Annotated in this window: 48 protein-coding genes, 5 tRNA genes and 1 pseudogene (1 of these 54 only partly in view); 41 read left to right on the top strand and 13 right to left on the bottom strand. The window is 40.3% G+C overall.

Annotation, left to right across the window (positions count from 1 at the left end; all coding sequences use genetic code 11):
- On the bottom strand, positions 1 to 490 hold the 5' portion of the coding sequence (locus F994_RS11695) for a YidX family protein (protein WP_004650688.1). 209 nt of this gene lie to the left of the window's left edge; only the first 490 of its 699 coding nucleotides appear in the window; the start codon lies at positions 488 to 490; its stop codon lies beyond the left edge, outside the window.
- 380 nt (positions 491 to 870) lie between these two features.
- On the opposite strand from F994_RS11695, the gene tehB reads away from it, so the two are divergent.
- Both tehB and F994_RS11685 read left to right on the top strand, forming a co-directional pair.
- Positions 871 to 1,743 carry an SAM-dependent methyltransferase TehB gene (tehB, locus tag F994_RS11690; protein WP_004650687.1) on the top strand — a complete coding sequence of 291 codons (873 nt, stop codon included), beginning with the start codon at positions 871 to 873 and terminating at the stop codon, positions 1,741 to 1,743.
- 114 nt (positions 1,744 to 1,857) lie between these two features.
- On the top strand, positions 1,858 to 3,408 hold the full coding sequence (locus F994_RS11685; protein WP_004650686.1) for an SIR2 family protein: 1,551 nt from the start codon (positions 1,858 to 1,860) through the stop codon (positions 3,406 to 3,408).
- A gap of 35 nt (positions 3,409 to 3,443) precedes the next feature.
- Here the strand turns inward: F994_RS11685 and fadA (F994_RS17235) are convergent.
- The 4 genes and pseudogenes from fadA (F994_RS17235) to fadB form a co-directional block, all read right to left on the bottom strand.
- Positions 3,444 to 3,617 (bottom strand): annotated as a pseudogene (gene fadA, locus F994_RS17235) (acetyl-CoA C-acyltransferase); the annotation flags it as partial.
- 18 nt (positions 3,618 to 3,635) lie between these two features.
- The gene (locus tag F994_RS11680) at positions 3,636 to 4,259 is read right to left on the bottom strand and encodes a PH domain-containing protein (protein WP_004650684.1); all 624 of its coding nucleotides are present in this window, start codon (positions 4,257 to 4,259) and stop codon (positions 3,636 to 3,638) included.
- Between the two features lie 170 nt (positions 4,260 to 4,429).
- Entirely contained in the window at positions 4,430 to 5,602 is a 1,173-nt protein-coding gene (fadA, locus tag F994_RS11675) for an acetyl-CoA C-acyltransferase FadA (RefSeq protein WP_004650683.1), read from the bottom strand.
- Between the two features lie 12 nt (positions 5,603 to 5,614).
- Positions 5,615 to 7,768: a fatty acid oxidation complex subunit alpha FadB gene (gene fadB, locus F994_RS11670; RefSeq protein WP_004650682.1), complete on the bottom strand. Its 2,154-nt coding sequence runs from the start codon at positions 7,766 to 7,768 to the stop codon at positions 5,615 to 5,617.
- A gap of 468 nt (positions 7,769 to 8,236) precedes the next feature.
- Between fadB and F994_RS11665 the strand changes: the two genes are divergently transcribed.
- From F994_RS11665 to pgsA, 4 genes are all read left to right on the top strand, one after another.
- Positions 8,237 to 8,650 (top strand): PH domain-containing protein, encoded by a 414-nt coding sequence (locus F994_RS11665; protein WP_004650680.1) that lies wholly within the window; start codon positions 8,237 to 8,239, stop codon positions 8,648 to 8,650.
- Between the two features lie 102 nt (positions 8,651 to 8,752).
- The gene (uvrC, locus tag F994_RS11660) at positions 8,753 to 10,558 is read left to right on the top strand and encodes an excinuclease ABC subunit UvrC (protein WP_004650679.1); all 1,806 of its coding nucleotides are present in this window, start codon (positions 8,753 to 8,755) and stop codon (positions 10,556 to 10,558) included.
- A gap of 104 nt (positions 10,559 to 10,662) precedes the next feature.
- Positions 10,663 to 11,457, top strand: coding sequence for a thioesterase family protein (locus tag F994_RS11655; protein WP_004650678.1), 795 nt, complete (start codon positions 10,663 to 10,665; stop codon positions 11,455 to 11,457).
- A 108-nt stretch (positions 11,458 to 11,565) separates the two neighbouring features.
- On the top strand, positions 11,566 to 12,153 hold the full coding sequence (pgsA, locus tag F994_RS11650) for a CDP-diacylglycerol--glycerol-3-phosphate 3-phosphatidyltransferase (RefSeq protein ID WP_004650677.1): 588 nt from the start codon (positions 11,566 to 11,568) through the stop codon (positions 12,151 to 12,153).
- 577 nt (positions 12,154 to 12,730) lie between these two features.
- On the opposite strand, the gene F994_RS11645 is transcribed toward pgsA, so the two are convergent.
- Both F994_RS11645 and argH read right to left on the bottom strand, forming a co-directional pair.
- The gene (locus F994_RS11645) at positions 12,731 to 13,003 is read right to left on the bottom strand and encodes an oxidative damage protection protein (protein ID WP_004650676.1); all 273 of its coding nucleotides are present in this window, start codon (positions 13,001 to 13,003) and stop codon (positions 12,731 to 12,733) included.
- Positions 13,004 to 13,016: 13 nt separating this feature from the next.
- A complete protein-coding gene (gene argH, locus F994_RS11640; RefSeq protein WP_034697112.1) occupies positions 13,017 to 14,447 on the bottom strand; it encodes an argininosuccinate lyase in 1,431 nt (476 codons plus the stop codon).
- On the opposite strand from argH, the gene F994_RS11635 reads away from it, so the two are divergent.
- From F994_RS11635 to F994_RS11495, 29 genes are all read left to right on the top strand, one after another.
- Entirely contained in the window at positions 14,438 to 15,592 is a 1,155-nt protein-coding gene (locus F994_RS11635) for a sensor histidine kinase (RefSeq protein WP_004650673.1), read from the top strand. The genes argH and F994_RS11635 overlap by 10 nt on opposite strands.
- Positions 15,593 to 15,645: 53 nt before the next feature.
- Positions 15,646 to 16,386: a LytR/AlgR family response regulator transcription factor gene (locus tag F994_RS11630; RefSeq protein ID WP_004650672.1), complete on the top strand. Its 741-nt coding sequence runs from the start codon at positions 15,646 to 15,648 to the stop codon at positions 16,384 to 16,386.
- Between the two features lie 107 nt (positions 16,387 to 16,493).
- On the top strand, positions 16,494 to 17,411 hold the full coding sequence (gene hemC, locus F994_RS11625) for a hydroxymethylbilane synthase (RefSeq protein ID WP_004650671.1): 918 nt from the start codon (positions 16,494 to 16,496) through the stop codon (positions 17,409 to 17,411).
- A 1-nt stretch (position 17,412) separates the two neighbouring features.
- Positions 17,413 to 18,180 carry a uroporphyrinogen-III synthase gene (locus F994_RS11620; RefSeq protein WP_004650670.1) on the top strand — a complete coding sequence of 256 codons (768 nt, stop codon included), beginning with the start codon at positions 17,413 to 17,415 and terminating at the stop codon, positions 18,178 to 18,180.
- Positions 18,181 to 18,188: 8 nt separating this feature from the next.
- Positions 18,189 to 19,022, top strand: coding sequence for a hypothetical protein (locus tag F994_RS11615; protein ID WP_004650669.1), 834 nt, complete (start codon positions 18,189 to 18,191; stop codon positions 19,020 to 19,022).
- Between the two features lie 7 nt (positions 19,023 to 19,029).
- Positions 19,030 to 20,223: a hypothetical protein gene (locus F994_RS11610; protein ID WP_004650668.1), complete on the top strand. Its 1,194-nt coding sequence runs from the start codon at positions 19,030 to 19,032 to the stop codon at positions 20,221 to 20,223.
- Between the two features lie 11 nt (positions 20,224 to 20,234).
- Positions 20,235 to 20,663, top strand: a complete 429-nt coding sequence (locus tag F994_RS11605) for an acyl-CoA thioesterase (RefSeq protein ID WP_004650667.1) — start codon at positions 20,235 to 20,237, stop codon at positions 20,661 to 20,663.
- 150 nt (positions 20,664 to 20,813) lie between these two features.
- Positions 20,814 to 21,140, top strand: a complete 327-nt coding sequence (locus F994_RS11600) for an H-NS histone family protein (protein ID WP_004650666.1) — start codon at positions 20,814 to 20,816, stop codon at positions 21,138 to 21,140.
- A gap of 172 nt (positions 21,141 to 21,312) precedes the next feature.
- Positions 21,313 to 22,056 (top strand): type II secretion system protein N, encoded by a 744-nt coding sequence (gene gspN, locus F994_RS11595; protein WP_004650665.1) that lies wholly within the window; start codon positions 21,313 to 21,315, stop codon positions 22,054 to 22,056.
- Positions 22,056 to 22,898 (top strand): type II secretion system protein N, encoded by an 843-nt coding sequence (locus F994_RS11590; RefSeq protein ID WP_004650663.1) that lies wholly within the window; start codon positions 22,056 to 22,058, stop codon positions 22,896 to 22,898. The genes gspN and F994_RS11590 overlap by 1 nt, the downstream gene beginning before the upstream one ends.
- Positions 22,899 to 22,941: 43 nt before the next feature.
- Positions 22,942 to 25,209, top strand: coding sequence for a type II secretion system secretin GspD (gene gspD / locus F994_RS11585; protein WP_004650662.1), 2,268 nt, complete (start codon positions 22,942 to 22,944; stop codon positions 25,207 to 25,209).
- Positions 25,210 to 25,278: 69 nt separating this feature from the next.
- Entirely contained in the window at positions 25,279 to 25,974 is a 696-nt protein-coding gene (locus tag F994_RS11580; RefSeq protein ID WP_004650661.1) for an FHA domain-containing protein, read from the top strand.
- 91 nt (positions 25,975 to 26,065) lie between these two features.
- Positions 26,066 to 26,737 (top strand): phosphoglycolate phosphatase, encoded by a 672-nt coding sequence (gene gph, locus F994_RS11575; RefSeq protein ID WP_004650660.1) that lies wholly within the window; start codon positions 26,066 to 26,068, stop codon positions 26,735 to 26,737.
- Positions 26,738 to 26,851: 114 nt separating this feature from the next.
- Entirely contained in the window at positions 26,852 to 28,345 is a 1,494-nt protein-coding gene (gene trpE, locus F994_RS11570) for an anthranilate synthase component I (protein WP_004650659.1), read from the top strand.
- Positions 28,346 to 28,443: 98 nt separating this feature from the next.
- A tRNA-Thr gene (locus F994_RS11565) sits at positions 28,444 to 28,519 on the top strand.
- Between the two features lie 54 nt (positions 28,520 to 28,573).
- Positions 28,574 to 28,657 (top strand) — tRNA-Tyr (locus F994_RS11560).
- A gap of 37 nt (positions 28,658 to 28,694) precedes the next feature.
- Positions 28,695 to 28,770 (top strand) — tRNA-Gly (locus tag F994_RS11555).
- A gap of 15 nt (positions 28,771 to 28,785) precedes the next feature.
- Positions 28,786 to 28,860: transfer RNA gene (locus F994_RS11550), tRNA-Thr, on the top strand.
- Between the two features lie 147 nt (positions 28,861 to 29,007).
- Positions 29,008 to 30,198 (top strand): elongation factor Tu, encoded by a 1,191-nt coding sequence (gene tuf / locus F994_RS11545; protein ID WP_004648017.1) that lies wholly within the window; start codon positions 29,008 to 29,010, stop codon positions 30,196 to 30,198.
- Positions 30,199 to 30,251: 53 nt separating this feature from the next.
- Positions 30,252 to 30,327 (top strand) — tRNA-Trp (locus F994_RS11540).
- A 73-nt stretch (positions 30,328 to 30,400) separates the two neighbouring features.
- The gene (gene secE / locus F994_RS11535; protein ID WP_004650658.1) at positions 30,401 to 30,841 is read left to right on the top strand and encodes a preprotein translocase subunit SecE; all 441 of its coding nucleotides are present in this window, start codon (positions 30,401 to 30,403) and stop codon (positions 30,839 to 30,841) included.
- 7 nt (positions 30,842 to 30,848) lie between these two features.
- The gene (gene nusG / locus F994_RS11530; RefSeq protein ID WP_004650657.1) at positions 30,849 to 31,382 is read left to right on the top strand and encodes a transcription termination/antitermination protein NusG; all 534 of its coding nucleotides are present in this window, start codon (positions 30,849 to 30,851) and stop codon (positions 31,380 to 31,382) included.
- A gap of 118 nt (positions 31,383 to 31,500) precedes the next feature.
- Complete coding sequence (gene rplK, locus F994_RS11525) at positions 31,501 to 31,929, top strand: 50S ribosomal protein L11 (protein ID WP_004650656.1); 429 nt, start codon at positions 31,501 to 31,503, stop codon at positions 31,927 to 31,929.
- Positions 31,930 to 31,932: 3 nt separating this feature from the next.
- Positions 31,933 to 32,628 carry a 50S ribosomal protein L1 gene (gene rplA, locus F994_RS11520; RefSeq protein WP_004650655.1) on the top strand — a complete coding sequence of 232 codons (696 nt, stop codon included), beginning with the start codon at positions 31,933 to 31,935 and terminating at the stop codon, positions 32,626 to 32,628.
- Positions 32,629 to 32,943: 315 nt separating this feature from the next.
- Positions 32,944 to 33,468: a 50S ribosomal protein L10 gene (gene rplJ, locus F994_RS11515; RefSeq protein ID WP_004650654.1), complete on the top strand. Its 525-nt coding sequence runs from the start codon at positions 32,944 to 32,946 to the stop codon at positions 33,466 to 33,468.
- Between the two features lie 42 nt (positions 33,469 to 33,510).
- Complete coding sequence (gene rplL / locus F994_RS11510; RefSeq protein ID WP_004650652.1) at positions 33,511 to 33,876, top strand: 50S ribosomal protein L7/L12; 366 nt, start codon at positions 33,511 to 33,513, stop codon at positions 33,874 to 33,876.
- Positions 33,877 to 34,181: 305 nt separating this feature from the next.
- Positions 34,182 to 38,270 carry a DNA-directed RNA polymerase subunit beta gene (rpoB, locus tag F994_RS11505; RefSeq protein WP_004650651.1) on the top strand — a complete coding sequence of 1,363 codons (4,089 nt, stop codon included), beginning with the start codon at positions 34,182 to 34,184 and terminating at the stop codon, positions 38,268 to 38,270.
- Positions 38,271 to 38,426: 156 nt separating this feature from the next.
- A complete protein-coding gene (rpoC, locus tag F994_RS11500) occupies positions 38,427 to 42,617 on the top strand; it encodes a DNA-directed RNA polymerase subunit beta' (RefSeq protein ID WP_004650650.1) in 4,191 nt (1,396 codons plus the stop codon).
- Between the two features lie 336 nt (positions 42,618 to 42,953).
- On the top strand, positions 42,954 to 44,372 hold the full coding sequence (locus F994_RS11495; RefSeq protein WP_228128050.1) for a hypothetical protein: 1,419 nt from the start codon (positions 42,954 to 42,956) through the stop codon (positions 44,370 to 44,372).
- A 152-nt stretch (positions 44,373 to 44,524) separates the two neighbouring features.
- Here the strand turns inward: F994_RS11495 and F994_RS11490 are convergent, their stop codons facing one another.
- On the bottom strand, positions 44,525 to 45,391 hold the full coding sequence (locus tag F994_RS11490) for an alpha/beta hydrolase (protein ID WP_004650647.1): 867 nt from the start codon (positions 45,389 to 45,391) through the stop codon (positions 44,525 to 44,527).
- A 260-nt stretch (positions 45,392 to 45,651) separates the two neighbouring features.
- Between F994_RS11490 and F994_RS11485 the strand changes: the two genes are divergently transcribed.
- The 6 genes from F994_RS11485 to htpG all read left to right on the top strand — a co-directional run bounded on the left by F994_RS11485 (position 45,652) and on the right by htpG (position 52,182).
- Positions 45,652 to 46,011: a hypothetical protein gene (locus F994_RS11485; protein ID WP_004650646.1), complete on the top strand. Its 360-nt coding sequence runs from the start codon at positions 45,652 to 45,654 to the stop codon at positions 46,009 to 46,011.
- A gap of 321 nt (positions 46,012 to 46,332) precedes the next feature.
- Complete coding sequence (locus tag F994_RS11480) at positions 46,333 to 47,202, top strand: alpha/beta fold hydrolase (RefSeq protein WP_004650645.1); 870 nt, start codon at positions 46,333 to 46,335, stop codon at positions 47,200 to 47,202.
- A gap of 130 nt (positions 47,203 to 47,332) precedes the next feature.
- On the top strand, positions 47,333 to 48,745 hold the full coding sequence (locus F994_RS11475) for a Na+/H+ antiporter family protein (protein ID WP_004650644.1): 1,413 nt from the start codon (positions 47,333 to 47,335) through the stop codon (positions 48,743 to 48,745).
- Between the two features lie 312 nt (positions 48,746 to 49,057).
- The gene (locus tag F994_RS11470; RefSeq protein ID WP_004650643.1) at positions 49,058 to 49,657 is read left to right on the top strand and encodes an OmpW/AlkL family protein; all 600 of its coding nucleotides are present in this window, start codon (positions 49,058 to 49,060) and stop codon (positions 49,655 to 49,657) included.
- Between the two features lie 168 nt (positions 49,658 to 49,825).
- Entirely contained in the window at positions 49,826 to 50,170 is a 345-nt protein-coding gene (locus tag F994_RS11465; RefSeq protein ID WP_004650642.1) for a lysozyme inhibitor LprI family protein, read from the top strand.
- Between the two features lie 92 nt (positions 50,171 to 50,262).
- Positions 50,263 to 52,182 carry a molecular chaperone HtpG gene (htpG, locus tag F994_RS11460; protein ID WP_004650641.1) on the top strand — a complete coding sequence of 640 codons (1,920 nt, stop codon included), beginning with the start codon at positions 50,263 to 50,265 and terminating at the stop codon, positions 52,180 to 52,182.
- 66 nt (positions 52,183 to 52,248) lie between these two features.
- Here the strand turns inward: htpG and F994_RS17395 are convergent.
- From F994_RS17395 to F994_RS11430, 5 genes are all read right to left on the bottom strand, one after another.
- Positions 52,249 to 53,636 (bottom strand): IS3 family transposase gene (locus F994_RS17395; RefSeq protein ID WP_407636542.1). Its coding sequence is split into 2 segments (ribosomal slippage): positions 52,249 to 53,121 and positions 53,124 to 53,636, totalling 1,386 coding nucleotides; the frame shifts between segments, so codons are not numbered across the junction.
- A gap of 100 nt (positions 53,637 to 53,736) precedes the next feature.
- On the bottom strand, positions 53,737 to 54,852 hold the full coding sequence (locus tag F994_RS11445) for a hypothetical protein (RefSeq protein WP_034697162.1): 1,116 nt from the start codon (positions 54,850 to 54,852) through the stop codon (positions 53,737 to 53,739).
- A 92-nt stretch (positions 54,853 to 54,944) separates the two neighbouring features.
- Positions 54,945 to 56,432 (bottom strand): hypothetical protein, encoded by a 1,488-nt coding sequence (locus tag F994_RS11440; protein ID WP_004650636.1) that lies wholly within the window; start codon positions 56,430 to 56,432, stop codon positions 54,945 to 54,947.
- Between the two features lie 10 nt (positions 56,433 to 56,442).
- A complete protein-coding gene (locus F994_RS11435) occupies positions 56,443 to 56,622 on the bottom strand; it encodes a hypothetical protein (protein ID WP_004650635.1) in 180 nt (59 codons plus the stop codon).
- A 700-nt stretch (positions 56,623 to 57,322) separates the two neighbouring features.
- The gene (locus F994_RS11430; protein ID WP_228128049.1) at positions 57,323 to 57,511 is read right to left on the bottom strand and encodes a hypothetical protein; all 189 of its coding nucleotides are present in this window, start codon (positions 57,509 to 57,511) and stop codon (positions 57,323 to 57,325) included.
- Positions 57,512 to 57,671 lie beyond the last annotated feature (160 nt).

Raw genomic sequence — 57,671 nt, 5'->3', positions numbered from 1 at the left:
CTAATTTTAAATTAAAGCAAAAGCGTTGAGCATTCATGCGTCTATCGCTTGAAGTTGAACATTCTTCAGCACCATTTTCGATAAAAAATGCTAAATCCTTTTTGCTAATATCTTCTTGTAATTTGACATAAGATAAAGGCAAAATTCCTGAAAAATGACCATCATTTTTTTCAGAGAAAAATTGCAGCTCTTTGGTCATTTGAATGTTGCTAGGATCAAGTTTGCTGATTAAATTCACAAACTGTGCGCCACCTTGAGTCAAAATATAGCTATTTTTTTGTCCAGCGATGACTAAACTATTTTGTGGTAACTGAGTTGCTGTTTGAGCAGGTTTGCCAAAAGCAACCACCGTATCTTCAACGAGCGTCACTTTGGTGGTTCTGGTGTAGGTTTGCGTGTCTTTGGTGATGAGGGTTTTGGTTGCGCAGCCTGTGAGTATGGTTCCAATCATTCCTAAACTGATTATTGTTTTTACTGGTAATGAAAACATCTATTTACTCCTAATGATTTGAAATTTATGCAAACTGAATTTTTAATTGTGCTTAAGCCTAACATTAAAATGTTCAAAAAGGCGTCAAAACGAAGCAGTTTGAATAGATGGAATAACACGGTTTTGATGAATAGCTAGATAGAATTGAACATAGTATTGAAAATTGGTGTCTTATTTTATATGGATAAAGACAAATAGATGGAATGGCTGCATGCTGAGCTGATCGATAAATTAAACGGCAATATTTTTTTGTTGCATACAGATTCGATATTTCAATACGCTGAGTGAATGGATTTCAATCCGAGCATGAACTGACTATGATCATGCAAGCGCTTCAATAAAAAATATGCACTGGACAACGCAAAGTGGGAAATAAGCTTATGCAAGAATTGATTTGTTATAAAGAACTTCCTGTGTGGACAGCGCAGACCATTCCACAGGGATTTAAAAATCAACACAATACCAAAGCGGGCACTTGGGCAAAGTTAAAGATTTATCAAGGTGAATTGAAGTTTGCTTTTTTAGATGAAACAGGTGTGGTGCAGTCTGAGCATATCTTTAGTGCGGAGCAACAGCCGCCGTTTATTGAGCCTCAAGCATGGCACAAGATTGTTTCGACCAGTGGTGACATTGAATGTCAGCTGCAATTTTACTGTACGCCACAAGATTATTTTTATAAGAAATATCAGCTTTCACCCACTCACTCAGAAATTTTGGCTGCTACGCTGTATTTGCAAGGCGGTCGTGCTTTAGATGTGGGCTGCGGGCAGGGGCGTAATGCACTGTATTTAAGTCAGTTGAGTCGGCATAGCTTTGAGGTGGATGCTTGGGATGTTAATTCTAATAGTTTGCAAAAGTTACAGCAGATTATAGATGCTGAAGGTATTCAAAATATTCACATACAACAGCGTGATTTAAATGCTGACCCAAGCATTACAGGCACATATGACTTTATTTGCTGTACGGTGGTGATGATGTTTTTAGAAGCTCCAACTGTGAAACCATTGATTGCGCAGATGCAACAAGCCACAAATGTAAATGGATTTAACTTGATCGTGTGTGCGATGGATATGCCAGACATGCCTGCGCAGGCTGACTTTCCTTTTGCATTTAAAACAGGGGAATTAAGTGCTTTGTATGAGGGTTGGAACATTGTTAAATACAATGAAAATGTAGGGGAGTTACATCGGGTCGATGCAGAGGGAAATCGGATTAAACAGCATTTTGCGACGTTGTTGGCGCAGAGAGGATAATAATGATTTTTTAAATAGTATATCTGTGTAATTTATTTGTTGTTAGGTAGAAATTTAAATATTGTAAGATTAATATAGCTATTTTATTGAATTTTATAATATTTAGAGGGTGCTGTGGATATAACTGAAAGTTTGAAAGGTATAATTAAAGATAGTCCTACAGCTCCATTTTTATTTATCGGTTCTGGTTTTTCTAGAAGGTATCTGGGATTGGAAGATTGGGAAGGGTTATTAACTAGATTTGGTAATAACTTGCCAACAGGCTTTGTGAAGTATGCTAGTGAAAGTAATGATAATTTAGCTTTAGCTGCACAGAATATGGCTTCAGCATATTCTGAATATTGGTGGAAACTATCTCAAGCTAAAGAAATCAGTAAATCTCCTAAATGGTACAAGCATTTAACTGCGCCGCTACGATATGATATCTGTGAGTATTTAAAAAATATACCGCTCGATGTTAAGTCATTACAAGCTGAATTAAAAATTTTAACTTCTGAAAAGACTGTTATTGATGGAGTTATTACTACGAATTGGGATTTATTATTAGAAAATCTATTTCCAACTTACAAAGTATATATTGGACAGAGTAATTTATTGTTTTCAAATCCACAAAAAATAGCAGAAATATATAAAATTCATGGTTGTAGTTCAGATCCAAAATCTTTGGTCCTAACACAGGATGATTATGATGAATTTAAAAATAAAAATGCTTATTTAGCATCAAAGTTATTATCTGTATTTTTGGAGCATCCAGTATTTTTCATGGGTTATTCCTTGAATGATGAAAATATCGCATCAATACTCGGTTCGATTTCTGAAATAATGACAACAGATGAGCAAAGAGAAAAAATTGCCAAAAATTTGATATTCGTAAATCGTTCGAAAGAAGGAGAAGATTCAATTTCAGAAACTCAGTTGAGATTCTTAGATAATAAAAGCATACCTATAACACAAGTAAAAACTGATGATTTTTCAAAAGTGTATTTAGCCTTTCAAGGAAAAGAGCGAAAGATTCCAGCTCATATTTTGCGTATTTTTAGAGAGCAATTTTATGAAATTGTTCAAGGTGAGTCGCCTGAAAAAAAATTGTATTGTCCAACCGATATTGATGAAATTATTAAATCAGGTGGTGATGTTGAATTTGTTGCTGGTTTTGGTGTAGCTCAAAATAGTTATCTAGGTAAAGTTGGAATCAAACGAATAGATTTAGAAATGGTACTTAAGGATTTATTATTTGATGATTTAAAAATTGAGCCTAATGATATAATCCCATGTTTATCAAGTTTAAGTTATGAGACAACATATTTACCAATTCAAAAATATTTCTCAAAGGTAGACTTGGCTCAACATAATTTAGGTGAAAATTTGATTAAGTTTTCAAAACGAGATATGAAATTTTTTAAAGGAAAAGTTTCTAAATCTTATCAAAAAAGTTTTAAAAAGAATAAATTTGAATCAATAAAGCATATTTTAGGAGCTAACTATGCTGATACTGGGAAAGTAAATTACATATGTTTGTTTACTATAGAAAATCCTAGCCAATCTAATATTTTAGAGTTAAAAGATTATTTAACCGATAAATTTAAAGACTTTAAAGACAAAACAGAATTTAAAAATTTACTCTGCATTTATGATTTACTTAAGTATAAAAAAACCCCGCAATAAGCGGGGTTCTTTTTATCTCAGTGTTTAATTAAAAATTAAACACGTTCGATAGTCGTCGCGATACCTTGACCAAGACCGATTTGCAGTTCTATCACGTTCAACAACGTCGTGGTAATACGCGAACCAGAACAACCCAACGGGTGACCTAGTGCAATTGCGCCACCGTTTAAGTTGATCAGGTCTTGTTTTTCATAAATGTCTAAGCTTCTTTAAGCTGATGAAGCTTTCTATTGCTTGATATAGCGTTCAAAAATTGTAGAAAAATCATAGTTCTCAATTTGTTTACGACGTTTAATCAGATTTTCCTCAACTTGCAGTGTTGTTTGGCAAATAATATCGGGTAAGTTAAGTACAACTTGTTCAGGCAGCTCACGCAGAGAAAACATAGTGTTCACGGCTTGCTGTGTTTGCATTAGCGTCGATGTTTGACGTTCAATTTCTTTGCATGCTTCGCCAATACTAAATAATGCTTTGTATAAATCTCGGACTTTCTCAATTTGGGATTTTTCAATATCAATGGAATAGCTTGTTCCGCCAAGTTGGAACTTTACCTCCACATCTCGATCAACCGTGCCAGCAGTTTCAAGTAAGACTCGACTAATCTGGTGATATTTATATGGATAGCGATGTAGCGTTCGTTTTTTGCTGACCGCACTTGTACCATCAAGATGAATAAAAGCCGTATTGGTAAAGCAGTATTCATCTGTTTTGGCTTTAATTAAGAAGAATATTTTTTCATGGTCTTCATGGAAGATATAGTCATCAATATCGGTTTTATCATAATCTCTTGCTTCAATAATGCGACCAATATCGCTCGTTCCCATTAAATCAGCTGCCATATTTTTAAACATTATTAAAACCTTATTATTGATTGGAGTCGTGATAATAATTTGCTGTGTATCGTTGTGTCTAGATCGTGTTTTTGAATTTTAAGCTTTTCAATAAAAGATAGAGACTTCATTTTATGCAATAAAAAAAATCCCCGCAAAAGCGAGGATTTTTTATTGATCAAATATGCGTATTAGACACGTTCGATAATGGTCGCGATACCTTGACCAAGACCGATACACATAGTCGCAAGACCAATTTGCGTATCTTGTTGTTCCATTACGTTCAGCAATGTCGTGGTGATACGTGCACCAGAACAACCCAATGGGTGACCAAGCGCGATTGCACCACCGTTTAAGTTGATCAGGTCTTGTTTTTCATAAATGCCTAAGCCTTTCATGACAGACAAGCCTTGTGCAGCAAATGCTTCATTCAATTCAAATGTTTGAATGTCGCTAATGCTTAAGCCAGCACGTTTCAATGCTTTTTGCGTTGCTGGAACTGGACCGTAACCCATGATTGCAGCATCACAACCTGCAACTGCCATAGAGCGAATTACAGCACGTGGCTTAAGACCTAATGCTTGAGCACGTTCAGCAGACATCAGCAACATTGCAGAAGCACCATCAGACAAAGCTGAAGATGTTGCCGCAGTGACCGTACCGCCTTTCGGATCAAATACAGGACGTAACGATTTGAATGACTCAAGGTTAGCGTCTGGACGAATTACTTCGTCGATGTCGCATAGGATTTTGAAGCCATTTTGGTCATGACCTTCAACACCCACGATTTCATTTTTGAAACGACCTTCTTGCGTAGCAGCCCAAGCACGGCGGTGTGATTCAACACCAAACGCATCTTGTTCTTCACGCGAAATGCCATTCATGCGACCTAACATTTCAGCGGTTAAGCCCATCATGTTCGATGCTTTTGCATAATGCTTAGATGCTTCAGGGTTCAGGTCGATGCCATGCATCATACCCACGTGACCCATGTGCTCTACACCACCGATGATGAACACATCACCTTGGTTTGTCGCAATTTGAGCCGCAGCAGTATGAATAGACTGCATAGATGAACCACAAAGACGGTTAACAGTTTGACCTGCAACAGTTTTTGGTAAGTCAGCCAATAACGCAATGTTACGACCAATGTTCATGCCTTGTTCTAGAGTCTGGTTAACACAACCCCAGATTAGGTCTTCAACTTCGTTTACATCAAACTGGTTACGAGCAACTAAAGCACGAACCAATTCAGCCGATAAGCTGTCAGCACGTACATTGCGGAACATACCGTTTTTGGTTTTACCCATTGCTGAACGTACGCCATCAACGATGACAACGTCACGTGGATTTAAAGTAGCCATTCACGTTGCTCCTTAACCGTAGAATTTTTTGTTGTTAGCAGCCATGTCACGCAACATTTGTGGCGCTTCATAAGCTTTACCTAAGTGTGCATATTTGTCGCAAAGCGCTACGTATTCAGCTACACCCGTTTGGTCGATGTAACGGCATGGACCACCACGGAATGGAGGGAAACCTACACCCATAATCATTGCCATATCTGCTTCAGAAGCAGTCGCAACGATGTTGTCTTCTAGGCAACGAACGGTTTCGTTACAGAAAGTCAGCATCATACGATCAATGATTTCTTGTGCATCAAACTCGTGTTTTTCAGTGGTCGCCATAGATGCAACAAGCTCATATGCTGTTGGATCAATGGTTTTCGCTTTCTTGCCTTTACGATCAAGCTCGTATTTGTAGAAACCAACGTCATTCTTTTGACCAAGACGTTTGTTTTCGTACATGATTTCAATCGCGCCTTTGTAGTCAGGCTTCATGCGGTCAGGGAAACCTTCCGCCATCACTTCTGCACCATGAACGCCTGTATCAATACCGACAACGTCAATAAGATAAGCAGGACCCATTGGCCAGCCGAATTTTTCCATGACTTTGTCGACTTGTTGGAAGTCAGCACCATCTTTAAGCAGAAGGTCAAACGCACCAAAGTAAGGGAACAATACACGGTTCACAAGGAAGCCCGGGCAGTCGTTAACAACGATTGGTGTTTTACCCATTTTCTGAGCAAGAACCACAGTGGTCGCAATCGCTTCATCGGAAGTCTTCTCACCACGGATCACTTCAACCAAAGGCATCATGTGAACTGGGTTAAAGAAGTGCATACCGACAAAGTTTTCAGGACGTTGTAGGCTTTCAGCCAAACGTGTAATTGAAATCGTCGAAGTATTTGATGCAATGATGGTGTTTTCACGAACTGATTTTTCAGTGTCCGCAAGTACAGCAGCTTTAATCTTTGGATTTTCAGTCACGGCTTCAATTACGATATCCACTTCTTTAAACTCATCTAAGCTTAAAGTTGGGCGAATGCGAGCCAGTGTTTCACCCATTTTTGCAGCCGTCATTTTTTTGCGTTCAACTTGTTTGGTCAACAATTTGTTCGCTTCAGACATACCGAGTGCAAGTTGTGGATTACCAATGTCTTTCATGATAATTGGTGTGCCTTTGCTTGCCGCTTGGTAAGCAATACCGCCACCCATGATACCTGCGCCTAGAACAGCCGCTTGGTTTACAGGATGCGCACCTTTCTCATGTTTCTTCGAGGTTTTTTTCACAATTTGGTCATTGATGAATAAACCAATCAATGCGCCTGCTTGTGGTGTTACCGCAGCTTTAGCGAAACCTTCAGCTTCAATTTTTAATGCTTCGTTACGTGGAAGGCTTGCACCTGCTTGTAAAGAATCCAATAATAATTTTGGCGCAGGGTATTGAGCTGGATTTGCTTTTGCAAGCACCATACCTTTAGAAGAGTTAAACGCCATCATTTGTTCGATTGGGCTTAATTTCACAGGATCAAGTTTTTCTTGGCGTTTTGCTTTCCAGTCTACGCGACCAGCAAGCGCTTGTTTAACCAAGTCAATTGCAGCATCTTTAAGTTTGTCAGCAGCAACAACCGCATCAACCGCACCATCTTTGAGTGCCGCAGCAGGTTTTTTAGGATTAGCCATCGCCATCCATTCAACTGCATTGTCGATACCAATCACACGGCTTAAACGAACTGTACCACCGAAACCAGGATAGATCCCGAGTTTGATTTCAGGCAGACCGACTTGAGCAGCATCAGACATGACACGGTAGTCACAGACCAAGCACATCTCAAAACCACCGCCCAATGCCATACCATTGATTGCAGCAACTTTAGGAAGTTCTAAATCTTCAAAGCTGTTGAAAATGTCGTGAACAGGCATCGCCCAATCCACAATTGCTTTTTCGCCCTGAGCAAAGTTTTCACCAAATTCAGTGATGTCTGCACCAACGATAAATGTTGATTTACCGCTGGTCACGATTAAACCTTTAATGTCGCTATTTGCTTTTACAGCATCAATAGCGGCTTTAAAATCTTCAATGGTTGCACGGTTAAATTTGTTGACCGACTCACCTTGTAAGTCAAAGCGGAATTCTGCAATTCCGTCCGAAAGCATTTGGACGGTAATGGCATTGCCAGCGTGGATCATGCCTGATCTCCTTTATTTTGGAGGACTTCTTAAGTTGATGTTTTGAAGTATGGACGCAGTTTTCACGTACATTAAACTTCGCTAATCTTACGATAACTATATCTAAAAAGAACATAACAAGTTGTATCAAGCCGTGACGCAAGGGTCATCAATTTTTTTTCAATAATCCCATATGTTTAACAGTTCATTTTTGGATATATTTTATTGCAATGCTATAAAACTTTTGTTTCAGTTCACATTTTTTACTTTTTAAGCTTATTTTATATGGGGTAATTGAGTCTAATTTCAAGCTATTTTGATCTTGGTTTTTAGTCAAAAAAGTCAATTGCCCTTTTAAAAGGGCATGGCGTGCATACATTTTCTAGATTGCAATTTAAAGAAAAAGTTTAAATCCATAAAATAAATAGGTCTTTTTATATTTCATGGCATTTGCTTTGTGTAAGATATCAGCATAACCAAGGAAGCCCTATGCAAAAGTTTCGTTCAAAAATAGATTGGTGGATTTTAGCTTTTTTTATTGCGATGTCTGGCCTGTTGCTACAGCTATTGTTGACCATGTATGCAAAGGGGACACTCAGTCAAAACCTATTATTTGCGGTGGTCTATGCGTTAACCATTGTGTTGATTTGGTGGCCGGTACTGAATACCCGATATGTGATTGATCAAGATACATTGCTGATCACCTGTTTATTTTCAAAATGGCGCATTCCACTCTCCAGTATTCAAAAAGTCACACAAACAGATTTTTCCATTTCATCGCCAGCGTTGTCTTTAGATCGTTTGCGGATTGATTATTTAAAAGATGGACAAGCAAAATTTATTTTACTTTCACCGCGAAATAAAGAGGCTTTTTGCCAAGCGCTTAATGTCACGCTGCAATAACTTTTATTTCACTTCAATAAAACTAGATTTACCGATTTAAAGCTTGAAAAAGCCTGTAAAAGCATCACATCATGTCATGTCTATTTAGATTATAGGTTTGTCGTGAACGAAAACGCACGTGACAATATTGAAAAGATTTTAGCCAATATGACGACCTTGCCCGGTGTTTATCGCATGCTCGGCAAAGACGGTGAATTGTTGTATGTCGGCAAAGCCAAAAATCTGAAAAACCGCGTGTCGAGCTACTTTGTAAAAACCATCGAGCATCCCAAAACTCAGGCCTTGGTGGCACGTATTTATGACATTGAAACGCTGATTGTTCGTTCCGAAACCGAAGCCTTATTGCTTGAACAAAATCTGATTAAGCTGCATCGTCCGCCTTATAATATTATGCTGCGCGATGATAAATCCTACGTTTATATTTTTATCTCCAGTGACAAGCCGTATCCCCGAATTGCCAGTGGGCGGGGGAAAGGTAAACATCAGCAAGGGAAGTTTTTTGGCCCTTATCCAAGTGCCTATAATGCCCGCGATACCTTGTTGGTTTTACAAAAACTCTTTAACGTGCGCCAATGTGAAAACAGCTATTTTTCCCAGCGTAAACGTCCATGTTTGCAGTATCAAATTAAACGCTGTACCGCGCCGTGTGTGGGCCTAATTTCAGCGGAAGATTATCAGCAAGATGTTCAAAATTCGATTCGCTTTTTACAGGGTGATACTAAGGAACTCAATCAAGAACTGATTACCCAAATGGAAGCGGCTGCTGAAGCTTTGGAGTTTGAAAAAGCAGTCTTTTATCGTGATCGTATGGCATTGCTACGCGATGTGCAGTCACAGCAAGCCATTTATAAAGTCAAAGGTGAAGCGGATATTTTGGCCATTGCCTATCATGCCGGGGTGACCTGTGTGCAGATTATGTATGTCCGTAATGGCAAAATGCTGGGGGGTAAAAGTTATTTCCCAGATATGTTGGGCGATGATTTAGGGCAAATGTTGTCTGATTTTATGGCGAACTTTTATTTTCAGGTGGCCGATGAAGTTCCCAATGAGTTGATTATCAATACCGAATTGCCAAACAGCAAAGAATTAGAACAGGCGCTGCAACAAGAATTTTCCAAGAAAGTGCAGATTAAGCACAAGGTACGCGAAACCCGTGCCGAGTGGCTTGAGCTGGCCAATATGAATGTTCAGCATGCCATCAAAGGGCAATTGGCCAACCATTTTGAATTGAATGAACGTTTTCATCAGCTTGAGCAAGTGGTGGGGCGACCGATTGACCGAATTGAATGCTTTGATATCTCGCATACCATGGGTGAAGCCACTATTGCCTCTTGTGTCGTATTCGATGCAGGCGGTGCACGGAAACGTGATTATCGTCAATTTTCCATTGAAGATATTACCGGTGGTGATGATTATGCAGCCATGCGCCAAGCCCTGACACGTCGTTATAAAAAAGCCATGTTGCCCGATTTACTTCTGATTGACGGCGGTAAAGGTCAATTGCACATGGCCATGCAAGTGATGCAAGAACTTGGATTAGATGCGTTTATGGTGGGGGTGTCTAAAGGGGAAGGGCGCAAACCGGGATTGGAAACCTTACATTTCACCGATGGCACAAAAATTCAATTACCCGAAGACCATAAAGCATTGCATTTGATTCAGCAGGTGCGTGATGAAGCGCATCGTTTTGCCATTACCAAACATCGTGCCAAACGTGATAAAAAACGGGGTGGTTCAGTCTTAGAAGCCATTCCGGGATTAGGGCCGAAACGTCGCCGTGATTTATTGACCCATTTTGGTGGTATTCAAGGCGTGCTGAAAGCCTCAGAAAAAGAACTGATGCTGGTATCTGGACTGGGTGAAGTGATGGCCAGAACCATTTATAAAATTTTGCATGAAGCCATTTAGGGCAGATTAGCAAAAATGCTCACTGACGCATGAGTCATTGATCATTCACAACACTATAAAATCAGTGAAAGATAGCGTAAAGCAAAAACGATCGAGGACGAAGGATGTCATTGCGCCAATTATTCACAGCAATTGAACAAGATGAGTGGGTCAATATCCCGCAAGGTTGGCTACAAGGTCGCACCATTTATGGTGGTTTAGTGGCAGGGATGATGATGCAAAAGGCTTTGGTCATCATCGCTGATCCAGCAAAACGCTTACTCAGTAGCAGTGTCACTTTTGTCGGTCCAGTGCAAGAAAGTAAGGCACGACTCACGGCTGAAATTTTAAGGCAAGGCAAGTCAGTCACCACCATTGAAGTACGTTTATGGCAAGATAATGCGGTACAAAGTATTTTAATTGCCAGTTTTGGTACGCAACGTGAATCGAGCATTCAGGTACAGCAAGAACGTATTGCACCAGATTATCCCATCCCTGAGCATTTGGCGAAGCTTCCACAACATGCTGCGATGCCACAGTGTTATCAGCAATTTGATGTGTGTTGGGCTGAAGGCAATTATCCTTGTACTGGTAGTGCAAAACCTGACTTTGGTGGCTGGTTCCGTTTTAATCCAGCGCAGCATGAAAATGATGAATTGACGGTTGCAGAGTTGATGACCTTATTGGATATTTGGCCACCGGGTGTGTTGCCGATGTTTCAAACCCTAGCACCTGCCAGTTCACTGACGTGGCATGTAACGTATGTCCATCCAGTACGACATCAATTGTATGATTGGTTTAAATATAAAGTATTTACTGACTATGCAGCAGAAGGTTATTCCACTGAATATGCACATTTATGGGATGCAGAAAATAGATTGATTGCAATTTCTAGGCAGACAGTTACCGTGTTTGCCTAGTGACACTTTATAGCAATTCGTATAAAGTGAGTCTGAATTAACGATGAATCAATTCTCAGAATATGTGTGGTTTTTCATCGTACATAAAGGGGAAAATTGGCGGTGTCTATGACTACAGGTCGAATCCTGAATATTCCAAATATCTTGACTTTGGCGCGTATAGCTTTAATACCCGTTTTTTTGTTGGTGGCATATTGGCCGCCTATAATCGGTGCTGCTGAGCAAGACAGTAACATGACTCGTCACATGATTTTAACGGCTATTTTTGTGGTTGCTGCCATAACGGATTGGTTCGACGGGTATTTGGCGCGTTCACTCAATCAAACATCCGCATTTGGTCGTTTTCTTGACCCTGTGGCAGATAAGCTTATGGTCGCAGCCGCACTGATTGTTTTGGTGCAATGGCAACCCAGTATTTCGATGGCATTTGCCGCGATTGTGATTATTTCACGTGAAATTACAGTTTCTGCTTTGCGTGAATGGATGGCAGAACTGGGTGCACGTACCAGTGTTGCGGTATCGACTGTAGGTAAATATAAAACGGCTTTTCAGATGATTGCAATTTCAGTGTTCTTGCTGAATTGGCAACCACTTGAAACTTTAGCTTATCTTTTACTCTATACCGCTGTGATTCTAACCTTATGGTCAATGTTTATTTATTTAAAAGCCGCGTGGCCCTATTTAAAACAGCCTTAAGTTAAGTTTTCAGAATTCAGCTAAAACGCCTATATAAAGGCGTTTTTTTATTTCAATGGATTGGTTTTAAAAATCATCAACAAAACTGCGAGATAAAAAAAATCCTAGATTTTGGGGGAAACCTAGGATTGAAATTGGAAATACTTATATTTTTATAAGATGTTTAACCACCTTCTTGGGATTGATTATAAGAGAATGAATTTCTGTAATCATGTAGGTTATTGTATTGTAATGTATCGTTTTATTGAGAAATGTAGTTTCGGTTTACAGTTATTTCTAAATGTTAAAAAATGACTTAAGCATAATCATATTTTGAGCAGTCAAAAATGAGCTGGCTGCCCTAAAAAACTGAGCATAAAATTGAGCTTTGAATGTGTTTGTAAAGTACAACTGCTCCATTTTATTTTTCACTAAGACCGAGCTTGCAGGTTATATAGATTTAGATCAAAAAAAGCCCCATTGCAATGGAGCTTTTTATTTAAAGCAATATGAGTATCGCTTTAAGTCTTAAATTGTAGACACTGTGCGAATCAAAGCTGATGTACTGCGCTCGTCTGACAGAAAATAAGGCCGTACCTTATTTTTCAGCAGTCCAACCTTCAGCTTTTTCGACAGACTCATCATTGCTAAAGAATTTTTCACGTTGTTCTTCTAAAAACTTCTTCGCATCGGCTTCAAACACATTTAAACGCTTTTCATTAATTAAAGTCGTTTGGTGTTTTAGCCATTCTTGCCAAGCTTGTTTAGATACAGTTTCAAAAAATTCTTGACCTTTCGCACCCGGAAAAGGTGCAAAGTCTAAGCCTTCCATTTCTGTTTGATATTTACGGCAAAAAACTTGTCGAGACATCTCTCATTCTTCCTTAAGCGTAAAGTTTTTCTAAGCGAGTATAAGCACGTGCAATCGCAGCTTCTACCTGAGCAGGTGCAGTCCCGCCAATGTGATTACGTGCATTGACAGAAGCTTCAAGAGTCAGTGCTTTTTCGAAAACATCGGCTTGAATCAAATCTGAAAATTGCTGAAGCTGTTCAAGTGTAAGCTCTGACAAGTCTTTAGACTCTTGCACACCCAATGCGACCGCTTTACCCACAATTTCATGTGCATCGCGGAAGGCCACGCCATTTTTAACCAAATAATCGGCAAGATCGGTTGCAGTTGAGAAACCACGCAGTGCTGCTTCACGCATGATTTCAATGTTTGGAACCAAAGCAGGAATCATGTCTGCAAAAGCCATTAACGAACCACGGACGGTATCAATGGCATCAAACAATGGCTCTTTATCTTCTTGGTTGTCTTTGTTATACGCCAAAGGCTGACCTTTCATCAGGGTCAAAAGACTCATTAAGTCGCCATAGACACGACCGGTTTTACCGCGAATAAGTTCTGGAACATCTGGATTTTTCTTCTGCGGCATAATGGAAGAACCCGTGCAGAAACGGTCAGGAATATTGACAAATTTGAACTGTGCAGAAGTCCAAAGAATCATTTCTTCCGACATACGCGACAAGTGCATCATAATTAAAGACGCAGCGGCATTGAATTCAATACCGAAGTCACGATCAGAGACCGCATCCAGCGAGTTTTCACATACCGCTTCAAAACCTAAAAGTTCTGCGGTGTATTCACGTTCAATCGGATAGGTTGTACCTGCAAGCGCAGCAGAACCTAAAGGTAAGCGATTGACACGTTTACGACAGTCAATCAAACGCTCGCTGTCACGCACTAACATTTCAAACCATGCCATTAAGTGATGACCAAAAGTCACAGGCTGTGCCGTTTGTAAATGGGTGAAGCCCGGCATAATAGTTTGGGTATTTTTAGCCGCTAAGCCCAAAATGCCTTTTTGTAATTTTTCCAGTAAGGTTAAAATCGCGTCAATTTCGTCACGCACGTATAAACGAATATCGGTTGCGACTTGGTCGTTACGGCTACGACCAGTATGTAATTTTTTACCTGTGATTCCAATACGTTGAGTCAGGCGAGACTCAATGTTCATATGTACATCTTCTAAATCAATGCGCCATTCAAAGTTACCTGCTTCAATGTCTGCCTGAATTGCCGTTAAGCCGGTGATGATGTCGTCACGTTCTTGCTCAGTCAGCACGCCCACTTTTGCGAGCATAGTTGCATGTGCAATAGAACCTGCAATATCTTGTTTATAAAAGCGTTGGTCAAATTGTACAGATGCTGTAAATTCAGCAACAAAAGCGTCAGTAGCTTCAGAGAAACGACCGCCCCACATACCCGAAGTTTGGGTTTGTGACGGATTTGAGGAATTAGAAGATGTGGTCATGTCGGCTCAATAAGATAAAAAGCATTAGAACTAAGAACAGTATAACAAATTCAGGTTCACTTGCCGAAGGACAAGATGACCAAACTTTTGCTCATACAAAGGGAAATAAGACATACGCCTATTTTTTTACGAAAATCGGGCGTTGGCAACATTTAATCGAATTATTTATTGCCAGTAATATTTTGGCGATGATTTTAGCTTTAGCAGAAGCGCAATCATGGGGCGCTTTAAGTGTAGACCGATTGCTGCAATATATGTTGTTTATCAATTGGATTTTACTGTGTTTTGTCGCATTGATTGAACGATTTCAGCAAAAATTCCAGCATTTAAGTTTTGCACAAGCGTTATGTGTTGGCTTTATTCTTTTGCAAGCCATTTTGTTGCTGACTACTGTTGCACTGAACGGCTTGATTTATTTCGGACAAAATTTTCACTTCCATCATTTAACAGCAGATATTTTACTGGATGGTGTGATGTTGCATCTGGGCTATGGGGTGCTGATTGGGACATTTTGTTTTCGCTATTTGTATTTGCGCGAGCAATGGGCACGACAACAAAATAGTGAACTCAATGCACGTGTTCAAGCCATGCAAGCCCGTATTCATCCACATTTTTTGTTTAACAGTTTAAACAGTGCCATTAGTTTAATTAGCATCGATCCCGATAAAGCTGAACAAATGTTACTGAATTTATCGCGGTTATTTCGTGCAAGCTTTCAAGAGCTTAAGTTGGTCAGATTAAGAGATGAGATTGAACTGTGTCAGCGTTATTTAGCCATTGAACAGATTCGATTAGGTGATCGGTTGCAAGTAGAATGGAAATATGATGAGGAAGTTCTCTTTTCTCACATACAAATTCCGTTATTAACTTTACAACCTTTAATTGAAAATAGTATTTTTCATGGAGTTGAAAAATTTTTAACAAAGAGTACGATAAGCATATTGGTCGAAATATTGCAAAATCAAGTCAATATAGTCATTACTAACCCTTATACACAGGATAAAATAACATTACGACAAGGAAATGGAATTGCGGTTGATAATGTAAAACAGCGTCTACAAGCTTATTATGGACGCGGTGTGGTTTTTCAGACCTATGCAGGGAAGGGCATATTTACCACAGTTGTGCAATATCGATATAAATAAGAAATCATAGTTAACCTATAAAAAAAATGATGTTGACTGGGAAAGGAGGAGAAATGGACATCCTAATTTGTGATGATGAACCTCTCGCAGTAGAGCGCTTATCACGTTTAGTCACTCAACTAGGGCATCAAGTCGTTGCAACAGCCACACATGGTCAGCAGGCGCTTGATCTGGCGCAATTTCACGAGCCAGATGTGGTACTTTTAGATATTCAAATGCCTGAAATGGATGGTTTGAGTTGCGCACAGTATTTGCGTCAGCTTGATTTTATGCCCGCCATTATTTTTTGTACTGCCTATGACGAATATGCTTTAGATGCATTTAAGTCACATGCAGAGGGCTATTTATTAAAACCCGTGATGCAGCAGGAATTGCAACAGGTTTTAGATCATTTAACAAAACTGACTCAAGCACAAATGAGCATGTTAAAACAAAAAGAAGATATGGACGAATTAAACATAAAACGCCACCAAATCGTGGCGAAAACCTACCGAGGTGTAGAGTTGGTGCCTGTAGAAAATATTTATTATTTTTTAGCAGATCAAAAATATGTCACGGTACGGCATAAAAATGGCAATTTACTGATTGATGAAACATTAAAAGACTTAGAAAATGAATTTGGCGATCAATTTATTCGCATTCATCGAAATGCCTTGGTTTCAGTACATTTTTTGGATGGGCTTGAAGTGATTAGTTCAGGACAGTATCAAGTTCGTTGTCGTGAATTGGAGGAGCGTTTGGCCGTCAGCAGGCGTCATTTACCGCATTTAAGAGAGCGAATACAGAAAATGTAAATCGGATGTTCATCATTTTGCTGACAACAAGTGCGTAAATTTACTTGCATTTTTAAGTCAGCACGTTAAGTTTAGAACAACGCACTTATTGACTGTTTCTAAAATTTATGAAAATTTTGAAGATTGCAACTCGACAAAGCCCGCTTGCCTTATGGCAAGCCGAACATATTCGTGCCCGTTTAGAGGCAATGCATGCTGATCTTAAAGTTGAGTTGGTGACCTTCGTGACGCAAGGTGACAAAATCTTAGATACGCCTTTGGCCAAAATTGGCGGCAAAGGTTTGTTTGTGAAAGAGTTAGAAGAAGCATTACTTGATGGTCGTGCTGACTTAGCCGTGCATTCCATGAAAGATGTGCCTATGGCATTGCCTGAAGGGTTAACGCTTGCGGTGATTTGTGAACGAGAAGATCCGTTGGATGCTTTTGTTTCAAATACATATCACAGTTTTGCTGAATTGCCGCATGGGGCAAAAGTCGGTACTTCAAGCCTGCGTCGTAAATGCCAAATTTTAAAACAGCGCCCAGATCTTGAAATTATTGACTTGCGCGGTAATGTGGGTACGCGTTTATCTAAATTAGATGCAGGTTTGTACGATGCCATTATCTTGGCCAGTGCGGGTTTAAAGCGCCTCGGTTTAGCAGACCGTATTCGCCATACCCTGCAACTTGAGATTAGTTTACCTGCCGTCGGGCAAGGTGCATTGGGCTTGGAATGTCGTGCCGCAGATCAAGCGGTACTGGATCTTATTTTACCGCTGTTACATGATGAGACCGATATTTGTGTGCGTGCAGAACGTGCTTTCAACGCGTATTTGGAAGGCGGTTGCCAAGTACCGATTGCAGGTTATGCTTCTTTAAGTCAAGGCCAACTATACATTGAAGGTCGTGTCGGTAGTGTCGATGGGGCAACCTTATTGAAAGTTGAACTCAAGGGCACTCCTGAGCAAGCTGAACAGTTGGGTGAAACACTGGCTCAGAAGTTACTTGAACAAGGCGCAGGCGATTTGCTTAAAGCGTTTTATTAAAATGTTGTTTATTAATACGCGTCCCCAAGATCGTGCTGAAAATTTGAGTCATGCATTACGCATGGCTCAAATTGAGGTGTTGGATTTACCCTTGTTGGAATTGGTTGCTCAACCTTGGTCGGACAGCCTATCCGAGCTCTATCAACGCTTGCCTTCTACTCAGGTGATTGTTGTGGTGAGTCCAACAGCGGTTGAAATTGGGATGGATTATTTAACCAAAGCTTCTTTATCACTTGAGGCTATTCGGCATATCCAGTGGATTGCTGTTGGGGAAACCACAGCCCAAGCTTTAGCTCAATATGGAATTACTGCTGAAGTTCCTTTGGTGGAGACATCAGAGGGAATGTTGCAGTTGCCTATTTTACAAACCTTGAGTGAGGGAACCTGTATTGCTTTTTGGCGTGGTGAAGGCGGTCGTCTATTTATGATGGATCGCTTGAAACAGCAGGGCATAGAGATTCTCAATTTTGTTTTATATCAGCGTCGTTGCCCAGTGTTGACCCAACAAAACCTTCGCAAGTTATTGCCTAAATTGGCACAAGAAAAACAATATTATATGGTGGTGAGTAGTGAGGCGAGCTGGATCAATTGGATTGATCTGGTGCAAGCTGAAGATGAGCTGATTGCCAAAGGGCATTACTTGGTTTTGGGGCAGCGCTTGTATCAAGTTGTTTCAGATTATAAAAAAAATCAACAGGCATGTTTTAATATCACGCGATTATCTGATTTAAAAACAGATTCAATTTTGCAGCAGATTGCAGTTGTCTAAGGGAACACATGAAGAAAATTTTCATTTTATTACTCGTTTTAGCTCTGCTTTGGATTTTAAAATTAAGTTATGACGTCTTTGGACTTACTGCACAACAGACAGAACTCAGCAACAGTCTGCACCGTATTGAACAAAGCAATGCAAATTTAAATGATCAGCTGGTGGCTTTACAGCGTCATGTCACTGTGAAAGATGAAGCAATCACTCCCAAAGAACATGATTTAAAAACAATAGAATCTTCGAGTATCGATCCGATTTTTGTTGTGAAGCAGCAACTCGATTTAATTGAATTTATGTTGCAACAGCAAAAATTTAATGACGCGCTAGATAAACTCATGCATCTCGATCGTAATCTAGAGCAATATGCTTTGGCACCATCATTAAAGCAAAGTTTGCATCAGGTGATTCAGAAAGATCAACAAGCGATTCAGCAATTTGTTCGTGCTCGAGTTGCCCAGCAAGAAAAACTCGATATGCTGATGCGTCAGCTTGATCAAGCATTAACGCAAGAAATCAATACGCCACAATTAAATGCCAGTCAACCACAAAATAAATATTTTTGGCAGCGTTGGATTGTGATTGAGCCTGCGAAACAACCTGCCGTGGCTTTAATGCAAAGACCCTTAATATTAAAAGAAGTGCAACTGCGCTTATTACTTGCACAGCAAGCGTTGCAGCAAGGTCAGTATGTGGAATATCAAAAATCGCTAGTGGAAATGATTGAACTGCTGAATCAAATACCCGATCAGAAATCACGACAACTGATTCAGAATATCCAAAAAATAAAAGGATTTACGGTTATTCCTACGCCAATTTTAAATACGCGTGCATTATTGGGGTAAGAAATTAATGAAACAGATTCTACTTGCCTATGCTTTTATTAGTTTAATTATAATCGCCGTACTGAGTGTTTTAAGTTACGGTTATGGTGCAGGTTATGTGTATTTATATTGGCGTGAATGGCAAATTCAAACCAATATTTGGATCATTTTTATCTCTCTTGCGGTGTTGTCTTTAATGACGCAATTATTTTGGTTGTTTATTAAACGTTATTTAAGCAAAGAGCAGCGTAAACTAGAAACCGTTTTTAATTTTAAAAATTTACATCCTTATGAGCAATTAGCTGTGGTTTGGTTATTAGAAGCGGCTCAAGACCAACATGCGTTTATTCAAGGTGTTTTTTCTCAATCGGGTTTATTAAAAGGGATTATTGATTCTCGACTCTATTGGATGGAGCAACAATATCCACAAGCACTTGCACAATTAAATCAAACCAATGCCATGGCATTTGAATTGGCTGAAATTCAACGGATTGAAATTTATCTTGCGCAAAATGACAGTGAACAAGCCCTCACTCATCTTGAGTTTTTAAATCAGCATGAGCTTTCACCTTGGTTAAACGATGTAAAAGGTGCTTATGAGGTACGTATTACCTCGTTATGGGAAAAGTTTGCCGTGCAGTTTCCGTGGGTCTATTTGCGCTCAACCAAATATGGACATTTAGGCACTGAAACCAAACAAGCATGGCTACAACAGTTATTACTTGATTTTGATCAAGCAGATACGGAAAGTTTACAAAATTTACAACAGCGTTATTTAGACTTAGAAGATCAAATTTATAATCGAAATTATGAGATAAAGACCTTATGGTTGAAAGTATTATCGCGTATGCCGGAAATGAGTGAGCAGCATGAAGATTTGGCATTGCATTTATTAGATGAGCAATTTAACCAAGACGTTTTTTATTTATGGTTCCAACAGCAATTATTAAAGCAAAACCCTGATTATTTAAAAGTTGAGCAGCGGATTGAATATTGGGAAAATAAATATCCTTCTTTACCTGTATTTTCCTTTGCGAAATGGCATATATATACGGCGACAGCGCGAGATGAAGAAGCGAATAAAATGCTGGAATTATATCCAGATAACGTAATGATGAATTATTTACGGGTTAAATCTACTTTAAAAGGTCAGGATGATTTGATCAAACAGTTAAATTTAATATTTGAAAATAATGCAAATTTTGTAGAAATTAAAATATAGCGAGTGAATTCATGTTAATGCTGTCAGATTATCCCATTGTGCATATACAGCCAGTCGCATGGGGGGATATGGATGCTTTTGGTCATGTCAATAATGTGCTGTATTATCGTTATATGGAAAGTGCTCGCATTCGTTATATGGATGAACTTAATATTTTTCAACATGATGTTTATACAGTAGTTGCATCAAATCAGTGCAAATATATTCGTCCGGTATTTTATCCAGATCAACTTAAAATTGGTGCACGTGTAGAAGAAATGCGTAATAGTGCGCTTCGAATGAGCTATTTATTATGGAGCGAGCAGCAGCAGGCTATTGTTGCATTAGGCGAAGCGGTTATGGTTTGTGTGGACAAAGAAAATATGCTTAAACTGCCCATTCCTGAAATAATTCGGCAGAAAGTGACAAAAATTGAATTAATGGTTAATCATCAAATTTAAAAATATATAGAAATGTAGTCATTAAAATATAGAAGTATGGAATCTGTTTAAATATTGTTGATAATTTAAATTTTTATATTGTATATCTTAGGCAATAAAAATATTATGTCGGCGTTGTATAAATAAATATAAAATCTAGTTGGAGTTAATATGATGCCAGACATTAGTAATTTATCGGTTGAAGAGTTAAAACATTTACAGGTTGAAGCGGAAGCATTAATTGCTTCTAAAAAAGATCAAGCGATTGAAGATGCTTATCAGCAAATTTTAGCCATTGCAGATAAAGTTGGTTTGACGATTGAACAGCTTTTAGAGTTTGGCGCAACTAAACGTAAGAAAAGTACCCGTAAGTCTGTAGAGCCACGTTACCGTAGCAAACAGAATCCTGTTGATACTTGGACCGGTCGTGGTAAACAACCGCGTTGGTTGGTTGCTGAATTAGAAAATGGTGCGAAACTGGAAGACTTTCTGATCTAATTGCAAAATTCATGAGAATGTCATCCAAGCGGATTAGACTGAAAAAACCAAGCATTTATGCTTGGTTTTTTTATATCTTAGAATTGGCGTTGTGGAAAAAGTATGCATAATGTGTGTAGAAAGATAATATAGTGACTCAAGGAAGAATAATCGATATGTTGGTCGTGCTGGGATGATAAAAAAACCCAAATATATGGCGTGGTGGATCTTTGCTATCCTCGTTTTTTTTATTTTTGTATTACTCCAAATACCAGCGGCTTGGCTCATTTCAAAATTTTATAAAAACAACCAAGTCTTGCAAAATGTAAGCGGTAATATTTGGCAAGGGCAAGCAGATTGGCATAAAGGCAATTTACGAGGATCGTTGAGTTGGAAAACACGACCATTGGATCTGTTTTTGTTACGTTTAGGGGCGCAGCTAGAAGTCCATAGTGGGCATACACAACTGGATGGCGTGGTGGGTTATGGTTTTGGCAAAAAAATAACCATTCATGATCTGAATGGACAAATTGCACCTGAAACTTTGAAAAATATGGTGGATTGGCAGTGGCCGACCAATACCATTCAACTGCAAAATATTGAATTTAATTTTAACAAAGAACAAGGCTTTGCACAGGCTGATGGTCAATTGCAATGGGCGGGCGGTGAGCTAATTTATAGCTATGCTCAGCGCCAAGATCGCATGAATATACCGTCATTGAAAGGAAAGCTGTCAGATGAAAACAATAAACTGATGTTTGATATTCGTGATCAGCGCGATCAAAAGCTGATGGCATTGGCCGTTGATCAAAACTTGATGTTGGATGTGCAATTGACGCAGCGTTTATTGATGAATATTCCTTCCTATGAAGGGAAAGCGGGTTTAGACACTTATGTGATTAGTTCTCGGCAGCCTTTATTTAAAGGTGGTTTCTAATGAATGAGTGGATTGAAAAGATTCAACAACTGAATTGGAAGCAGGCTGATCGGGCAGCTCCGATACTGTTGGTTTTGCTTATTCTATATTTGTGCTGGAAATTGGCGAGTATTTTTTGGTTGCTAGTCGCACCGCCTCAGGTGATGCAAGTTGAACCTATTGCCTTGGGTTCGCAACAAGCTCAGGTCCCGAATATTGCTGCATTTGCATTATTTCAAGAAGTCGGTGGGGCGGCGGCTGCTGATGAAAGCGCCAATCTGCTCTTGCAAGGCGTGATGGTGGGTTACCCAAGTCAGTTTTCCTCTGCGGTGATTAAGATGAATGAAGTCGCGGATCGCTATCGGGTGGGGGAAAACATCGCCAACACGTCTTACCAGCTTGCGGAAGTGTATTGGGATCGAGTGCTGTTACGCCAAAATAATGGCACAACCCGAGAGCTCAAGTTCAAAGGCATTGAAAATGGTTTGGATCAATCGATTGTTCAGCCTGTAGCAAATGCATCGTCTTCTTCTAATAATCAAGTGACGCAAATGCCACAGAGTCAGGAACAGAATGCCTTAGGACAAGCAGTACAAAAAATACAGCAGGATCGGGAACAATATTTAAAAGATATGGGGGTGAATGCTGGAGGGGAGGGCTATGAAGTGACTTCAAGAACACCTACAGCATTACGCAGCAAACTGGGTTTGCAACCTGGTGATCGGATTATGTCTTTAAATGGGCAGGCGGTCGGTCAGGGGCAAAGTGATGCTCAATTGTTGGAACAGGCTCGACGTGAAGGTCAAGTTAAAATAGAAATAAAGCGTGGTGATCAGGTGATGACCATACAACAGGATTTTTAAGTGATGCATCGTCACATTATAGGATTAGGAAGCACGAAATTTTATGGCTTTATTTAATCATCATCGTCCCGTTTGGGCTTTATTCGCCGCTGCGCCGCTTATGGCTATGGTGAGCACGGCAAGCTATGCACAAACATGGAAAATTAATTTACGTGACGCTGATCTAACAGCATTTATTAATGAAGTTGCCGATATTACAGGGAAAAACTTTGCTGTTGATCCGCGTGTACGTGGCAATGTGACGGTCATTTCCAATAAGCCTTTAAATAAAGCTGAAGTGTATGACTTATTTTTAGGGGTCTTGAATGTCAATGGTGTAGTGGCCGTTCCTTCAGGCAATACCATTAAGCTAGTTCCCGATAGTAATGTAAAAGGCTCAGGTATTCCGTATGATGCCAAGCAACGTGCAACGGGCGATCAAATTGTCACTCGGGTGATTTGGCTTGAAAATACCAATCCCAACGATTTAATTCCTGCATTGCGTCCTTTAATGCCGCAGTTTGCGCATATGTCTGCGGTGGCAGGCACCAATGCGCTGATTGTTTCCGACCGTGCCAGTAATATTTATCAGATTGAAACCATTATCCGTAATTTGGATGGAACGGGGCAAAACGATATTGAGGCTGTCACCCTGCAATCGAGTCAGGCAGAAGAAATGATTGGTTTGCTGGAGTCCATGAGTTCTACGGGCGCTGCTCGGGACTTAAAAGGCTCACGTGTCCGAATTGTTGCCGATACACGCACCAATCGTATTGTGTTAAAGGGTGATACGGCAACGCGTAAGCGCATTCGTCAAATGATTGAAATGTTGGATGTGCCTACAGCAGATCGTTTGGGTGGCTTAAAAGTCTTCCGTTTAAAATATGCCAGTGCAAAAAATCTGGCTGAAATTTTACAAGGCTTAGTTACGGGTCAGGCGGTTGCCAGTTCATCCAATTCCAATACTTCATCGTCTTCGAACAATAATAATGCGATGAATTATTCAAGCGGTAGCAGTTCAAATACTTCAAGCGGTGGTTCATCCAGTATTGCCACGCCAAGCATTAATTTGGGTGGCGGATCGAACAGTAATAATCAAAATTCAATCACCAGTTTTAATGCCAATGGGGTCAGTATTATTGCTGACGATAGTCAAAATGCTTTGGTGGTGAAAGCAGATCCACAACTGATGCGTGAAATCGAATCGGCCATTCAACAACTGGATATACGTCGTCAACAGGTATTGATTGAAGCTGCGATTATTGAGGTAGAAGGAAACGATGCCGATCAACTGGGTGTACAGTGGGCATTGGGTGACTTAAATAGTGGCATTGGTTTAATCAATTTCAGTAATGTGGGGGCGAGTATTGCTCAGCTTGCTGCCGGCTATGTGACGAGTGGTGCAGCCGGTGCTGCATCAAAGTTGGGTACAGGAACATCGCTGATTCTGGGTGATTATAAAGAAGGTGCGGACGGCTCACGTAAATTATACGGTGCACTTATTCAGGCATTAAAGAGTAAAACCAAATCTAATTTACTTTCTACGCCTTCTATTGTAACGATGGACAATGAAGAAGCTTATATCGTGGTGGGGCAGAATGTGCCTTTTGTCACCGGATCAGTCAGTACGACGGGCGGTACAGCCAATCCTTATACATCAATTGAACGTAAAGATGTCGGGGTTACGCTGAAAGTCGTGCCGCATATTGGGGCCGATGGTACGGTGCGTTTAGAGGTGGAACAAGAAGTTTCAGCTGTACAGCCAAAAGGTGAAGCTCAGGATTTAATTACCAGTAAACGTGCCATTAAAACTTCTATTTTAGCTGAACATGGTCAAACCATTGTATTGGGTGGTCTGATTTCGGATAACTCGATTTATAGTCGCCAGTCGGTGCCAGGATTGGGTGCTCTTCCCGGTATTGGACGTTTATTCCGTGCCGATGCAAAGTCCAATGAGAAACGTAATCTGTTGGTGTTTATCCATCCGACGATTGTTGGCGATAGTCAAGATGTGAATCGTTTGTCGCAGCAGCGTTATAGCCAATTATATAGCTTACAGTTGGCGATGGATCAGGATGGTACTTTTGCCAAGTTACCAGAAAATATGGATGATATTTATCAACAACGGCTTCCTGTGACGCCTTCAGCACCGAAAGTACCAGATTACCAAACCGTCCCTTCAGCTGCTCAGAATCAATCGAATGCGGCTGTTGTAACGACACCTGTTGCGATTGAACCGGTGGTGCAGAGACAAATCATTCAGGCACCGAGTTCAACGGTTACAAAAAGCAAAAATACAGTGACTACAACCACGGTGCGATCGGGTTCTTAACAGAGTTTGTAAAGAATCGAAGATTTGCCGTGATATGATGAGAAAAAATCGCAAAGAGAAGTGCATTTCATGACTTGGAAAATACAAGCAATTACCAGTGAATTGACCGGACAAGAAATTGGCATCGACCGTGATATGGTGGTCGGTCGTCATCAGAGCGCAGACATTGTATTGCAAGCCGCAGAAATTTCACGCAAGCATGCAGCGTTTTTGCTGAAAGACCAAGCGTTATGGGTGCAAGATTTAAACTCATCCAATGGTTCATTTGTAAATGATTTGCGTATTGAACATGAAACCTTGTTGAAAGAAGGTGACATTGTACAATTTGCTAGTTTGAAATTCTCAGTACTCGCACCTGCACAAGAGATTGTCGCTGTACCTGCACAACCCGAAGTGATTCCTGCGACTGAACAACCGTCAGAAGCAGTTGCTGTATCTGAAACTGAAGCAGCACAGGTTGATGAGGTCGCTAAAACAGCGGCTCAGCAAATGAATGAGCAAGGGATGCCAAGCTTAACTGAGCGTGATCGTGAAGTTCAAGTCAGCCGAGATGGCATGCCACAACAGGTTGCTATACCTAAGCCTGCACCGATTCCAGCAGGTGTTGATGTTCAGGCTGTGCCTGAGCCGCAACCGATTGCAATTGAACAGCCGGTTTCACGGGTTGAGCAAGTTAAAGAAGAGCAAAAAAATGCATCGATTGGTTTAATATCTATTATTACATTGATTATTCTTGCAATTATTGCATGGTTATTCTTTAAATAAGCCTGTGCAAAAAAGAATGAAGGCATGCAATCGCATGCCTTCATTCTTTGGGTTGATGTTTCTGTGTGAAATCAATGATGAGAGGGATAAAATGTCGGTAGCACAATTGGCAAGTCGTGAGCTTATTTTATTTGACTTAGATGGCACTTTGGTGGACTCCGCCTTCGATTTGTATCGGGCCATGAATATGAGCCTCAATGCTTTGCAACTGCCTAACGTCACTGAAGCGCAAGTGCGAACTTGGATTGGTAAGGGAACCGCACTGTTTTGTCACAGCACTTTGCAGTATTTAACGGGTCAGGTCGATCCTGCCCAGCATCAGCAATTGTTAGAGACTTTTTTAAGAATTTATAATGCCGAGCCTTGTATTGATACTAAGCCTTTTAATGGGGTGATTAATTTTTTAGAATGGGGTTTAAATCACAACAAGCAAATGATCTGTGTGACCAATAAACCAGAACAACCGGCACGGATGATTGTTGAAAGCTTGGGCTTAACGCAGTATTTTGTTGATGTGATTGGTGGTGATCGTTTTGAGGAGCGTAAACCACATCCACGTCAGCTGTTGTTTTGTGTGGATCAATATGGCGTCACTGCGGCAGAAACATTAATGATTGGCGATTCAAGCAATGATGTAGAAGCAGCACGACGTGCAGGGGTTGATTGTATTGTGGTGAGCTATGGCTATAATCATGGTGAAGATATTCGTGATTGCCAGCCACAGCAAGTGGTCGATGATTTAACAGAGTTGTTCGCGAAATAATTTTAAATAAGGATATTGGAATGAGAAATTGTATGGTTTTTCGATGGCGAGACTAAGTCAGATAACACGAAAACGAACTTAAATACGCCCATATCGAAAACATAGAGAATACTCATGACAACGCAAATTCAATTCGATCAGTTAAAATCAGCTGGCTATAACCTTATTCCTGTTTACCGTCAGCGTTTAGCGGATACTGAAACACCACTTTCAGTTTTTGCACGTTTTAAAGATCATCAACAGGCTTATCTGTTTGAATCGGTTGAGGGTGGGGAAAATTGGGCGCGCTATTCCATTATTGGCTTGGGTGAATCGACGGTTTTTTCCTGCAATCAAGGGGTGCTTAGTATTCAGCAGGCGGATGGTTCGCTTGAAACGCAACCATGCAGCGACCCATTCCAGTATATTCGTGATTTCCAAGCGCAGTTTCATGTACCTACACAACAAGATTTACCTGCCTTGCCGAGTTTCACTGGTGGGCTTGTCGGTTACTTTGGTTATGATGCGGTACGTTATATTGAACCGCGTTTAACCAATGTTCCCGCAGCGGATCCCGTCGGATTGCCCGATATTTGGATGATGTTGTCGAAAACTGTGATCGTGTTTGATAACTTAAAAGATACTTTATTCTTAATTGTGCATGCGGATGTCACTGATCCAGAGGCTTATGCTAAAGCACAACAACAATTGGATGTATTGGAAGCGTTGTTGGCGACACCGATTAGCCTGCAAGCCAAAAAGCATACTGCACCGCATTTCGAGTCATTGACAGGTAAAGCCAAGTATTTAGAATCGATTGAGACAGTCAAAGAATACATCCGTGCTGGTGATGTGATGCAAGTAGTTCCGGGGCATCGGATGGTGTCCAACTTTGATGGTGAAGCTTTACAGGTTTATCGTGCGCTACGTCATCTCAATCCATCGCCTTATTTATTCTTGGTGCAAGGGCAAACCTTAGACAATAAAAAACCCTTTCATATTGTTGGATCTTCTCCAGAGATTTTATCGCGTTTAGAAAATGGTATTGCAACGGTACGTCCATTGGCTGGGACGCGTCCACGCGGCAAGACCAAAGAAGAAGACTTGGCGTTGGAAAAAGATTTACTTTCCGATGAAAAAGAAATTGCAGAGCATTTAATGCTGATTGATCTAGGTCGCAATGATGTCGGTCGGGTATCAAAAATTGGCAAAGTGCAAGTCACAGACCAAATGGTGATCGAGCGTTATTCACATGTGATGCATATTGTCTCCAATGTGCAAGGTGAAGTACGCGATGATGTCGATGCGCTTGATGTTTTTAAGGCGACATTTCCTGCGGGCACATTGTCTGGTGCACCCAAAATTCGTGCGATGGAAATTATTGACCAAGTTGAACCGGTAAAACGTGGCGTTTTTGGTGGTGCAGTGGGCTATTTGGGCTGGCATGGCGAAATGGATATGTCGATTGCCATTCGTACCTGCGTGATTCGTGAAAATAAGGTTTATGTGCAGGCGGGAGCGGGGTTAGTTGTCGATTCAAATCCTGAATCTGAATGGAATGAAACGCAAATAAAAGCCCGTGCAGTGATTAAAGCGGTTGAATTATCATCAAATGGTTTGATTTTATGAGTTTTTGAGGTTTTTTTTGAAAAAAACACTTGCAAGGATTCAGAGTTTTGCTAAACTGCACACCGTTCCGATACGAAACGTACGAAACACTAAGAAACGCCGGCATAGCTCAGTTGGTAGAGCAACTGACTTGTAATCAGTAGGTCCACAGTTCGAATCCGTGTGCCGGCACCATCTTAATGTTAAGGATGTAAGTAAAAAGAATAACACTGATGGTAAGTGTAAAATGGTGAGGTTCCCGAGCGGTCAAAGGGGGCGGACTGTAACTCCGCTACGAAAGTTTCGAAGGTTCGAATCCTTCCCTCACCACCAATTTTAAGACTTCAAAAAGTGGATGTACCAACATCGTGCGGGAGTAGCTCAGTTGGTAGAGCGGCAGCCTTCCAAGCTGCATGTCGCGAGTTCGACCCTCGTCTCCCGCTCCATTGAAGCGAAAATTTGCTCTTATAGCTCAGTGGTAGAGCACTCCCTTGGTAAGGGAGAGGTCTCCAGTTCAAATCTGGATAAGAGCTCCAGATATACAGTTTAGTGACTTGTTCACACAGTTTTCCAAAAGCAGGCTTATTAGTCTGCTTTTTAAGTATTAGGTGTCTAGTTTTTTAGACGATAGGTCGATGCTGAGTTGTTTAAAACCGTGTTCGACGTAAACGAGGAAGATCATCATGGCTAAAGCTAAGTTTGAACGTAATAAGCCACACGTAAACGTGGGCACAATTGGTCACGTTGACCATGGTAAAACAACTTTAACTGCTGCGATTGCAACGATTTGTGCGAAAAACTACGGCGGTGAAGCTAAAGACTACGCAGCAATTGACTCTGCACCAGAAGAAAAAGCACGTGGTATTACCATTAATACTTCACACGTAGAATACGATTCTCCAACTCGTCACTACGCGCACGTAGACTGCCCAGGTCACGCCGATTATGTTAAAAACATGATCACTGGTGCTGCTCAAATGGACGGTGCGATCCTTGTATGTGCTGCGACTGATGGTCCTATGCCACAAACTCGTGAACACATCCTTTTGTCTCGTCAGGTTGGTGTACCTTACATTCTTGTATTCCTTAACAAGTGTGACCTTGTTGATGACGAAGAATTACTTGAATTGGTAGAAATGGAAGTTCGTGAACTTCTTTCTACTTATGACTTCCCAGGTGATGATACTCCAATCATCCGTGGTTCAGCGCTTCAAGCGTTAAACGGTAACGAAGGTCCTTATGGCGAATCTGCTGTAATCGAATTGGTTGCTGCGCTTGATTCTTACATTCCTGAACCAGAACGTGCGATCGATAAAGCATTCCTTATGCCAATCGAAGATGTATTCTCTATCTCTGGTCGTGGTACTGTAGTTACTGGTCGTGTTGAATCTGGTATCGTTAAAGTTGGCGAATCAGTTGAAATCGTTGGTATCCGTGACACAGTTGTAACGACTGTAACTGGCGTAGAAATGTTCCGTAAATTGCTTGACGAAGGTCGTGCTGGCGAGAACTGTGGTGTTTTACTACGTGGTACTAAACGTGAAGACGTTCAACGTGGTCAAGTACTTGCTAAACCAGGTACAATCAAACCGCATACTAAGTTTGATGCTGAAGTATACGTACTTTCTAAAGAAGAGGGTGGTCGTCATACTCCATTCCTTAACGGTTACCGTCCACAATTCTATTTCCGTACAACTGACGTAACTGGCGCAATCCAATTACAAGAAGGCGTGGAAATGGTTATGCCTGGTGACAACGTAGAAATGTCAGTAGAATTGATCCACCCAATCGCAATGGACCCAGGTCTACGTTTTGCGATTCGTGAAGGTGGTCGTACAGTTGGTGCTGGTGTTGTTGCTAAAGTAACTGCATAATACGATAAGTAAATATTTACAGGTCGGGAGCTTGGGTTCCCGATTTGTATTCTAGGTCAGTAGTTCAATTGGTAGAGCGTCGGTCTCCAAAACCGAATGTTGGGGGTTCGAGTCCCTCCTGGCCTGCCATTTTTTTAAAAAAAAGCTTGATGCTGGTTAAATTGTCATATAATAAGTCGCGAAGCCTACGACGAGTACAAAAATGTCGAATGATAAATCGCGTGACGCATTAAGCGAAGCGCCAATTCCACAAAGAAATAATCCTGCTGAAGTTGTTCATTCTGGTTCCCCTTTAGATATAGTTCTATGGGTTATCGCATTGATTTTATTGGTTGGTGCGACCATGGTGGGTCAGTATTTGCCAGCGTATTGGGCACCTGCGAATAATGTTTGGGTGCGCGTTGGTGTGATTTTGGCTTGTATCGTAGCGGCTTTGGGTTTATTATACGCCACCCATCAAGGCAAAGGCTTTGTTCGTTTATTGAAAGATGCACGAATAGAGTTACGTCGTGTGACTTGGCCAACTAAGCAAGAAACAGTGACCACATCTTGGCATGTTCTTGCAGTTGTTGTAATCGCTTCGCTTGTTTTGTGGAGTTTTGATTACATTTTAGGCTGGTTAATGAAGTTTATTATCGGGTAAGAGAGCTATGAAACGTTGGTACATTATTCATGCCTATTCAGGTTATGAAAAACAAGTGATGCGTTCACTTAATGATCGAATCCAGCGTAGCGCTGTAGCCGATAGCTTTGGTGAAGTCCTTGTCCCTACTGAAGAAGTAGTGGAAATGAAGGATGGTAAGAAGCGTAAATCAGAGCGTAAATTCTTTCCAGGCTATGTATTGGTCGAAATGGAAATGAATGATGATACTTGGCATATCGTAAAAGAATGTCCAAAAGTACTCGGTTTCATTGGTGGTACGGCAGAAAAGCCGGCACCGATTACGCAAAAAGAAGCTGATGCGATTCTTGCACGTGTACGTAATACTGGTGAAGCACCTCGTCCTAAGACGATGTTTGAGCCGGGCGAAGAATTACTTGTTGTTGATGGTCCATTCACCGACTTTAAAGGCGTGGTGGAAGAAGTTCAATACGAGAAGTCACGTTTAACGTTGACCATTAATGTATTTAATCGACCAACTCAAGTTGAGCTCGAATTTCGCCAAGTCGAAAAAGCGAACTAATTTAGGTTGGTTGAAAAACGCCCGATTTGTTATGGATCGGGCATTGTTGTTGTAACAGTTTTGTTACATGAATAGCGTTGGGGAGCCTAGCGGCGTTTGTACCCAGAGGTAATTTGAAATGGCTAAGAAGATTGACGGCTATATCAAGCTGCAAGTTCCAGCTGGTAAAGCGAATCCATCTCCACCGATTGGTCCTGCATTGGGTCAACGTGGTGTTAACATCATGGCATTCTGTAAAGAATTCAATGCTGCAACACAAAAAGTTGAAGCAGGTCTTCCAATTCCTGTAGTGATTACTGTGTACAACGATAAGTCGTTCACATTCATCATGAAAACTCCTCCTGCTGCTGTTCTTCTTAAGAAAGCTGCTGGTATTTCTAAGGGTTCAGCTGTACCTAACAAAACTAAAGTTGGTAAGTTGACTCGCGCTCAATTAGAAGAAATTGCGACTACTAAAGAACCAGATTTAACTGGTGCTGATTTAGACGCACGTGTACGTACCATTGCTGGTTCTGCGCGTTCTATGGGCTTGGAAGTGGAGTTATAAGACATGGCTAAATTAACGAAACGTCAAAAAGCCATCGCTGCTGCTATTGAAGCAAACAAAGTTTACACTTTGGAAGAAGCGGTACAAGTTCTAAACGACCTTCCTGCTGTTAAATTCAAAGAATCTTTGGATGTTTCAGTAAACCTAGGCGTTGACCCACGTAAATCTGATCAGGTTGTTCGTGGCGCGACTACACTTCCTGCAGGTACTGGTAAAACTGTACGTGTAGCTGTGTTTGCTCAAGGTGCTGCTGCTGAAGCTGCTAAAGCTGAAGGCGCGGACATCGTTGGTTTTGATGACCTTGCTGAAAGCATTCAAGCAGGTAATCTTGACTTTGATGTTGTTATTGCTGCTCCAGATGCAATGCGCGTTGTAGGTAAGTTGGGTACGATTCTTGGTCCACGTGGCTTAATGCCAAACCCGAAAGTCGGTACAGTAACTCCTGACGTAGCTGGCGCTGTTCGCAACGCTAAAGCTGGTCAAGCACGTTACCGTGTAGACAAAGGCGGTATTATCCATGCTGCGATTGGTCAAGTTGGCTTTGAAGCTGCTGCGATCCGTCAAAACATTGAAACGTTGGTTGTTGATTTGAAAAAATTAAAACCAGCGACTTCTAAAGGCGTTTACATTAAAAAGATCACTTTGAGCTCTACTATGGGTCCTGGTCTTACTATTGATGTATCAAACGTTTCTAACTAAGTTTTTACTTAATTAGATAGAACAGAATTTTAAAGCCCTGAGTAAGTTTTGAAGCACTACTTTAAAACTTACGCAAGAAACGCTCTGTCGTGTTTTGCAAACTTAGGCAAACTTTGAATTGATAGATGTAAGTTTATCAGCGTCAAAGACCTCGGGCGAGGAGGGTCTTTCGGGACTCACTTCTTAAAAGTCCAGTCCGAGTAGACGCGGTGGTGTGATTTATTCCTCCTCCGCGTGTAAGTCAAAATCCTTGTTGACTTACGAATTGGGAGTGTACTCGTTTGAGTACATAAATCACCGTTAGGAGGTTTTACAATGGCTCTTCTTATTGAAAGCAAAAAACAGATCGTTGCTGAAGTAACTGAAATTGCTTCTACAGCGTTCGCTGCCGTTGTTGCTGACTATCAAGGTTTAACTGTTGAGCAATTAACTGCTCTTCGTGTTGAAGCTCGTAAACTAGGTGTTGCTACACGCGTTGTACGTAATACTTTGGCTAAACGCGCTCTTCAAGATACGCAATTCGCGATCTTGAATGACAACCTTGTTGGCCCAACAATCTTAGCATTCTCAACTTCTGAAGACGATATGGGTGCAGCTGCACGCTTGTTCGAAGAATTCGCTAAAACTAATAAAGCATTTGAATTAAAGGCTGCTGCATTTGACGGCAAACTTTATCAAGGTGAAGAAATTGGTGTTATCGCGAATCTTCCGAACCAAGAAAAAGCGCTTACTATGCTCGCATCTGTTCTTCAAGCTCCTATTTCGAAATTGGGTCGCTTACTTACAGCGCTTCAAGAGAAAAACGAAGCTCCAGAAGTTACAGAAGTTACAGAAGCTTAAATCTACTTTCACACCACTCAATACCCATTTGGAGTTACTCTCATGGCTTTAACAAACGAAGAAATCTTAAACGCAGTTGCTGAAAAAACTGTTCTTGAACTTGTTGAACTTATTTCTGCTTTTGAAGAAAAATTCAACGTATCTGCTGCTGCTGTAGCTGTAGCTGCTGGTCCTGCTGCTGCTGCTGTTGAAGAACAGTCTGAATTCAACGTTGAGTTGACTTCTTTCGGTGCGAACAAAGTAGCTGTAATTAAAGCAGTTCGTGAAATTACTGGTCTTGGCTTGAAAGAAGCTAAAGATTTAGTTGAAGGTGCTCCGCAAATTCTTAAAGAAGGTATTTCTAAAGAAGAAGCTGAAGAACTTAAAGCTAAGCTTGAAACTACTGGTGCTACAGTTACTGTTAAGTAATTTAGCTAGGGGTCTAATTTTAAATTGACCCCGAAATTTGGCTGATGGCTCTTGGGTCATCAGCCTTTTTGCGTTACAATTATCGGCTCGATTTTTGTTTGATTGGTGTAAAAAACATCAATTATTATAATAAATCAATAATATCAAACATTTACCAATATTTTTTCATATTTGAAAATATTGCTAAGCGTTTTAATACCACTAAAAATTGCAGCATTTGTAAAAAGTGGTGGCCATATCGGCCTGTGTAATTCCTTCTAGACCCGTTCTGCAGGCGGGCTTAGTTTACTTTCCGAGGACTCCAGATGGCATACTCATATACCGAAAAGAAACGGATCCGTAAGAATTTTGGTAAATTGCCTAGCGTCATGGATGCTCCGTACTTGCTTTCGATTCAAGTCGACTCGTACAGAACATTCCTACAAGATGGCAAAACTCCAAAAAACCGCGAAGATATCGGTCTCCAAGCCGCATTTCGTTCAGTTTTTCCTATTGAAAGTTATTCTGGCAATGCTGCTTTAGAATTTGTTGAGTATAGTCTTGGTAAGCCTGAGTTTGATGTGCGTGAATGTATTTTACGTGGTTCGACTTATGCGGCACCAATGCGCGTAAAAATTCGTTTGATCATTAAAGATCGCGAAACCAAATCAATTAAAGATGTACGTGAGCAAGAAGTGTACATGGGTGAAATGCCACTCATGACCGAAAATGGTACCTTTGTTATCAATGGTACTGAGCGTGTAATTGTTTCTCAATTACATCGTTCACCAGGTGTATTCTTTGATCACGATAAAGGCAAAACACATTCGAGTGGTAAAGTTCTTTATTCTGCACGTATTATTCCTTACCGTGGTTCATGGTTAGACTTTGAATTTGATGCGAAAGATTTGGTCTATGTACGTATTGACCGTCGTCGTAAATTACTCGCGACTGTGGTACTTCGTGCATTAGGCTATAGCAACGAACAAGTCTTAGACATGTTCTACGAAAAAGTACCTGTGTATCTTGACATGGGTAGTTATCAAATTGACCTTGTGCCTGAACGCCTGCGCGGTGAAATGGCTCAATTCGATATCACTGATGCTGACGGCAAAGTGATTGTTGAACAAGGTAAACGTATTAATGCACGTCATGTACGTCAAATGGAAGCTTCTGGCTTAACCAAGCTATCTGTTCCTGATGAATACTTGTATGAGCGCATCACTGCTGAAGATGTTGCTTTACGTGATGGCGATGTGATTGCTGCAAATACTGTACTTAGCCATGAAGTGATGGTGAAGTTGGCTGAAGGTGGTGTTAAACAATTTAACATTCTATTTACCAATGACATCGACCGTGGTTCTTTCGTTGCAGATTCTTTACGTGCAGATACGACTTCAGGTCGTGAAGAAGCATTGGTAGAAATCTACAAAGTGATGCGCCCAGGCGAGCCACCAACGAAAGAAGCGGCTGAAAACTTATTCAATAACTTGTTCTTCTCGTCTGAACGTTATGACCTTTCTCCAGTGGGTCGTATGAAGTTCAACCGTCGTTTGGGTCGTCCATATGATGTAGGTACAGATCAGAAGTCACGTGCAATTGAAGGTATTCTTTCAAACAGTGATATTACTGACGTATTGAAGACATTGGTTGAAATTCGTAACGGTAAAGGTGAAGTCGATGATATCGATCACTTGGGTAACCGTCGCGTACGTTCAGTAGGTGAGATGACAGAAAACCAATTCCGTGTTGGTTTAGTTCGTGTAGAACGTGCTGTTAAAGAACGTTTAAGCCAAGCTGAAACAGATAACTTGTCTCCACAAGATTTGATCAATGCAAAACCAGTTGCTGCTGCGATCAAAGAATTCTTTGGTTCAAGCCAATTGTCTCAGTTTATGGATCAAAATAACCCATTGTCTGAAATTACACACAAACGTCGTGTATCAGCGCTTGGGCCAGGTGGTTTGACACGTGAACGTGCAGGCTTTGAAGTACGTGACGTACATCAAACGCATTACGGTCGTGTATGTCCAATTGAAACGCCTGAGGGACCAAACATTGGTTTGATCAACTCGCTTTCTGTATATGCAAAAGCCAACAACTTCGGTTTCTTGGAAACACCATATCGCCGAGTTGTAGAAGGCCGTGTAACAGATGATATTGAATATTTATCTGCAATTGAAGAAGTGGGTACTGTGATTGCACAGGCCGATTCTGGTGTAGATAAAGATGGTACGTTGACTGAAGAATTCGTATCAGTACGTCATCAGGGTGATTTCGTTCGTATGCCGCCTGAAAAAGTGACGCATATGGATGTTTCTGCTCAACAGGTTGTATCTGTTGCTGCATCACTGATTCCGTTCCTTGAACACGATGATGCCAACCGTGCATTGATGGGTTCAAACATGCAACGTCAGGCTGTACCTACGCTAATTGCGGACAAACCGCTTGTTGGTACAGGTATGGAAGCAAACGTAGCGCGTGACTCGGGTGTATGTGTCATTGCAAAACGTGGTGGTCGTATTGAATTCGTTGATGCTTCTCGTGTCGTTATTCGTGTCAACGAAGAAGAGATGATCGCAGGCGAAGCAGGCGTAGATATCTACAACCTGATTAAATATACGCGTTCGAACCAGAACACCTGTATTAACCAAACTGTAGTTGTGAAACTTGGCGATAAAGTTGCTTGTGGCGACGTATTGGCTGATGGTCCATCGACTGACGGTGGTGAACTTGCGCTAGGTCAAAACATGCGCGTCGCGTTCATGACGTGGAATGGTTATAACTACGAAGACTCGATCTTATTATCTGAGCGTGTCCTTCAAGAAGACCGTTTAACTTCAATTCATATTCAAGAATTATCATGTGTAGCACGTGATACTAAGTTAGGTGCAGAAGAAATTACTGCCGATATTCCTAACGTAGGTGAAGCTGCACTGTCTAAACTTGATGAATCAGGTATCGTGTATATCGGTGCTGAAGTGACTGCGGGTGACATTCTGGTTGGTAAAGTCACGCCTAAAGGTGAAACGCAGTTAACACCAGAAGAAAAATTGCTTCGCGCAATCTTTGGTGAAAAAGCAGCTGACGTGAAAGACTCATCTTTACGTGTTCCATCGGGTACGAAAGGTACTGTGATTGACGTTCAAGTGTTTACACGTGACGGTCTTGAAAAAGACGAACGTGCTCAAGCAATTGAAAAAGCGCAGTTAGATGCTTACCGTAAAGACTTGAAAGAAGAATACAAAATCTTTGAAGAAGCAGCGCGTGAACGTATTGTTCGCTTGTTGAAAGGTCAAGAATCGAATGGTGGTGGTACCACTAAACGCGGTGATAAGCTTGCTGAAGATTTGTTATCTGGTCTAGAGCTGGTTGATCTGCTTGAAATCCAGCCAAATGATGAAGCAATTGCTGAACGTTTAACGCAAATTCAAGTGTTCTTGAAAGAGAAGAGCATCGAAATTGACGAGAAATTTGCTGAGAAAAAACGCAAACTTTCTACAGGTGATGAGCTTACAACTGGCGTATTGAAAGTTGTTAAAGTTTACTTGGCTGTAAAACGTCGCATCCAACCGGGTGATAAAATGGCGGGTCGTCACGGTAACAAAGGTGTTGTCTCTAACATCTTACCAGTCGAAGACATGCCACATGATGCTTATGGTGTTCCTGTTGATATCGTGTTGAACCCACTGGGTGTACCATCACGTATGAACGTGGGTCAGATTCTTGAAACTCACTTGGGTATGGCAGCAAAAGGTCTTGGCGACAAAATCGACAAGATGCTTCAGCAGCAACGTACAGTGATTGAACTGCGTGAATTCCTAGACAAAATTTATAACAAAGTTGGTGGCGAGCAAGAAGATCTTGATAGCTTAACTGATGATGAAGTAATGATTCTTGCGGGCAACTTGCGTAAAGGTATTCCTTTAGCTACACCAGTATTTGATGGTGCAGATGAAAGTCAAATTAAAGAATTATTAGAACTTGCAGACATTCCACGTACAGGTCAAACAGTCTTGTATGATGGACGTACAGGTGAGCGTTTTGACCGTCCAGTAACTGTAGGTTACATGTACATGTTGAAACTGAATCACTTGGTTGATGACAAGATGCATGCGCGTTCTACTGGTTCTTACTCACTTGTAACGCAACAGCCATTGGGCGGTAAAGCTCAATTCGGTGGTCAGCGTTTCGGTGAGATGGAAGTCTGGGCGCTTGAAGCATATGGTGCGGCTTATACACTGCAAGAAATGCTTACTGTGAAGTCGGATGACGTTGAAGGTCGTACTCGCATCTACAAGAACATCGTAGATGGCAACCATTATATGGATCCGGGCATGCCTGAATCGTTCAACGTATTGACCAAAGAGATCCGTTCTTTAGGTATCAACATTGAACTGAAAAATGGTGACTAAGAAATCTCCCCCGACCCCTCTTTAAGAAAGAGGGGAGAAGTCCCTCTTTACTCAGGGGGATTTAGGGGGATTTTTTGAGATTCCCTATTCAGTTAAAAAACAATATTTGTGACCCAGCCGGGAAGCGAAAATCTTTTCGGCACACGGAGAAAAAAATTGAAAGACTTGCTCGATATCATGCGCAAAAAGACGGATTCAGACGGTCATGCTCCAGTAGAGTTTGATCGCATCCGTATTGGTCTTGCGTCACCAGAAATGATTAAGTCATGGTCTCACGGTGAAGTTAAAAAGCCAGAAACCATTAACTATCGTACGTTCAAACCAGAACGTGATGGTTTATTCTGTGCCAAAATTTTTGGTCCAGTAAAAGATTACGAATGCTTGTGTGGTAAATACAAGCGTATGAAATACAAAGGCGTCATTTGTGAAAAATGTGGCGTTGAAGTAACCACTGCTAAAGTACGTCGTGAGCGCATGGGTCATATTGATCTAGCTTCACCAGTGGCGCACATTTGGTTCTTGAAATCATTACCATCCCGTATTGGTCTTCTTTTAGACATGACTTTACGTGATATCGAACGTGTATTGTATTTCGAATCATACGTTGTCACTGATCCGGGTATGACTCCGATGGAGAAATACCAACTTCTAAACGATGAAGAATACTTCACCGCGTTAGAAGAACACGGTGATGAATTCAGCGCGAAAATGGGTGCAGAAGCGATTCAAGATTTGTTGAAAGACATCGATCTTGAAAACGAAATTTCGCGTCTTCGTGAAGAAATTCCACAAACAACGTCTGAGACCAAGCTTAAAAAAGCCTCTAAACGTTTGAAGTTGATGGAAGCATTCAAAGAGTCGAACAACAAACCAGAATGGATGGTGTTGACTGTATTACCAGTTCTTCCACCAGATCTTCGTCCGTTGGTTCCACTTGAAGGTGGCCGTTTCGCGACGTCTGACTTGAATGATCTTTACCGTCGTGTGATTAACCGTAACAACCGTTTAAAACGTCTTCTTGACCTTTCAGCGCCAGACATCATCGTACGTAACGAAAAACGTATGTTGCAAGAGTCTGTCGATGCATTGCTGGATAACGGTCGTCGTGGTCGCGCAATTACAGGTTCGAACAAACGTCCGCTTAAATCTTTGGCCGATATGATCAAAGGTAAGCAAGGTCGTTTCCGTCAAAACTTATTGGGTAAACGTGTCGACTATTCAGGTCGTTCGGTTATTACTGTAGGTCCGACTTTACGTTTGCACCAATGTGGTCTTCCAAAGAAAATGGCACTTGAATTATTCAAACCATTTATTTTTGCGAAACTACAAGCTTCAGGTCAAGCAACTACCATTAAAGCTGCGAAGAAAATGGTTGAGCGCGAAACGCCAGAAGTTTGGGACGTTCTTGCTCATGTGATTCGTCAACATCCAGTGATGTTGAACCGTGCGCCAACGCTTCACCGTTTGGGTCTTCAAGCATTTGAACCGACCTTGATTGAAGGTAAAGCGATCCGTCTTCACCCGCTCGTATGTGCTGCGTTCAACGCCGACTTCGACGGTGACCAAATGGCGGTACACGTACCATTAACACTTGAAGCTCAGTTAGAAGCTCGTGCGTTAATGATGTCGACCAACAACATCTTGTCTCCAGCGAACGGTGAGCCAATCATCGTACCATCTCAGGACGTGGTGTTGGGCTTGTATTACATCACGCGTGATGCAATCAATGCCAAAGGTGAAGGCATGGTGTTTGCGGATACTGATGAAGTAAACCGTGCGCTTGCTACAGGTCAGGTGAACTTACACGCTCGTGTAAAAGCACGTGTACATCAAACTGTAATTGATGAAGATGGTAATCGTGAAGATCAAACGATTATTGTAGACACTACGCCAGGTCGTTGTTTGCTTTGGGAAGTTGTTCCTAAAGGTATGGACTTCCAGCAAATTAACCTTGAGATGAATAAAAAGAACATCTCGAAGTTAATTAACTCGTGCTACCGTAAGTTGGGTCTTAAAGATACCGTGATCTTTGCGGATCAATTGATGTACTTGGGCTTCCGTCAAGCGACGCGTTCAGGTGTATCTGTTGGTATGGAAGATATGCTTATTCCACCAACGAAATATACGATTATCGAAAAAGCAGAAACTGAAGTTCGTGAAATTGAACAACAGTTTGAACAAGGTTTCGTAACTGCTGGTGAACGTTATAACAAAGTGGTCGATATTTGGGCGCGTACCAATGACCAAGTTGCGAAAGCGATGATGGACAACTTGTCTTTCACGACTGTTAAAAACAAACAGGGTGAAGATGAGAAGCAAAAATCATTCAACAGTATCTACATGATGTCTGACTCTGGTGCCCGTGGTTCGGCAGCTCAGATTCGTCAGCTTGCAGGTATGCGTGGTTTGATGGCGAAACCAGATGGTTCGATCATTGAAACCCCAATTAAAGCCAACTTCCGTGAAGGTTTGACGGTACTTCAGTACTTCATTTCAACACATGGTGCACGTAAAGGTTTGGCCGATACAGCACTTAAAACTGCGAACTCTGGTTACTTGACGCGTCGTCTTGTAGACGTTGCGCAGGATTTGGTCATCAATGAACCTGATTGCGGTACTTTAAGCGGCCTAGTGATGACTCCATTCATTCAAGGTGGCGATGTAATCGAAAACTTGGGTGCACGAGTTCTGGGTCGTGTGGTTGCTGAAGATGTGAAACGTGCTGGTTCTGACGACGTTATTCTTCCACGTAACACGCTTATTGACGAAAAACTTGCTGCCTTCATTGAAGAAGCGGGTGTCGATGAAGTTAAAGTACGCTCAGTGGTTTCTTGTGAATCGACTTTCGGTGTATGTGCGAAATGTTATGGTCGTGACCTTGCACGTGGTCATCAGGTAAATCCTGGTGAGTCTGTCGGTGTTATGGCTGCACAATCAATTGGTGAACCGGGTACCCAGTTAACCATGCGTACATTCCACGTGGGTGGTGCTGCAAGCCGAACTTCTGCTGCAAACAGTGTTCAAGTACGTAACAAAGGTACTGTACGTTTCCATAACGTGAAAACTGTACAACATGCCAAAGGTCACTTGGTATCAACGTCTCGTTCAGGTGAAATTGGTATTGCCGATGACTTAGGTCGTGAACGCGAACGTTACAAAATCCCATATGGTGCGTCGATCATCTTGAAAGATGGCGAAGCAGTCGCAGCGGGTGGTATCGTTGCAACTTGGGATCCGCATACACATCCATTGGTAACTGAAGTTGCTGGTAAAGTACGTTTCAGCCAAATTGCTGATGGCGTAACCGTGACATCGAAAACTGATGATGCAACAGGTATGACGACAATTGAAATCTTACCAGTGACTTCACGTCCTGCGTCAGGTAAAGATATGCGTCCTGCGGTTGTATTGGATACCACTGATGGTGGCGAACAGTTCTACTTCTTGCCACAAAACACCATTCTTTCTGTTCGTGATGGCGAAACAATTGGTGTCGGTGACGTTATTGGTCGTGTACCACAAGAAACTTCACGTACGCGTGACATTACCGGTGGTCTACCGCGTGTAGCTGACTTGTTCGAAGCACGTAAACCGAAAGAACATGCAATCTTGGCTGAAATTTCAGGTGTTGTAAGCTTCGGTAAAGAGACCAAAGGTAAAAACCGTTTAGTGATTACACCAGATGACGGCTCTGAAATTTATGAAGAGTTGATTCCGAAATGGCGTACCATTAACGTGTATGAAGGTGAGCATGTGAACCGTGGTGAAACCGTTTCTGACGGCCCACAAAACCCACATGACATCTTACGTCTGAAAGGCGAAGTGGCGTTAACGAACTACATCGTGAATGAAGTTCAGGACGTTTACCGTCTGCAAGGTGTAAAAATCAACGATAAGCACATTGAAGTCATCGTACGTCAAATGTTGCGTAAAGTTGAAATCACGGATGGTGGTGATACCAGCTTCATTAAAGGCGAACAAGTGGATTACATCCGCATGGTTGCTGAAAACCAAGCTGTACTTGCTCAGAACAAGTTCCCTGCGAAGTATGAACGTCAATTGATGGGTATTACTAAAGCATCGCTTTCTACTGACTCGTTCATCTCTGCTGCATCGTTCCAGGAAACAACACGTGTGTTAACTGAAGCGGCTGTAACAGGTAAAGAAGATGATTTACGTGGCCTGAAAGAAAACGTTGTTGTGGGTCGTTTGATTCCAGCGGGTACAGGTCTTGCGTATCATTTAGAACGTCGTCGTCAAGAAGCTGAAGCTGCTGAACACGAACTTGTAAATGACTTTAGCGATGTAGACCAAGCATTAAGCCAAGCATTTAACCAAGAATTTTAATTTAGAAGTTAAATAATTAAAGAAAGACGCCTTAGGGCGTCTTTTTTTATATACTTGAAAAATAATATTTAATTTGGAGGAGTTATGGATTTTAAAATATTAATTGATAATGCGAATGATCTAGCCACAAAAAATGACTTAGATGGTGCAGTAGAAAAATTTTTATAAATTCAGAATATACTTAAAAATAATGATGATGAAATCTGGTTTCTTCAACAAACATATTTCTATTTGGGGTCGCTGTATGAGCAAATTGGATATCATGATAAAGCTATAGAAACTTATAAAGCTGGAATGAATAGCAGATTCGATCTCTTTAGTATATATGCATGTACTTTGAACTTAGCAGCTATAGTTAAAGATAGAAATAATGTAGAAGAAGCGATCAATCTATATAAAACTATTAGACGAAAAGAAAGCTCAGAACTAATTTATGCTTATGCTCAAATTGAATTAGGTAATATTTATGCTAAGACGAGTAATGTTAAGGCTTTAAAATACTTTTATAAAGTAAAAATAGGGGATGATTTAAAAACATACACAGATGCTCAATATAAAATTTCTATGCTTTCTAATGATATTCAAGAATGTTTGGATGCATTGGACTGTATTCCGGAGTATAGTGATTTTTATTCTTATGCAAAATATTATTTAAAAATATTCAAAAAGATAAATGGGTTGGAAGATTTAAATAATAAAAGCATCATCTTAAAATTTGCTCAAAATATAAGTGATATTATGGAGGAGCTTTTTATTTCTTCTGATTATGAGAAATCTATAGCGCATTACACAAATTTAACAGTTTCCAAATTACTTTTAGCTACATCTAGAAATTATAGTTCAGGTATTTATGAGCAGAAATTGTGCTTGCGCTTAAATACTATTAACTTAATGAATGACCCAGAAGAGGGTTTGTTAGTAAATGATTTATTATATTTAAATAATAAGATAAAAACTCAAGATTTGGCATTTATATCTTGTTTTACGCTACATCATGACTCTTTAAATCAATTTAGACTATATTCAAAGGAATTTCAACAAGAAGCCTTTGGAGTAAGTTTAATATTGGGTAAAAATTTTTTTGCGAAGAAGCATGATACCTCAAGTTTATATAAGGATACTAAAGAGGGGCTAGATATTAATTTAAAAAATAAGGAATCCAGTCTTAGCAGTGGAATTACAGAATTACCTTTATATCGTTGTATTTATTTTGATCCGACATCAGGCTTAATGAAAGTTGCCCAACGGGAAGAATGGAGTTTCCGTAGGGAATTTAAATTAAAGAATAAGTGTAAGTGGTTTGATTCGAATGAAGGTGCTGATAGAAAGTGGGAAGATTATAAAATGAAAATAGATAGTATAGAGAATAGTATAAAAATTAAAATGAAAAATTTAACAAATTTTATAGAATATTTAAATACTAAAGAAATGGATAGTTATAGTGGAAAATTATTAGCCGAAATTCTTTTACCTTTACGTTATTTGATAAAAAATATGGCATTTAAGGAGGAACAAGAATGCCGAATTGTATATGTTACGCAAATGGATAATCCTTTAATTCAATATGATGAAAAAATTAATCGTATTTATATTGATTATGCACCATCAGTCATGGAGCATTTAGAAAAAATCTATATCGCCCCTAAAGCAAAAGATGAAAAAATGGTTTTTGAATATCTTTGCTCGCGTGGGCAAGAAATACGTAAAGGTAAGGAAGCAGTAAAAGTCAAAATTTCACAAAATCCATTTCGTTAAAGAAAATCATCGACGCCTTCGGGCGTCTTTTTTTATGCGCTGAAATTGGAGAGCCTATTCTAGAGTTTGAGGCGATATTGAATGAATCTTTTAAAAATAGGCTCTGAATTGCTGCGCAAAGAATATGCATGTTTAATGAAATCACATTCGGCTTATTCAATCATAAATGAATGGGTCTGTATAAATTGATTTACCGCTTGAGTATATGGATTATTTTTTCCGAGTGATTTATTGATCTCAAGATGTGAAAGTGGAAGAGGCAATAACTGGGCTTTCGTACCTAATTTTTGTGCGTGTTGAATAAATTGCTGTGCCTGCGTACAAGGTTGGTCTGGTCGAGTTGTTGAACAAACCGCGAGAAATGCAGGTAGCGCTTGGTGGAGTTGGGATATAGGAGAAAGCGCTTTCCAGTTTGATGGCTGATCACTAAAGGCTTGATCATAAAAACGTGAATGTCGATTTTGCATAATTTTTTCGACATGATAAGCGGCACTGTCTAAAGCTACCGTAGCACGCCAAGGCTGGGGCTGTGATGTTAGCCAAAGAGGGCGTGTTGTGAGCAGGCTGACTAAATGTGCGCCTGCTGAATGCCCCATGAGAACCAGCCGTTTTGAGTCAGCATGCCAATTTGGGGCTTGGTTTTGGATATAAATGAGTGCTTCTGCAATATCTTGGGTTTGTTGTTGTAATGTCGCCTCAGGAACTAATCTATAGTTGATAGAAATAAAAACCCAACCTTGTTTGCTCCAATAATCCACCTTATTTTTGACTACAGCAGCCTTATTTTTATCACCTATTGTCCAAGCTCCGCCATGTACCATTACGATTAATGGTGCTGGCGTTTTATCTGTTAAAGGTTGGGTCGGGAAATAGACATCCATCACTTGTTGGGCATGAGGCCCATAAGCAATATTTTTTAAAGCTTTAGTTTTGCTGAGTAGATGCGTAGCAAAATCATTGGAATATGCTGATGGATTGAAGCAAAATAATATAAATATCGACAAAAGCAGTTTTTTCATTCTGATTATCCTTCACGTTTAAGCACGACAGCGTTTCAAAATTTTTGTTATCAGATCAGGGATCAATTGCAATCCTTTAACTGCTTTTTGGATGTTTGGCTGGAACAGTTAAGGCTTTATTGATTGCATTGATCTTTTGGTGTTTTAATTAAAATCGGATTACAAAATGAAAAGAATGCACGCATGGCAATTACATAATCTGATCATTTGGTACAGAAAATAAGATTAGGCTTTAATTATAAAGTAGAGGAGTCGTAGAGATGAAAAAATCAATCGGTTTAATTTCTGCTGTGATGCTGTCTACGATTATGTTTACAGGCTGTGAAAATATGTCAGCCAATGAACAGCGTATTGGTGCAGCAGCACTGGGTGGTGCCGTGGGTGGTGGTGTAGGGAACAAAGTCGGTGGCGGTGTTGGTGCCGCGCTTGGTGGTGGTGCGGGGGCTGCTGTCGGCAGTAAAACCCAAGGTGGTTCTAACCGGAATGCAACTTATAGTGGTGTCGGTGGGGCAATTGGTTCTGCTGTAGGTAAAAGTGTCATTGGCGGAAATGCAGGTGCTGCGATTGGTGGCGCTATTGGCGGTGGTGCAGGAGCGGCCATTGAACAGAAAAAACGCTAATGACATATTTTCAATGAGATAAAAGTGCTTGTTGATCAGGCACTTTTTTTATGCGTTTTGCCTGTTAAAAGCATTTTTACGCGCAGAGCATCGTTCCTCAATTTATGTCATCAACTGCAATATTTGCCCTGTGAGATGAGGTGTTGGAGCTGAATAAGAAATTTAGAGCGAACAGGAATTGTCTGTAGTTTTGTTAAAAGGCCGATTTGGGTCAATTGTTTTTTTCTCGCCTAAGACCATACTAGAATAAAATTTGTACGGCAGCATGGATTTCGTTGTCTAACTGTTGCAATAAATTGCCAATAACAAGAAAGGAATAACATGGAAGCGCAGACTCAATGGGTGTATACCCAAGACCAACAACGTCTTTATGTGAAAACATGGGGCAGTGATGACAAACCAGCCTTAGTCTTGGTACATGGTTATCCTGATAATCAAGATGTGTGGGAGCTGATTATTCAGCAATTGAAGCAAGATTTTTATATTATTACCTATGATGTACGTGGAGCAGGGCAGTCTTCTATTCCAAGCCGTATTCGTGATTATCGTTTAGAACAGCTATCTCTAGATTTAGAAAGTGTGGTCAATGATGTATTAAAAGACCGACCTTTTCATTTGGCTGCACATGATTGGGGGGCGATCCAGTCTTGGGAGTCTGTCACCGAAGCGAAATTTAAGACCCGAATTTTATCTTATAGTACGATTTCAGGTCCTTGTTTAGATCACGCGGCTTTTGCAATGCGCAATCAATTTAAACAGCACAAAGGAAAATTTTTTAAGCAATTAACTAAATCTTGGTATATTGCCGTTTTTCAATTGCCCTTGCTGGCACCGACAGTTTGGAATTTTTTTACGCCGAACAAATGGGCTAAAGTACTGGAGCAGTTGGAACGTCAAAAAGACTTGCCTTTAAATCACAATATCGCCTTAGATGGGAAACATGGCATCGGCTTATATCGGGCTAATTTTATTCCACGTTTAACGCAGCCTCGGCAGCGTTTTGCTGTGTGCCCAGTACAAGCAATCGTGCTACAGCGAGATCATTTTGTTAGCCCTGAATTGATTGATGAAATGCCAAAATGGGCAGAACAATTTCAGCGGGTGGAAATTGATGCCAATCATTGGGCCGTTTTAAGTCAGCCGAAATTGGTCGCAGATTATATTCGTAGCTTTGCCTTGGAACGGATTTAAAAGGCTGTAATTTTTATTTAATCATATGAATTTTATATAAAAAATTGCTGTCGGATAAAAGTGATCAATTTTTAGTTTCAATGATTTGAATCTGCTAAAATGTCGGCTTTTCATCTTCCTTAAAATTTCCATGAATGCAGTAGTAATTGCGATTGCCGTGATGTTTATTCTATCACTGGCACGAGTTTCTGTCGTTTTGACTTTGGTCATTTCAGCGATTATTGGTGGCTTGGTTGCAGGACTAAGTTTGTCAGATACCGTAACTGCATTTAATGCAGGTTTGGGTGATGGAGCAGAAGTTGCCCTTGCTTATGCGGTCTTGGGTGCTTTTGCTTTAGCTTTGTCAAAATCGGGTTTGCCTGATCTTTTAGCGTATAAGTTAATTGGCTTATTGGGTGCTGAAGCGTCGCATCAAAGAGCTAAAAAAGTAAAGTATTTACTTCTCACTATTTTATTAATTGCCGCAATTTGTTCGCAAAACCTTATTCCTGTACATATTGCCTTTATTCCAGTTTTGGTTCCTCCCTTATTAAGAGTGATGAATCATATGAATTTAGACCGTCGTGCGGCTGCATGCGTAATGACCATGGGATTGGTCGGAACGTATATTTTTCTGCCCGTCGGTTTTGGTGCCATTTTCCTTGATCAAATTTTGATGGGTAATATCAATAAAATTGGTGCTGCTTACGATTTACATGTCGATCGTTGGATGATGCCAATGGGTATGGCGATACCTGTGATCGGGATGTTAATTGGTACTTTAGTTGCGGTATTCGTCAGCTATCGTAAACCGCGTCATTATATTGATCGTACAGTCGCACGTGTGACCACGATTGATTTAGATAAGCCGATTCGTGCAACTGAAGTGAACTTTGAAGCAGATGCAAAAGAATTACAGCAAGAAGCTGAAAAAGCACCCGTAATTGCCAAGAAAACCATTTTTATGGCATTGCTCGCAATTGTTTTAACTTTGATTGCACAATTGTACTCAGGTTCAATGATTTTGGGTGGATTGGTTGGTTTTGCTGTTTTATCGGGCGCTGGGATTTTTAAATGGCAAGAAGCCGATGATGTTTTTGTGCAAGGTATGCGCATGATGGCATTGGTTGGCTTTATCATGATTTCAGCTGCTGGTTTTGCTTCAGTGATGACCCATACCGGTGATATTACGAGTTTGGTAAATGGGGTGGTGCATTTAATTGGTGACAATAAAGCTTTAGCTGCATTTCTAATGCTGTTTATTGGTTTGTTTGTGACCATTGGCATTGGTTCATCATTTTCAAGTGTGCCTGTTTTAGCTGTGATTTATGTCCCGCTTTGCGTGCAATTTGGTTTCTCTCCCTTGGCGACTGTGGCACTGATTGGTACAGCGGCAGCGCTGGGTGATGCAGGTTCACCCGCATCGGATTCAACCTTGGGTCCTACAGCCGGTTTAGGTGTTGATGGTCAGCATGATCATATTTGGGATACGGTTGTGCCAACATTTATCCATTTTAATATTCCATTATTGGTATTTGGATGGATTGCGGCAATGGTACTTTAACTGAAAATGATATTTTAATTTATTTGAATTTACATCTAATATTAATAGATGTATTTTAAATGAATATTTAAATGAATTATTATAATAAAACCAAGCCCCATACTCGGAATATAATAAATTAATCTGATTAACTTGGTTGGTGTTAAAACCAACCAAGCTGGTCTGATTAAAATAAATATCAATTATTATCAATAACTTAAAAATAAATAAAATTATTATTAATTAACAACTATTGCATATTAATTACACCCATGTTTATTATTAATTAATGTTTGAATTTTCTTGTTATTATTCTTCCGTAGGTTATTAAAAATGTTAAAACAAGCTACTTTTATTGTATTATTGGGGTTGTCTGCTTCAGCGATGGCTGGTGATTGGCAAGTTAAAGTTGGTGCTTCTGCAATTGCTCCAACGAGTGATACCAATTTAAATGGTATTGGTGTTGTAAAAGCGGATAGTGAATTGGCTTTTACCCCATCTGTTGAGTATTTCTTTAACGATAACTTCTCTGCTGAACTATTATTAGCGGCACCAATTAGTCATGATGTTGCAATTAATGGTGCGAATGCAGTTAAAATTAAACATTTACCACCAACCATTACAGCGAAATATAACTTTAAAAACTCAACTGGTTTTACGCCGTATATTGGTATAGGTGGTACAGCATTTATTGCTTGGGATGAAGAAACAACGGGGCCATTGGCAGGTACAAGCGTTAAAGTGAAAGAAGACTTTGGTTTTGCAGGTCAGATTGGTTTTAACTTCCAACCTGCTGATGCAAAAAACTGGGGCGTATTTGCAGACATTCGTTATGCACAATTAAGTCCAGAAGTAGAAGTAAAAAATGTCACTACATTTGATTTAGACATTGATCCTGTGATTTATACCCTTGGTTATAGCTACAAATTCTAATGTTTAGAATTTGAGTTAGCCTTAAAAAACCCATCTTTTGATGGGTTTTTTTAATTGCACTAAAGTACGAGAGTAAACTACTGTAATTCAGTAAAAAGGTCTTATTTAATGACAGGCTTGTTGCTAAAGTAACAGCAGAAAGATAATCAAATAAAAAGGCAGAAAAAAATGAAAATATGGAAATGTGCTGCTTTATTTTTATGTAGTGTTTTTAGCGTTACGACTTACGCAGCCAGTTTTAATTGTGACAAAGCGCGAACCCAGACGGAACACGCAGTCTGTGAATATCGGGTGGTCAATGATGCCGATGTAAAAATGGCCACAACCTATAATATTATTAAGCGCTTAGTGCCTATGGGAACACGGGGCATGATTCAGGATGAACAAGTCAAGTGGTTACAGTTACGAGACCAATGTGGCGATTCTAGTCGTTGTTTAAGTGAAGTGTATAAGATGCGCCAGCAAAAACTGGATATGTATATGGATCGTGTTTATAAACAAGGTCCTTTTTAAGAAAAATTTATCGGGCGCTATTGAAAATTGCTCTAGTCACTCCAATTCATTAAGCATTCGATAAAAGTGTTTAATGAATTTAAGGAATGATGATGACCGAACAAAGTGCAAAAAAACACAGTTTCCAAGCTGAAGTTGCCCAGCTTCTACATTTAGTGACGCATTCACTGTATTCCAATCCTGAAATTTTCTTACGTGAACTGATTTCCAATGCTTCAGATGCATGTGATAAGTTACGTTTTGAAGGGATTAACCATCCTGAATATTATGAAAATGACCCTGATCTACATGTTCGGGTTAGTTTGGATAAAGTGCATAAGACCATCACCATTTCAGACAATGGCATTGGCTTAACGCAACAAGAAGCGATTGATCACCTTGGGACGATTGCGAAATCGGGGACTAAAGACTTTATGTCTAAATTGTCGGGTGATCAAAAAGCCGATGCGCAATTGATTGGTCAGTTTGGTGTCGGTTTTTATTCAGGTTTTATTGTTGCTGAGAAAATTACCGTTGAATCTCGTCATGCGGGTGTAGATGCTGCCGAAGCTGTGCGTTGGATCAGTGCGGGTACAGGTGATTTCGAAGTTGAACAGATCAACAAGGCTTCACGTGGAACAGACATCATTTTACATTTGCGTGATGATGCGTTGGATTATTTAGAATCATCTAAAGTGAAACAGATTATCAATAAATATTCTGACCACATTAGCTTGCCGATTGAAATGCAAAAAGAAGTTTGGCAAGAAGAAGCGGTTGCCGAAGGTGAAACAGCTCAAGGCGGTCAGATGGTCAAGACGGATGAGTGGGAAGCGATTAACTCAGCTAGTGCTCTTTGGACGCGCAATAAAAATGAGATCACTGACGAGCAGTACGTTGAGTTCTATAAGAACTTAAGCCATGACTTTGAAGCACCACTGGCATGGGCGCATAATCGCGTGGAAGGCAGTACTGAATATACCCAGTTGCTTTATGTGCCAAGCAAAGCCGCACATAATATTTTCACCCGTGAAGCAAAAGCGGGGATCAAACTGTATGTCAAACGTGTCTTCATTCTGGATGAAGCGGACAATTTAATTCCGAATTATTTACGTTTTGTACAGGGTGTGGTGGATAGTGCCGACCTGCCACTCAACGTCAGTCGTGAACTGTTGCAAGAAAGTCGTGATGTAAAAACCATACGCGAAGGCAATACGCGCCGTATTTTGACCATGCTGGATGCTTTGGCCAAGTCGGAAGATGAACAAGATCAAGAAAAATTCAAACAGTTTTATGCTGAATTTGGTTCAGTGATAAAAGAAGGTTTGGGTGAAGACTTTGGAAATCGTGAGCGGATTTTAAAACTTCTTCGTTTCTCGACCTCGAACAATGATGACATTTCAACATCATTGGCAGATTACAAAGCACGTATGAAAGAAGGGCAAAAAGCCATTTATTATGTGACTGCCGACAGTTTAAGTGCAGCGAAAAACTCACCACAACTTGAACTGTTCAAGAAAAAAGACATTGAAGTACTGTTGATGGCTGATCGTGTCGATGAGTGGGCGATGGAGTTCGTCAATGAATTCGATGGCACAGCAATGCAGAACGTATCCAAGGGTGCTGTTGACTTAGGCGATTTGCAGGATGCCGAAGAGAAGAAAGCACTGGAAGCTGCGGCTGAACAATTCAAGCCTGTGGTCGATAAACTGTCTGATGCTTTAAAAACCAAAACCAAAGAAGTTCGTGTCACGACACGTTTGGTTGACTCTCCTGCATGTCTAGTCACCAGTGAAGGTGAGCTTTCTCCACAGCTGGTTCGTATGTTGAAACAAGCCGGCCAAGCCATTCCTGAAAGTAAACCGACTCTGGAAATTAACCCAGAACATCCATTGGTGAAGAAACTGGAAAGCTCGAACCAATTTGATGATTTGGCCCATGTGATTTTCGATCAAGCGGTGATTGCAGAAGGTGGTTTACCTGATGATCCTGCTGAATATGTCAAACGTATTAACAGCCTACTGTTGAAATAACTGAGATTTTCATTCTCAAAATAAAAAACCTCCTTCTGAACTGCACCCCGAAAGTTGGACAGTTAATTAAGCGGCTTTTAAGGACTGAGTTCTGTACTGTACGGGACTCAGTCCTTTTAATTTAACCTTGATTCTTTCATGGTTGTAATAGTGGATATATTCTTTCACGGTTTGCTCTAATTCATCAATTGAATTAAATTGCTCTCCATAGAAACATTCCGATTTAAGTATTCCAAAGAAGCTTTCCATAGAGGCATTGTCTAAACAATTCCCCTTACGTGACATGCTTTGGATTAGCCCTCGTTCTGCTAACTGTTGCTGGTAAAATCTCATTTGATATTGCCAATCTTGATCAGAATGGATAATTGGTTTCTCATTTATGTTGAGTTTATCTATAACCTCTTTAAGCATATCTTTGACCAATCTGAATATTGGTCTACGTTCCATTTGAAATGCAATGATTTCGCCATTAAATAAGTCCATGATAGGCGACAGGTAAAGTTTCTCGCCACGAACATTGAACTCTGTTACATCTGTAACCCACTTCTGGTTGGGCTGATTTGATTCAAATTGACGTTGTAATACATTGTCTGCAACTCGACCTACTTGCCCCCTATAAGAACGATATTTCGCTATTCTGATGCGTGATTTTAGCTTCATGGACTGCATAAGCTTTTGAACACACTTATGGTTAATCACTAATCCCATGTTTTTTAAGGCAAGTGTAATCCTACGATACCCATATCGCCCTTTATGTTGGTGATAGATCGCCTTGATTTGCTGTTTAAGGTCACTATATTTATCAGCAAGCTTAGATTGATTGTTATGATAAAAGTACGTGCTTCGAGCCATTTGTGATGCGCGTAATAAGTACTTTAATTTATAGCTTTGCCTTAATTCAGATACAAGTCTTGCAAATGCTGCTGCTCGGCAGCTTCCTTTGCTTCTTGCTCCAACCTTAAGGCTCTCAGCTTTTTTAGAAATGCGTTCTTTGCACGTAGATATGCTAATTCTTCAAGTAGCTGCTCTTGTGTTTTATCATGACCTTCTTGGGAGGGTTTAGCTCTTAGTCTCTTAGGCTTTGGCATTTGTTTGGAGCGTCCTTTGGGCTTAGATTTTAATCCATCTATACCGTGCTCTCTGTATTGACGCAACCATAGAGAAAGAGTCCCTTTCTCTCTCAATTTAAAAAATATTAATGCTTCAATCAACGACAGCCCATCGTTGATTATTTTAAGAACGACTTTATGTTTGAATTTCACAGAGTAGGAAATCCGTTTAGTCTGGTATTTAAGACCATCGGCACCTTGAGTTTGATATACAGCAGTCCATTGTCGAACAGTTCCTTGATCTAATCCAAATTTATGAGCTGTCTTTCTAAACCCATCATCGTTGTCATTAGATAAGTAATTTTGAACAACTTCGAGTTTAAATTCTTGAGAATATTTAGTCATAAAAAGCACCCTCCAAATTAGACTAAAAGTGTCCAACTTTCGGGGTGCAGTTCATTCGGGAGGTTTTTTTATTCACCAACATTGTGGTTCATTCACTCAATTAGAATAAGGCTTCGAAACGGATTGAGGTGCTAATGAAATGACTACGGTCATCACGATGATCGTTCATATAATTTAAATTCCCTTGCACATAAAACCATTCACGCCATAACGGTTGCCGCCAAGAAATGAAAGGCCCCCAACTATTTAAACGTAAATCTTTATTGTTTAAAAAACCACCGGTATAAATGCCATAACTAAAGCTATTTTCATGGAAAAATTGGTGTTGTCTAAACAGACTATTATCCCAAGTTAAATCATCATCTTGATTGTCAGAATAAGTGAGATTCAGTTGATTCGACAGGAAAGCTTGATTTGGGCGCGCATGAGTCAGCTCGAGATTCGTTCTTAAATAATTTTTACTATCAATGCCATAACGATAAATTTGTTCAGCATGAAAACTAAAATCATTTTCTAATTTCCAATCTTTAGAGGCTTTTAGGCGCAAATAAATATCATCGCCTGAACGTAGTCCCAAATCTAAATCTGTTTTAAAAGGGATGTACTTAGAAAACTCTGACCAACGTAAGGCAAAAGAGCTGTTATTTTCTCGAGTTTGTTGCCGGTCTAGGGTTTTGTCATTGCTGTTGCCTGGGTTTTCATTGGTAATAGCAACATTATTGTCCAGTTCATTGTCTAAGGAATCATCCCCGAAAACCAAACTGAGTTGACGTTCTAAAGTGGGAAGTTTAATTCTGCCCCGAATACGCGGTTTAATTTCATAACCATCATATTTATTCCAACTGTTATCCACGATCACGCGTAATGTTGCAGATGCTGGTTTTTCTGGATCTGTCTCGCCAAACCAATTGTCAATTTTATTTGACGTATCATCTGCCCAGTTTCGAATTTGAAATTGTTTACGGTCTACCCACGTCCGATCTGCGGTTTCGAAGATAGGGCGCACCATCAGTTCATCTGACTGCTGCGGTAAAAATGTCGGTACGGCATCAATCCAACTGGGCAGTTGATACAGCAAATTGAAGTTTTCATCCGTTGCGGGTAAAGGCCAGTTTTTTTGCTCCGTTACAGATTCTGCGATTGTTGCCCAAGTCGAGTTATACGCCAGCCCCGATAAGAAGATGAATAAAAGTGGTTTTGATAAATTTATTTTAATGTGTGGCATATCCTTGCTCTTCTATTTTTGATCATTGAATAGTCTTGTAAAAAATGCGACTAAAAAGCAAGCGTTTGCTACAAAAATAGAACCTAATCTGAAATATGTTTTTGAATGGCTTTATATAATTGATGGCAGTCGATTGGGGACGCTAACTGGGTCAGAATGGTTTGGATCAGTTGCCAACTGACGCCTTGATGACGGTCTAATAATAAATAAGGATAAGCCGCTTCAGTTCGTGACAGATTCAGGCGGTTTTGTCCATGAATCAGACGAATTTTATGCCGCTCTTTTAATAACAAGAGCGGGGTCTGGATGTCCGCTGGGCGTTCCTCAAATTGAATAAATTTTTGCGTTTGGATTAGTTGTGCAGGAATAAAAGGGGTGCAACCTTCAATATTCCAAATTAACGTGGCTTTTTGGCTATAGCTATCAAATAGAGTCTCCAGCTGCGTCAAACTGTTCTGTAGATAAGGCCAAAAAATCTCTTTAATCGCAGCGGGTTGATGTTGATATGGATCAGTAAATAAATGGATTAAGCGAATTGCTTGCAGTTGATTTTCTGTACCCAATAACACCAAATATTTAATAAAGCGACCTTGAGGATTGATTTGCTCAGCGAGATAAATCGGCAATTGCTGCCAACGCTGTAAATTGGGGCCATACAATAATAAATCTGTATGTTGTGAGATTTCAGGCGAGTCGAGTATTTCTAAGCGATATAACGCTTGCTCCGGTTTATTACCCTCATAAAGAGGCTGAATATGTGCAATATGTTGGCCGAGTGCTAAAGTTTTTGGAATAGAGTTTTGCGTCAAATTTTCAGCTAAATTCGTTTCTTGAATGCTTAAATGTACCGATACAGGCATGTCTTTTGGATGATGATTCAATAGGGATGGCTGTTCTAAATGGAGAACTGCATGGCTTTCATTTTGCTGTACAAGTGAATCCATGACCATGGTTTGCGGCTGAGGATCAAGCATGACAGGGGATTGATCAATGCCATCAGGTGTATCTGGCTGATTCTGTTCTGCTGCGATATGCATAGACGGCTTTAAATTTTTCTCAGTCTCAGCCCATACTTTCACCCGTTGATGCTCTAAAAGGGCTTGCTGTTTTAATTCATGGTCAGTTTGTAAACAGCTATAGATCTGTTGTTGTGCCAGCATCCAGTGATAGATCTCTTCTAAATCCCCCCATTCACTGACCAAGGCCGTTCTGTTTGCGCTTGGAATTAACCAAATTTGCCAACCTTTTTCAGCATCATACAAAATAGCCCAACCCGCATTCGCATTTTCATAGAGCGCTTTTTCTAAAATAGTGTCCTGTAGAAATACGCCACGAAAAGACAGTTTATACAGGGTATTCGCAGCGAAATCACAGGCTGCTTTTTCCGGTTGAGTATGGGATTTAAATTTCAAAATTTGTTTTTTGAAAATGGGTTCATCACATAAGCCAAAAATTTCTGTTAAACGTGATTTTGATTTTGCAATTTCAAAGAAAGATAACGATCGGTGCTCTAATCCATCAATTAAGAGGTTTAATTCTTTGATCAGCAGTGCTTTTTCTAAGGCATTCATCAACTGACCTCTAAAGATGTATTTGTGCTTTTTCGAGATAACTTGCCAAGACAATATTGATGGCCAGTTCAAGTAATTTATATTCAGCAGACATCGGTTTAGGGTAGCGTTCAGCAAGCACAATCAACTGCTCAATATTGATGGCTTGAGGAGGAATCTTACCTTGAATCAGTGCTTGAAGTTCTTGCATAAGAAAACGGTTTCATTCGATGAAATGATGAAGTTCATGCTTTTGATTATATGGATTTAAAAATAAAAATCATGCAAAAAATTGTCATATTTTGAGAGTTTATAGACATAAAAAACAAAAATTGTAAATTTTGAATAATAAATATTCGATTTTGAGCTTAGCTAAAGAGAAGAAATGCTGACTATGAGGTGAATTGTTTGATGTCACAGGTCGTGAATCGGGTGAATTGGAGTAATGCCAGTCAGTTAAGGAGTTTGTAATAAATTCCTTAACTTTTTAGTTCTTCACAGCGGAGTCTTATATATTTAAATCAGATACTTTGAGCTCATCTATTACTTTGGATAAGCCCAAATGAGAAACTCAAAATATATTTTGAGTTCGCAAGAAAGACATCTTGCGGCGCAGTGTGCCTCACCGCAAAACTCGTCAAATCCCTTTTATTGATTAATAAATCGCAGAAACTGTACTTTTCCAAAATAGTTTTGCCTCGAACAGCTGCGGATGACATTTCCGCGTATCGAATAACATCATGAATTTAAAAAATAAAATTCTAGGTAATTTCTTAACTGACTGGTATTAGTTGATTAGATCGGCTTTCGAGATTTTGATGGATGTACTTTTCAAACAGCAGAGTTTTGATGCAGAAATAAAAAAACAGACCCATTACCTCAAGTCTGTTTTTTGAAAAAAATAGCTGTTTTTAAGCGGCTTTTTTAGCTTCAGATGTTCCTTGAGCCACAGCTTTAGCAGCAGGTACGTTTTGCTCTGCATTCACTGTTTCAACCGCTTTTTTAACAGGAAAATCGGGGATAAAAACAATTTGCGCAGATGCATTTACAGAAATAGCCAAAACAGCGACAGCCAAAAGCGATTTAATGACGTTCATCATGATGTCCTTTAAGGAGAGAAGATGTCCAAATAAGATGGACCAAAGGGAGAAAGTATAAAAATTAGACTTCATGTGAGTAATAACAAAAAGTGATCAAATTGGCTAAGAAATGGAATGGAAAAAGATGAATGGTGAGTTTAAATTATTATATAAATCATAT

The sequence above is a fragment of the Acinetobacter bohemicus ANC 3994 genome (genome assembly GCF_000367925.1).
Classification (GTDB): Bacteria; Pseudomonadota; Gammaproteobacteria; order Pseudomonadales; family Moraxellaceae; genus Acinetobacter; species Acinetobacter bohemicus.
The sequence above is the reverse complement of the archived record's forward strand: the minus strand, read 5'-3'. Positions and strand labels throughout refer to the sequence as shown.

Excerpts from the sequence above, each read along its gene's own strand:
- tehB (WP_004650687.1), top strand. The coding sequence starts at position 871 with ATGCAAGAATTGATTTGTTATAAAGAACTTCCTGTGTGGACAGCGCAG.
- F994_RS11680 (WP_004650684.1), bottom strand. The coding sequence starts at position 4,259 with ATGTTTAAAAATATGGCAGCTGATTTAATGGGAACGAGCGATATTGGT.
- fadA (WP_004650683.1), bottom strand. The coding sequence starts at position 5,602 with ATGGCTACTTTAAATCCACGTGACGTTGTCATCGTTGATGGCGTACGT.
- fadB (WP_004650682.1), bottom strand. The coding sequence starts at position 7,768 with ATGATCCACGCTGGCAATGCCATTACCGTCCAAATGCTTTCGGACGGA.
- F994_RS11665 (WP_004650680.1), top strand. The coding sequence starts at position 8,237 with ATGCAAAAGTTTCGTTCAAAAATAGATTGGTGGATTTTAGCTTTTTTT.
- F994_RS11655 (WP_004650678.1), top strand. The coding sequence starts at position 10,663 with ATGTCATTGCGCCAATTATTCACAGCAATTGAACAAGATGAGTGGGTC.
- pgsA (WP_004650677.1), top strand. The coding sequence starts at position 11,566 with ATGACTACAGGTCGAATCCTGAATATTCCAAATATCTTGACTTTGGCG.
- F994_RS11645 (WP_004650676.1), bottom strand. The coding sequence starts at position 13,003 with ATGTCTCGACAAGTTTTTTGCCGTAAATATCAAACAGAAATGGAAGGC.
- F994_RS11635 (WP_004650673.1), top strand. The coding sequence starts at position 14,438 with ATGTGGTCATGTCGGCTCAATAAGATAAAAAGCATTAGAACTAAGAAC.
- argH (WP_034697112.1), bottom strand. The coding sequence starts at position 14,447 with ATGACCACATCTTCTAATTCCTCAAATCCGTCACAAACCCAAACTTCG.
- F994_RS11630 (WP_004650672.1), top strand. The coding sequence starts at position 15,646 with ATGGACATCCTAATTTGTGATGATGAACCTCTCGCAGTAGAGCGCTTA.
- hemC (WP_004650671.1), top strand. The coding sequence starts at position 16,494 with ATGAAAATTTTGAAGATTGCAACTCGACAAAGCCCGCTTGCCTTATGG.
- F994_RS11620 (WP_004650670.1), top strand. The coding sequence starts at position 17,413 with ATGTTGTTTATTAATACGCGTCCCCAAGATCGTGCTGAAAATTTGAGT.
- F994_RS11615 (WP_004650669.1), top strand. The coding sequence starts at position 18,189 with ATGAAGAAAATTTTCATTTTATTACTCGTTTTAGCTCTGCTTTGGATT.
- F994_RS11610 (WP_004650668.1), top strand. The coding sequence starts at position 19,030 with ATGAAACAGATTCTACTTGCCTATGCTTTTATTAGTTTAATTATAATC.
- F994_RS11605 (WP_004650667.1), top strand. The coding sequence starts at position 20,235 with ATGTTAATGCTGTCAGATTATCCCATTGTGCATATACAGCCAGTCGCA.
- F994_RS11600 (WP_004650666.1), top strand. The coding sequence starts at position 20,814 with ATGATGCCAGACATTAGTAATTTATCGGTTGAAGAGTTAAAACATTTA.
- gspN (WP_004650665.1), top strand. The coding sequence starts at position 21,313 with ATGATAAAAAAACCCAAATATATGGCGTGGTGGATCTTTGCTATCCTC.
- F994_RS11590 (WP_004650663.1), top strand. The coding sequence starts at position 22,056 with ATGAATGAGTGGATTGAAAAGATTCAACAACTGAATTGGAAGCAGGCT.
- gspD (WP_004650662.1), top strand. The coding sequence starts at position 22,942 with ATGGCTTTATTTAATCATCATCGTCCCGTTTGGGCTTTATTCGCCGCT.
- F994_RS11580 (WP_004650661.1), top strand. The coding sequence starts at position 25,279 with ATGACTTGGAAAATACAAGCAATTACCAGTGAATTGACCGGACAAGAA.
- gph (WP_004650660.1), top strand. The coding sequence starts at position 26,066 with ATGTCGGTAGCACAATTGGCAAGTCGTGAGCTTATTTTATTTGACTTA.
- trpE (WP_004650659.1), top strand. The coding sequence starts at position 26,852 with ATGACAACGCAAATTCAATTCGATCAGTTAAAATCAGCTGGCTATAAC.
- tuf (WP_004648017.1), top strand. The coding sequence starts at position 29,008 with ATGGCTAAAGCTAAGTTTGAACGTAATAAGCCACACGTAAACGTGGGC.
- secE (WP_004650658.1), top strand. The coding sequence starts at position 30,401 with ATGTCGAATGATAAATCGCGTGACGCATTAAGCGAAGCGCCAATTCCA.
- nusG (WP_004650657.1), top strand. The coding sequence starts at position 30,849 with ATGAAACGTTGGTACATTATTCATGCCTATTCAGGTTATGAAAAACAA.
- rplK (WP_004650656.1), top strand. The coding sequence starts at position 31,501 with ATGGCTAAGAAGATTGACGGCTATATCAAGCTGCAAGTTCCAGCTGGT.
- rplA (WP_004650655.1), top strand. The coding sequence starts at position 31,933 with ATGGCTAAATTAACGAAACGTCAAAAAGCCATCGCTGCTGCTATTGAA.
- rplJ (WP_004650654.1), top strand. The coding sequence starts at position 32,944 with ATGGCTCTTCTTATTGAAAGCAAAAAACAGATCGTTGCTGAAGTAACT.
- rplL (WP_004650652.1), top strand. The coding sequence starts at position 33,511 with ATGGCTTTAACAAACGAAGAAATCTTAAACGCAGTTGCTGAAAAAACT.
- rpoB (WP_004650651.1), top strand. The coding sequence starts at position 34,182 with ATGGCATACTCATATACCGAAAAGAAACGGATCCGTAAGAATTTTGGT.
- F994_RS11490 (WP_004650647.1), bottom strand. The coding sequence starts at position 45,391 with ATGAAAAAACTGCTTTTGTCGATATTTATATTATTTTGCTTCAATCCA.
- F994_RS11485 (WP_004650646.1), top strand. The coding sequence starts at position 45,652 with ATGAAAAAATCAATCGGTTTAATTTCTGCTGTGATGCTGTCTACGATT.
- F994_RS11480 (WP_004650645.1), top strand. The coding sequence starts at position 46,333 with ATGGAAGCGCAGACTCAATGGGTGTATACCCAAGACCAACAACGTCTT.
- F994_RS11475 (WP_004650644.1), top strand. The coding sequence starts at position 47,333 with ATGAATGCAGTAGTAATTGCGATTGCCGTGATGTTTATTCTATCACTG.
- F994_RS11470 (WP_004650643.1), top strand. The coding sequence starts at position 49,058 with ATGTTAAAACAAGCTACTTTTATTGTATTATTGGGGTTGTCTGCTTCA.
- F994_RS11465 (WP_004650642.1), top strand. The coding sequence starts at position 49,826 with ATGAAAATATGGAAATGTGCTGCTTTATTTTTATGTAGTGTTTTTAGC.
- htpG (WP_004650641.1), top strand. The coding sequence starts at position 50,263 with ATGACCGAACAAAGTGCAAAAAAACACAGTTTCCAAGCTGAAGTTGCC.
- F994_RS11440 (WP_004650636.1), bottom strand. The coding sequence starts at position 56,432 with ATGAATGCCTTAGAAAAAGCACTGCTGATCAAAGAATTAAACCTCTTA.
- F994_RS11435 (WP_004650635.1), bottom strand. The coding sequence starts at position 56,622 with ATGCAAGAACTTCAAGCACTGATTCAAGGTAAGATTCCTCCTCAAGCC.
- F994_RS11430 (WP_228128049.1), bottom strand. The coding sequence starts at position 57,511 with ATGATGAACGTCATTAAATCGCTTTTGGCTGTCGCTGTTTTGGCTATT.